This is a genomic window from Acinetobacter towneri (assembly GCF_001758345.1).
Lineage (GTDB): Bacteria > Pseudomonadota > Gammaproteobacteria > Pseudomonadales > Moraxellaceae > Acinetobacter > Acinetobacter towneri_A.
The window spans coordinates 56,632-111,938 of record NZ_MKQS01000013.1 but is presented as its reverse complement, the minus strand read 5'-3'; the positions used below and the strand labels follow the sequence as shown (position 1 = coordinate 111,938).

General features: G+C 40.8%; 55 protein-coding genes, 2 pseudogenes and 1 other annotated feature (1 of these 58 running past the window's edge). Of the genes and pseudogenes, 44 read left to right on the top strand and 13 right to left on the bottom strand.

Translation table 11 applies throughout. The annotated features are described in order from the left end of the window. Positions 1 to 299 (bottom strand): annotated as a pseudogene (locus BJN41_RS15150) (IS3 family transposase); the annotation flags it as partial. Next, positions 88 to 204 (bottom strand) — a sequence feature (AL1L pseudoknot). Its footprint overlaps the pseudogene before it by 117 nt. 71 nt (positions 300 to 370) lie before the next feature. Here BJN41_RS15150 and BJN41_RS08720 point away from each other — a divergent pair. Next, positions 371 to 1,461: pseudogene (locus tag BJN41_RS08720) on the top strand (IS3 family transposase). Positions 1,462 to 1,486: 25 nt separating this feature from the next. Next, on the top strand, positions 1,487 to 1,762 hold the full coding sequence (locus tag BJN41_RS08715) for a hypothetical protein (RefSeq protein ID WP_019836545.1): 276 nt from the start codon (positions 1,487 to 1,489) through the stop codon (positions 1,760 to 1,762). 111 nt (positions 1,763 to 1,873) lie between these two features. Here BJN41_RS08715 and BJN41_RS08710 read toward each other — a convergent pair whose 3' ends face one another. Both BJN41_RS08710 and BJN41_RS08705 read right to left on the bottom strand, forming a co-directional pair. Continuing rightward, positions 1,874 to 3,175, bottom strand: a complete 1,302-nt coding sequence (locus BJN41_RS08710) for a peptidylprolyl isomerase (RefSeq protein WP_070154607.1) — start codon at positions 3,173 to 3,175, stop codon at positions 1,874 to 1,876. Continuing rightward, entirely contained in the window at positions 3,175 to 5,622 is a 2,448-nt protein-coding gene (locus BJN41_RS08705) for an LPS-assembly protein LptD (RefSeq protein ID WP_070154605.1), read from the bottom strand. The genes BJN41_RS08710 and BJN41_RS08705 overlap by 1 nt, the downstream gene beginning before the upstream one ends. Positions 5,623 to 5,742: 120 nt before the next feature. Between BJN41_RS08705 and BJN41_RS08700 the strand changes: the two genes are divergently transcribed. The 28 genes from BJN41_RS08700 (at position 5,743) to pyrF (ending at position 27,794) form a co-directional block, all read left to right on the top strand. Next, on the top strand, positions 5,743 to 6,756 hold the full coding sequence (locus BJN41_RS08700; protein WP_070154603.1) for an aminoglycoside phosphotransferase family protein: 1,014 nt from the start codon (positions 5,743 to 5,745) through the stop codon (positions 6,754 to 6,756). After that, complete coding sequence (gene murU, locus BJN41_RS08695) at positions 6,757 to 7,446, top strand: N-acetylmuramate alpha-1-phosphate uridylyltransferase MurU (protein WP_070154601.1); 690 nt, start codon at positions 6,757 to 6,759, stop codon at positions 7,444 to 7,446. Positions 7,447 to 7,530: 84 nt separating this feature from the next. Further along, a complete protein-coding gene (gene rsmG, locus BJN41_RS08690) occupies positions 7,531 to 8,163 on the top strand; it encodes a 16S rRNA (guanine(527)-N(7))-methyltransferase RsmG (protein WP_070154599.1) in 633 nt (210 codons plus the stop codon). A gap of 23 nt (positions 8,164 to 8,186) precedes the next feature. After that, positions 8,187 to 8,969, top strand: a complete 783-nt coding sequence (locus BJN41_RS08685) for a ParA family protein (RefSeq protein WP_004976821.1) — start codon at positions 8,187 to 8,189, stop codon at positions 8,967 to 8,969. Next, a complete protein-coding gene (locus tag BJN41_RS08680; RefSeq protein WP_070154597.1) occupies positions 8,966 to 9,853 on the top strand; it encodes a ParB/RepB/Spo0J family partition protein in 888 nt (295 codons plus the stop codon). The genes BJN41_RS08685 and BJN41_RS08680 overlap by 4 nt, the downstream gene beginning before the upstream one ends. A gap of 29 nt (positions 9,854 to 9,882) precedes the next feature. Then, positions 9,883 to 10,530: a MotA/TolQ/ExbB proton channel family protein gene (locus BJN41_RS08675; protein ID WP_070154595.1), complete on the top strand. Its 648-nt coding sequence runs from the start codon at positions 9,883 to 9,885 to the stop codon at positions 10,528 to 10,530. Positions 10,531 to 10,539: 9 nt separating this feature from the next. Next, entirely contained in the window at positions 10,540 to 10,962 is a 423-nt protein-coding gene (locus BJN41_RS08670; protein ID WP_070154593.1) for an ExbD/TolR family protein, read from the top strand. Further along, a complete protein-coding gene (msbA, locus tag BJN41_RS08665; protein ID WP_026438035.1) occupies positions 10,962 to 12,689 on the top strand; it encodes a lipid A export permease/ATP-binding protein MsbA in 1,728 nt (575 codons plus the stop codon). Before BJN41_RS08670 ends, msbA begins: the two co-directional genes overlap by 1 nt. Before the next feature lie 3 nt (positions 12,690 to 12,692). Continuing rightward, a complete protein-coding gene (gene lpxK / locus BJN41_RS08660) occupies positions 12,693 to 13,706 on the top strand; it encodes a tetraacyldisaccharide 4'-kinase (RefSeq protein ID WP_019836535.1) in 1,014 nt (337 codons plus the stop codon). A gap of 11 nt (positions 13,707 to 13,717) precedes the next feature. Next, positions 13,718 to 14,479, top strand: coding sequence for a 3-deoxy-manno-octulosonate cytidylyltransferase (gene kdsB, locus BJN41_RS08655; protein WP_070154591.1), 762 nt, complete (start codon positions 13,718 to 13,720; stop codon positions 14,477 to 14,479). A gap of 14 nt (positions 14,480 to 14,493) precedes the next feature. Next, on the top strand, positions 14,494 to 15,483 hold the full coding sequence (locus BJN41_RS08650) for a DNA polymerase III subunit delta' C-terminal domain-containing protein (protein ID WP_070154589.1): 990 nt from the start codon (positions 14,494 to 14,496) through the stop codon (positions 15,481 to 15,483). A gap of 10 nt (positions 15,484 to 15,493) precedes the next feature. Continuing rightward, positions 15,494 to 15,835: a PilZ domain-containing protein gene (locus BJN41_RS08645; protein WP_019836532.1), complete on the top strand. Its 342-nt coding sequence runs from the start codon at positions 15,494 to 15,496 to the stop codon at positions 15,833 to 15,835. A gap of 23 nt (positions 15,836 to 15,858) precedes the next feature. Further along, complete coding sequence (locus BJN41_RS08640; RefSeq protein WP_070154587.1) at positions 15,859 to 16,632, top strand: TatD family hydrolase; 774 nt, start codon at positions 15,859 to 15,861, stop codon at positions 16,630 to 16,632. Positions 16,633 to 16,725: 93 nt separating this feature from the next. Continuing rightward, a complete protein-coding gene (locus BJN41_RS08635; RefSeq protein ID WP_019836530.1) occupies positions 16,726 to 17,340 on the top strand; it encodes a TetR/AcrR family transcriptional regulator in 615 nt (204 codons plus the stop codon). A gap of 6 nt (positions 17,341 to 17,346) precedes the next feature. Then, the gene (locus tag BJN41_RS08630; protein ID WP_019836529.1) at positions 17,347 to 17,898 is read left to right on the top strand and encodes a prepilin-type N-terminal cleavage/methylation domain-containing protein; all 552 of its coding nucleotides are present in this window, start codon (positions 17,347 to 17,349) and stop codon (positions 17,896 to 17,898) included. Then, positions 17,888 to 18,268, top strand: a complete 381-nt coding sequence (gene gspI / locus BJN41_RS08625; RefSeq protein WP_070154585.1) for a type II secretion system minor pseudopilin GspI — start codon at positions 17,888 to 17,890, stop codon at positions 18,266 to 18,268. Before BJN41_RS08630 ends, gspI begins: the two co-directional genes overlap by 11 nt. Continuing rightward, on the top strand, positions 18,265 to 18,888 hold the full coding sequence (gspJ, locus tag BJN41_RS08620; RefSeq protein ID WP_070154583.1) for a type II secretion system minor pseudopilin GspJ: 624 nt from the start codon (positions 18,265 to 18,267) through the stop codon (positions 18,886 to 18,888). Before gspI ends, gspJ begins: the two co-directional genes overlap by 4 nt. A gap of 13 nt (positions 18,889 to 18,901) precedes the next feature. Further along, positions 18,902 to 19,885 carry a type II secretion system minor pseudopilin GspK gene (gspK, locus tag BJN41_RS08615; RefSeq protein ID WP_019836526.1) on the top strand — a complete coding sequence of 328 codons (984 nt, stop codon included), beginning with the start codon at positions 18,902 to 18,904 and terminating at the stop codon, positions 19,883 to 19,885. A 183-nt stretch (positions 19,886 to 20,068) separates the two neighbouring features. Next, complete coding sequence (locus BJN41_RS08610) at positions 20,069 to 20,665, top strand: 6-pyruvoyl trahydropterin synthase family protein (RefSeq protein ID WP_019836525.1); 597 nt, start codon at positions 20,069 to 20,071, stop codon at positions 20,663 to 20,665. 37 nt (positions 20,666 to 20,702) lie between these two features. Next, positions 20,703 to 21,416: a uracil-DNA glycosylase gene (ung, locus tag BJN41_RS08605; RefSeq protein ID WP_019836524.1), complete on the top strand. Its 714-nt coding sequence runs from the start codon at positions 20,703 to 20,705 to the stop codon at positions 21,414 to 21,416. Continuing rightward, positions 21,413 to 22,534, top strand: a complete 1,122-nt coding sequence (locus BJN41_RS08600; RefSeq protein ID WP_019836523.1) for an enoyl-CoA hydratase/isomerase family protein — start codon at positions 21,413 to 21,415, stop codon at positions 22,532 to 22,534. The genes ung and BJN41_RS08600 overlap by 4 nt, the downstream gene beginning before the upstream one ends. Positions 22,535 to 22,562: 28 nt before the next feature. Next, on the top strand, positions 22,563 to 23,090 hold the full coding sequence (gene tadA / locus BJN41_RS08595) for a tRNA adenosine(34) deaminase TadA (RefSeq protein ID WP_070154581.1): 528 nt from the start codon (positions 22,563 to 22,565) through the stop codon (positions 23,088 to 23,090). A gap of 65 nt (positions 23,091 to 23,155) precedes the next feature. After that, positions 23,156 to 23,587 carry an SRPBCC family protein gene (locus BJN41_RS08590; protein WP_070154579.1) on the top strand — a complete coding sequence of 144 codons (432 nt, stop codon included), beginning with the start codon at positions 23,156 to 23,158 and terminating at the stop codon, positions 23,585 to 23,587. A 16-nt stretch (positions 23,588 to 23,603) separates the two neighbouring features. Continuing rightward, positions 23,604 to 24,296 carry a (d)CMP kinase gene (gene cmk / locus BJN41_RS08585; protein WP_070154577.1) on the top strand — a complete coding sequence of 231 codons (693 nt, stop codon included), beginning with the start codon at positions 23,604 to 23,606 and terminating at the stop codon, positions 24,294 to 24,296. A gap of 119 nt (positions 24,297 to 24,415) precedes the next feature. Continuing rightward, positions 24,416 to 26,092 carry a 30S ribosomal protein S1 gene (gene rpsA, locus BJN41_RS08580; protein ID WP_070154575.1) on the top strand — a complete coding sequence of 559 codons (1,677 nt, stop codon included), beginning with the start codon at positions 24,416 to 24,418 and terminating at the stop codon, positions 26,090 to 26,092. Between the two features lie 159 nt (positions 26,093 to 26,251). Then, positions 26,252 to 26,557: an integration host factor subunit beta gene (locus BJN41_RS08575; protein ID WP_004976773.1), complete on the top strand. Its 306-nt coding sequence runs from the start codon at positions 26,252 to 26,254 to the stop codon at positions 26,555 to 26,557. A gap of 17 nt (positions 26,558 to 26,574) precedes the next feature. Continuing rightward, entirely contained in the window at positions 26,575 to 26,940 is a 366-nt protein-coding gene (locus tag BJN41_RS08570; protein WP_004976771.1) for a lipopolysaccharide assembly protein LapA domain-containing protein, read from the top strand. Positions 26,941 to 27,113: 173 nt separating this feature from the next. Beyond that, the gene (pyrF, locus tag BJN41_RS08565; protein ID WP_070154573.1) at positions 27,114 to 27,794 is read left to right on the top strand and encodes an orotidine-5'-phosphate decarboxylase; all 681 of its coding nucleotides are present in this window, start codon (positions 27,114 to 27,116) and stop codon (positions 27,792 to 27,794) included. 133 nt (positions 27,795 to 27,927) lie between these two features. Here the strand turns inward: pyrF and BJN41_RS08560 are convergent, their stop codons facing one another. Then, positions 27,928 to 28,833 carry a lysine exporter LysO family protein gene (locus BJN41_RS08560; protein WP_070154571.1) on the bottom strand — a complete coding sequence of 302 codons (906 nt, stop codon included), beginning with the start codon at positions 28,831 to 28,833 and terminating at the stop codon, positions 27,928 to 27,930. A gap of 67 nt (positions 28,834 to 28,900) precedes the next feature. Further along, positions 28,901 to 30,379 (bottom strand): flavin-containing monooxygenase, encoded by a 1,479-nt coding sequence (locus tag BJN41_RS08555; protein ID WP_070154569.1) that lies wholly within the window; start codon positions 30,377 to 30,379, stop codon positions 28,901 to 28,903. A 184-nt stretch (positions 30,380 to 30,563) separates the two neighbouring features. On the opposite strand from BJN41_RS08555, the gene BJN41_RS08550 reads away from it, so the two are divergent. The 3 genes from BJN41_RS08550 (at position 30,564) to BJN41_RS08540 (ending at position 35,339) form a co-directional block, all read left to right on the top strand. Beyond that, the gene (locus tag BJN41_RS08550) at positions 30,564 to 31,571 is read left to right on the top strand and encodes an AraC family transcriptional regulator (RefSeq protein WP_070154567.1); all 1,008 of its coding nucleotides are present in this window, start codon (positions 30,564 to 30,566) and stop codon (positions 31,569 to 31,571) included. Between the two features lie 89 nt (positions 31,572 to 31,660). Continuing rightward, the gene (gene zapE, locus BJN41_RS08545) at positions 31,661 to 32,815 is read left to right on the top strand and encodes a cell division protein ZapE (protein ID WP_019836514.1); all 1,155 of its coding nucleotides are present in this window, start codon (positions 31,661 to 31,663) and stop codon (positions 32,813 to 32,815) included. 358 nt (positions 32,816 to 33,173) lie between these two features. Next, positions 33,174 to 35,339 carry a malate synthase G gene (locus tag BJN41_RS08540; RefSeq protein WP_070154565.1) on the top strand — a complete coding sequence of 722 codons (2,166 nt, stop codon included), beginning with the start codon at positions 33,174 to 33,176 and terminating at the stop codon, positions 35,337 to 35,339. Between the two features lie 657 nt (positions 35,340 to 35,996). On the opposite strand, the gene BJN41_RS08530 is transcribed toward BJN41_RS08540, so the two are convergent. Beyond that, a complete protein-coding gene (locus BJN41_RS08530) occupies positions 35,997 to 36,461 on the bottom strand; it encodes a MarR family winged helix-turn-helix transcriptional regulator (protein ID WP_004976754.1) in 465 nt (154 codons plus the stop codon). A gap of 777 nt (positions 36,462 to 37,238) precedes the next feature. Between BJN41_RS08530 and BJN41_RS08525 the strand changes: the two genes are divergently transcribed. Next, entirely contained in the window at positions 37,239 to 38,762 is a 1,524-nt protein-coding gene (locus tag BJN41_RS08525) for a TerC family protein (protein ID WP_019836511.1), read from the top strand. A 274-nt stretch (positions 38,763 to 39,036) separates the two neighbouring features. Here BJN41_RS08525 and BJN41_RS08515 read toward each other — a convergent pair whose 3' ends face one another. Next, positions 39,037 to 39,897 (bottom strand): alpha/beta fold hydrolase, encoded by an 861-nt coding sequence (locus BJN41_RS08515; protein WP_019836509.1) that lies wholly within the window; start codon positions 39,895 to 39,897, stop codon positions 39,037 to 39,039. A 142-nt stretch (positions 39,898 to 40,039) separates the two neighbouring features. Between BJN41_RS08515 and BJN41_RS08510 the strand changes: the two genes are divergently transcribed. Then, the gene (locus BJN41_RS08510) at positions 40,040 to 40,492 is read left to right on the top strand and encodes a hypothetical protein (RefSeq protein ID WP_019836508.1); all 453 of its coding nucleotides are present in this window, start codon (positions 40,040 to 40,042) and stop codon (positions 40,490 to 40,492) included. Between the two features lie 168 nt (positions 40,493 to 40,660). Here BJN41_RS08510 and BJN41_RS08505 read toward each other — a convergent pair whose 3' ends face one another. Further along, entirely contained in the window at positions 40,661 to 40,897 is a 237-nt protein-coding gene (locus BJN41_RS08505; RefSeq protein ID WP_070154559.1) for a hypothetical protein, read from the bottom strand. 569 nt (positions 40,898 to 41,466) lie between these two features. Then, positions 41,467 to 42,759: a branched-chain amino acid transport system II carrier protein gene (brnQ, locus tag BJN41_RS08500; RefSeq protein WP_070154557.1), complete on the bottom strand. Its 1,293-nt coding sequence runs from the start codon at positions 42,757 to 42,759 to the stop codon at positions 41,467 to 41,469. Positions 42,760 to 43,112: 353 nt separating this feature from the next. Between brnQ and map the strand changes: the two genes are divergently transcribed. Continuing rightward, on the top strand, positions 43,113 to 43,907 hold the full coding sequence (gene map, locus BJN41_RS08495; protein ID WP_019836505.1) for a type I methionyl aminopeptidase: 795 nt from the start codon (positions 43,113 to 43,115) through the stop codon (positions 43,905 to 43,907). 219 nt (positions 43,908 to 44,126) lie between these two features. On the opposite strand, the gene BJN41_RS08490 is transcribed toward map, so the two are convergent. Continuing rightward, on the bottom strand, positions 44,127 to 45,026 hold the full coding sequence (locus BJN41_RS08490) for a LysR substrate-binding domain-containing protein (protein WP_070154556.1): 900 nt from the start codon (positions 45,024 to 45,026) through the stop codon (positions 44,127 to 44,129). 56 nt (positions 45,027 to 45,082) lie between these two features. Next, complete coding sequence (locus BJN41_RS08485; protein WP_070154555.1) at positions 45,083 to 45,529, bottom strand: HD domain-containing protein; 447 nt, start codon at positions 45,527 to 45,529, stop codon at positions 45,083 to 45,085. Between the two features lie 120 nt (positions 45,530 to 45,649). Between BJN41_RS08485 and BJN41_RS08480 the strand changes: the two genes are divergently transcribed. Continuing rightward, on the top strand, positions 45,650 to 45,979 hold the full coding sequence (locus BJN41_RS08480; RefSeq protein ID WP_019836502.1) for a hypothetical protein: 330 nt from the start codon (positions 45,650 to 45,652) through the stop codon (positions 45,977 to 45,979). 109 nt (positions 45,980 to 46,088) lie between these two features. On the opposite strand, the gene glnG is transcribed toward BJN41_RS08480, so the two are convergent. Both glnG and glnL read right to left on the bottom strand, forming a co-directional pair. After that, positions 46,089 to 47,567 carry a nitrogen regulation protein NR(I) gene (gene glnG / locus BJN41_RS08475; RefSeq protein ID WP_070154554.1) on the bottom strand — a complete coding sequence of 493 codons (1,479 nt, stop codon included), beginning with the start codon at positions 47,565 to 47,567 and terminating at the stop codon, positions 46,089 to 46,091. Continuing rightward, positions 47,554 to 48,663, bottom strand: coding sequence for a nitrogen regulation protein NR(II) (gene glnL, locus BJN41_RS08470; RefSeq protein ID WP_019836500.1), 1,110 nt, complete (start codon positions 48,661 to 48,663; stop codon positions 47,554 to 47,556). Before glnL ends, glnG begins: the two co-directional genes overlap by 14 nt. A 349-nt stretch (positions 48,664 to 49,012) precedes the next feature. Here glnL and rimO point away from each other — a divergent pair, with 349 nt between their 5' ends. The 7 genes from rimO to rseP form a co-directional block, all read left to right on the top strand. After that, positions 49,013 to 50,356 carry a 30S ribosomal protein S12 methylthiotransferase RimO gene (gene rimO / locus BJN41_RS08465; RefSeq protein ID WP_070154553.1) on the top strand — a complete coding sequence of 448 codons (1,344 nt, stop codon included), beginning with the start codon at positions 49,013 to 49,015 and terminating at the stop codon, positions 50,354 to 50,356. An 84-nt stretch (positions 50,357 to 50,440) separates the two neighbouring features. Continuing rightward, the gene (gene pyrH, locus BJN41_RS08460; RefSeq protein ID WP_019836498.1) at positions 50,441 to 51,169 is read left to right on the top strand and encodes a UMP kinase; all 729 of its coding nucleotides are present in this window, start codon (positions 50,441 to 50,443) and stop codon (positions 51,167 to 51,169) included. 88 nt (positions 51,170 to 51,257) lie between these two features. Next, complete coding sequence (gene frr / locus BJN41_RS08455; protein ID WP_004976711.1) at positions 51,258 to 51,812, top strand: ribosome recycling factor; 555 nt, start codon at positions 51,258 to 51,260, stop codon at positions 51,810 to 51,812. A 3-nt stretch (positions 51,813 to 51,815) separates the two neighbouring features. After that, positions 51,816 to 52,568, top strand: coding sequence for a polyprenyl diphosphate synthase (gene uppS / locus BJN41_RS08450; RefSeq protein WP_070154551.1), 753 nt, complete (start codon positions 51,816 to 51,818; stop codon positions 52,566 to 52,568). 3 nt (positions 52,569 to 52,571) lie between these two features. After that, on the top strand, positions 52,572 to 53,396 hold the full coding sequence (locus BJN41_RS08445) for a phosphatidate cytidylyltransferase (RefSeq protein WP_004976707.1): 825 nt from the start codon (positions 52,572 to 52,574) through the stop codon (positions 53,394 to 53,396). Beyond that, complete coding sequence (gene ispC / locus BJN41_RS08440) at positions 53,397 to 54,593, top strand: 1-deoxy-D-xylulose-5-phosphate reductoisomerase (RefSeq protein WP_070154549.1); 1,197 nt, start codon at positions 53,397 to 53,399, stop codon at positions 54,591 to 54,593. Between the two features lie 3 nt (positions 54,594 to 54,596). After that, positions 54,597 to 55,307, top strand: the 5' portion of a protein-coding gene (gene rseP, locus BJN41_RS08435) for an RIP metalloprotease RseP (protein WP_070154547.1). The gene runs 645 nt beyond the window's last position; the window shows 711 of its 1,356 coding nt (coding positions 1-711); its start codon is at positions 54,597 to 54,599; the stop codon falls past the right edge of the window.

Genomic DNA, 55,307 nt, shown 5'->3' with positions numbered 1-55,307 from the left:
TTGTTCAGCATGATGCAAGTCATGTAGATCTCGCTTTGCTCGATGTTCTGGGTTTTCAACGAAATCTAGTGTTCGATAATAGGTAGAAGCCGCGATCGGTAAAATCCTGCAAATCGCCTCAACACCATATAACGCCTTATTGTTATGGATGAAATCTACCATTATTTGTGTGGGCGGTCGAGCTCCGCCTGGGCGAAAAAAGCGGCTGCTTTACGTAGAATTTCGTTAGCACGTTGCAGTTCTTTATTTTCACGTTCGAGTTGTTTAATACGTTCTTGATCTGAAAGTTGCTGTACTTTGGTAATCCCCCCTAAAAATAATAGGATCTAAAAGTAGAATTTTCTCTTAAGATACGAGCAGGAGATTCTGCATGAAAACATCTAAATTTACTGACAGTCAGATCATGTCCATCTTGAAACAGGCAGAATCTGGCACACCTGTAGCGACCCTTTGCCGTGAACACGGCATGAGTAATGCTACCTTTTATAAATGGCGTGCCAAATATGGTGGTATGGATACATCATTAATGGCTCGACTGAAAGAGCTAGAAGCCGAAAATACCAGACTTAAAAAGATGTATGCGGAAGAGCGATTAAAGGCCGAAATCATCCAGGAAGCGATGGCAATGAGCAGCACTGCTGCGCAAGGGTAAAGCCATCTTGCCGGCGTAAGATGGCACAACAGGCAGTTGCCCAGCATGCCATTAGTATTCGTTTGGCTTGTAAAGCATTTGGCATTAGTGAAACCTGCTACCGCTATCAAGCCAAACTCAGCGATGACAATGCACTCATTGCTGAACAGCTCATTGAACTCACTGAGGAAAATTCCGATTGGKGCTTTGGTTTGTGCTTCTCGTATTTACGGCATGTTGAGAGTTGCTGCTGGAATCACAAGCGGGTTTACCGCATTTACTGTGAGTTGGCACTGAATCTGCGTATTAAACCGAGAAGAAGACTAAAACGGCATGCGCCTGAACCATTGAAAGAACCAATCCGAGAAAATCAGGTTTGGTCATTAGATTTTATGCATGATCAGCTTTCCGATGGTCGCAAGTTTCGATTATTGAATGTGATTGATGATTACCGCCGCGAAGGCCTAGCCATTGAAGCAGGGTTCTCATTGCCCACAATCAGGGTTATTCGTACGTTGAATCAATTGCTGGAGTGGAGAGAAAAACCGTTAGTGATCCGATGCGATAATGGTCCCGAATTTATCAGTCACGAATTTGTGCGCTGGGCTACTGAGTACGGTATTCGTATTGAATATATTCAACCGGGTAGGCCACAGCAGAATGCGTATATTGAACGCTATAATCGGACCATACGTTATAGTTGGCTGAGCAAGCATTTATTTGATACTTTGGATGAAGTACAAGATTATGCAACAAACTGGTTGTGGCATTACAACCATGAAAGACCACATCAAGCTAACAAAGGAAAGCCACCTCTAATGGCTGCTTAACCTCTACTTTTAACTTCGGTTATTTATGGGAGGATTACCCAATGATGTGCCTTTAGATTTTTATAATACTGAAACAAAAGATCAATTATTTCCTGAGATGCAGTGTTCCATTATTAAAAAAGTTGAATTAATGCCAGATGAAGAGCGTATTTTTCAACTAAAATACAAGTTATTTGAACCTGTAAAAGGAGTTTGGCAGTTAAATAATCAAGTCAAAATTACTATCCCATCTGAGCCAGAAGAAGAGTGTGGAGAATTGCAGCTACCATTGGAACTAATAGAAAATAAAAACTTTTCTTGATGAAAGTCGAACGGATGAGACATAAGTTTGAGCAGCTACGCTTGAAAATAAAAAACCAGTGAGGTAGCACTGGTTTTGATTATGATCTAAAGATCTAAAAGCTCTACGCGCTTAGGAGTTCTTTTTACGATCTAAGCTTGGGTCTTTGATTTCTACAAAAGCATTGTTGCGTGTTTCACGTAACCAGCTGTCTAGTTCAGTATCAAATTGACGTTCACCTAAAATTTGACGTGCCATACGTTCTTGGTATTCACGTGTCATATCTTGTTGACGGATATCGGTGACTTGCAATACATGCCAGCCAAACTGAGTCTGGAATGGTGCGCTAATTTCGCCTTTGGCGGTGTTTTTCATTTGGTTTTCAAATTCAGGTACCATCACCCCAGGGTTGACCCAACCTAAGCTGCCACCATCACGTGCAGAGCCTGCATCGTTAGAGAATGTTGCTGCCAAGGTTGCAAAATCTTCACCTGCTTTTAAGCGGTTGTAAATGCTTTCAATCATGTGTTTGGCATTTTCAGGGCTAACCACTTCTGTCGGTTGAATGAGGATGTGGCGGGTTTGATATTGAGGTACCAATGCGCGTTGTTCAGTGCTTTTACGCTCTAAGAGCTTGACCACATGAATACCATCACGGACTTCAATCAGTTCACTGGTTTGACCCACATCTAACGGTGTAATGCGTGCAGCAAGTTCTGCAGGAATAACTGTTAGGTTACGTAAACCCAAGTCTGCAGACTGTACGGTTACACCATTGCCTGTGTATTTTTTGCTAATGGTTTGAACATCATTGCTTTGTGCTAATTCAGCTTTTACTTTTTGCGCAACTTGTGCGGCATTTTCTGTTCCTGAAACACGCACATGCAAAATATGTACTTGATTGCCTAATGCTGCTTGACCTTGCGGGGTTTTCAGGAAATTATCAACATCTTGGTCGCTAATTTGAATACGTGACATTACGACTTGTTGACGTAGGCGATTGATTGCTAAATCTTCAGCAATACGGTTACGTAAAAATGCATAACTGCCTGGCGCGGATTGATCTAATTTTTGCTGAAAAGCTTCTAGGCTGTTTGCGCCATTTTGCTGTGCAACTTTCAAAACTGCTTCATTTAAAGATTTTTCATCGGCTTTAATATTATAGCGTTTGACTTGTTCTAATTGTGCTTGGCGTACAATCAGTTGCTCTAAAGCTTGTTGTTCTAAAATGTGTTGCGGTGGAACAGGGCGCTTTTGCATTTCCAGTTGTTGTTTGAGTTCAACCACGCTTTGCGCTAAATCGCTTTTTAAAATGACACTATTGTCAACTACAGCCACAATTTGATCATTCGCAGCAAATGCAGGCAGCGCTGCTGTCATGCAAAGTGCTAAGGTTGATGCTTTTAAAAATCGTTTTAACTGTTCTGTTTTCATTAACGTTGTGTCCAAGATTGATTAATTTTATTAAAACCTAAAATACGGTTTTCAAGCAAAGATGCAAGTTTATTATTGAAACCGCCTAAACCTTTCAAATTTAATTCCGCCATAATGGCACGTTTTGGTTTTACACCGACATCGGTGACATCATCTAAATCGTTATAGTAAGAGCGACCATAGACTGAGATGCCCCAACAGCACGACTCATAGTTCACACCCAGCAAATATTCACGCGCTACGCTATTGTCTAGGTCATATTGCGCATGACCTAGAATACGCCAGTTGTTGTGAATAGGCTGAATAAACGATGCCACGACTTGATCATAATGATCTTGACGGTTTGGAATAACACGACGGTTAATATAACCAAAACTATATAAGTTGCCTTGATCACCCGTGTAAAGCATATTGACACTGCGCTGTGCATTGTCGCCATTTGACATCCATGCAGCATTGGCACCCACACTAAGGTTTTGGCTTAGCTGACTGGTTAAGCTCACAATTGGCCCAGTACGGTTTTCCGTATTAAATTCGTCTTCGGTATTATCCAGCGTGACACGACGATCTTCAAAGTAAAAACTTTGACCAATTCCTGCTCTAAGGCGTTCTAAACCAATTTCATCAAATAGGCTATAGTTTAAACCCAAAGACAAAAAGTTGTTGTCTTCTAAACGGTCATGACCATAGAAACGGTTTGGACTGAACAACTGGTCATAATTAATCGAAGCTGTTGCAGAGTCAAAGTTTGGGTGGTCGTTTTGATTACGGTACGGTGCATAGGCATAGAACGCGCGCGGGGTAATGGTTTGCAAGAAGCGACCATCTTTTTCAAAGGTAATCCCTGTGTCTAAAGTGAATTGCGGAACAGTAACTGACTCACTTTTACTTGAAGATTTATACGTGTCTGTACTTAGAGTTTCTTTATCATAGAAGGTGTTGATGTTGCGTAACGATACTTCTGGAATCACAAATGACCACGGGTTACGGTAGTTGTAACGCACTGCAAAGTCATTATAAATACGCGTACCACTTGGTTCCCCATCTTGCGCAGCTAGATCTTTTTTGAAGTAAGCCGTGTCGTTATTAAATTCGACTTGGAAGCCTTGAGGATTACCTGTTTTATAGTTCAATAAAAATTGTGGTAGGCGTGCATAAGGACGATCTACAGATGGAATCGTCTTATCCAGGGTTTGGAAATCCTCAACTTTGAGCTGTGCTTTTAAACCCGGTATACCGTTACGATAATTCAACTCCCAAGCACGACGTAAATTCAGGTCGGTTTTAGAGTTCGGGTTGTTATTTAAATCGGCAAAGTAGTCTTTGTCCGATGCATAGTTATATTCTAGGTTGGTTGAAAATTGCTCGTTAATTTGCCAGCCGTGTAAAAAATGTAGATCTTTACGGTCTTGGTCATCATATTTGGCATCCGATGCTAAATAACCGCCCCAAATTTTACCTGAACCAAAATTTTCAGTTAAATAACGGAATTCACCTTCTAGCATCGCGCCACGATCGGCAATATAACGCGGGCTAACGGTTGCATCAAAATTCGGTGCAAGGTTTAAATACACAGGCACAGACAGCTCGACACCACCATCATTGGTAAAGCCAAAACTAGGCGTCAAAATACCTGTGGTACGGCGGTCATCAATTGGGAAATTGAAGTAGGGTACAGCTAAAACTGGTACATTTTTCACATACAATTTGGTGCCGCGTGTTTCACCGCGTCCCGTTTCCTGATTCAGCTTAATTTCATTGGCTTGAATTTTCCAAGTCGGGGCTTGTTCAGGCGGGCAAGTACTGTAAGTGGCATTATTCAGCACCATCGTATTGGTTGAGGTGCGTGCAATTTTTTCTGCCATGCCGTGTGCATGTTGTTCTTCGGCAATATAAAAACTGTTGTTTAAGTCACCTTGCTGGGTTTTTAGGTTGTAATTAATTTCATCACTTTGCGCCAGTAAACCCGCTTGCGCCATTTGTACCCGACTTTCGGCTTTGGCAAAGGTCTGAGTTTGATCAATGGTAATTTTATCGGCACGAATTTGACGACCTTCTTGGTCAATCACCACGTTGCCTTCTAAGACTGAATCACCATTTGGGTTATAGTGACCATAATCGGCAGTCACTGTAGAAGTGGCATTTGCAGCATCTACCGCAACAGTACCTGAGCTGATTGGCGTTAGCCATGCACCTTCACAATAGGCAGAACTTTGAGTGTGCCCAAATTGTTGTTGTGCTTCAGGTGCAGCTTTATCAACATAATATTGCTCAAAGAACTGCTGCCCAGGATAAGCTTCCTGAATGGTGTGTTTAAGCTGCTGGTTATTGAGATTTGTGACAGATGAAGTCTGATCTGTGGTCTGCGCATAGCTGGAAACAGAGTGACCACATAACAGAGTTAAGACCGCAGTCGCTAAAGGATTAAATTTAAACTGATGCTTCATTTATCTCATCAACCAAGAATGCTTAATCGCAATTAATTATTGTCGCATCATAGAGAAAAAGCGCAGAAGTAGCTACACTTAGCACTTTAAAAACTCAGCCTGTATTAGAATTTATTGCAAATGAATACACAACGCGAACAATTGATACAAACATGGATAACATCTGTACTTGGTTCAGATCAATTTGAAACTCATTTTTTAGCAGGCGATGCAAGTTTTCGTCGTTACGCACGAATCAAGTTGAATAATAAAACATTTATGCTCATGGATGCACCACCAGAAAAAGAAGATTGTGGTCCTTTTGTGACGATTGATGAATTTTTTGCTGCCCATGGCGTGCGCGTGCCAAAAATTGTAGCTAAAGACCTGACACAAGGCTTTTTGTTGCTTGAAGATTTTGGTGATGTCTTATTATCTACCTTGCTGAATGATCAGACTGTAGATGACTATTATGCGCAGTGTTTTAAGCAGTTAATTCAATTACAAGATATTGATGGCACTGCACATTTCCCTGAGTATTCCTATGACAAACTCATCAGTGAAATGGAATTGCTCACCGATTGGTTATTGCCTGCCTTACAGATTCAGCCAAGCGCAGAAGAAAGTGCCTTAATTAAACGTACTTTTGCTATTTTAGCCAATGCAGCTGTGGCACAGCCGCAAGTGATTGTGCATCGTGATTTTCATAGTCGTAACTTAATGAAAGTAGACGATGACACGGAACTTGGTATGATTGATTTTCAGGATGCGGTCATTGGTGCAGATACATACGATTTAATTTCGATTACCCGTGATGCTTATGTGCAGTGGAATGCTGAGCATGTGTATCGTTGGTTTAAAATGTTCTATGACTTGTTGCCAGAAGTATCTAAGCAAGACCGTGATTTTGAACAATTTAAAAAAGATGCCGATATGATGGCGATTCAGCGTCATATCAAAATTTTAGGTATTTTTGTGCGTTTATTTGAGCGTGATGGTAAATCGGGTTATCTCAAGGATTTACCGCGCGTAATGTGGTATTTACTTGAAGAAAGTAAACCTTATCCAGAATTACAACCATTTATGCACTTTATTCACACGACAGTAATGCCAAAATTTACAGCCAAATATGGTCAGTATGAGGTGGTTGCCTAAATGAAAGCCATGATTCTTGCTGCAGGCATGGGTAATCGTATGCGTCCTTTAACACTGCATACGCCTAAACCTTTATTGGAAGTCGGTGGAAAACCTCTAATTGTGTGGCACATCGAAAAATTACAAAAGATGGGTGTGCAGGAAATTGTCATCAATACGGCATGGTTGGGTGAAAAACTTGCAGATGCTTTGGGTGATGGTTCTCAGTTTGGTGTGAAAATTTTGTGGTCGCATGAAGGCGAAGGCTTAGAAACTGCAGGTGGCATCATCAATGCGTTGCCATTATTGGGCAATGAACCTTTTATATTGGTGAATGGCGATGTTTGGACTACCATGGATTTTGCGCCACTATTAAATGTGCAGCTTCAAGACGACTTGGCACATTTGGTTTTGGTGGAAAACCCTGTGCAGCATCCGCAAGGTGATTTCACTTTGGCTGCAAACAAAGCCTATACTTTTGAGCAAGCACGCTCAGGTGAAAATCTGACTTATAGTGGCGTGGCGGTGATGCATCCGCAAATGTTTAACGGTTTGGAATCGGGCAAACGTCCGCTTGCGCCATTGCTCAAACAAGCCATGCAGCAAGAAAAAATTTCTGCACAGAAATTGCAGGGTGTTTGGGTGGATGTTGGCACTCCTGAACGATTAAATGCGCTAGATCAACAAATTCAGCAGGGTGTGTACGCTTAAGTGCATATTCACTAAGCATTCGCCCCTATGACTGCAACTATAAATCGGTATACTTCCATTAACTTTTTCGAGATGTGAATTGTGATGCATTCGTTTTTTCAGGAACTCAAGCAAGGTAGTCAGGCTTTAGGTTTAGAGCTCAGTGATGAGGCTTTAAATTTATTACTCAAATACCAAGATGCTTTGGTGCTATGGAACAAAGCGTACAACCTCACTGCAATTCGTGACCCGAAAGAAATGCTGGTGAAGCATTTGCTAGACAGTCTGAGCATCCTCAAAGATTTGCCTGCAGGTCGTTTACTGGATATTGGGACAGGTGGCGGTATGCCAGGCATGATTATTGCCTTGTGTCAGCCTGAGCGCGATTGCGTGTTACTGGACTCGAATGGTAAAAAGATTCGTTTTTTAAAGCAGTTTATTGCGGATTTAAAACTGAAAAATGTGGTGGCGGTACAGACTCGGGTTGAAAATGAAGACAGTATTCGTGAACTTGGGCAGTTTGATGTCATCACCAGTCGTGCTTTTGCTTCGTTAACCGACTTTGTTACTGCATCAACACCTTTTATGCATGCGCAAAGTATCATTGCTTCTATGAAAGGTTTGGTTCCTACCGATGAAGTCGCGGCATTGAAAGATCAGTTTAGCTGTGAAATTATTGAGCTCAAAGTTCCGCGTTTAGACGAACAACGTCATTTACTTTTATTAAAACGTATTTAATTTTTCAAAGGACTGGGGTGATCATGGCACAAATTATTGCGATTGCGAACCAAAAAGGTGGTGTCGGAAAAACCACAACCGCAGTAAATTTGGCAGCATCTTTAGCTGTTTTGAAAAAGCGCGTTTTATTGGTCGATATGGACTCACAAGGCAATGCCACCATGGGTTCAGGCATTCAAAAAAATGATTTGCTGTATTCAGTGACCGATGTATTGTTGGGCGAAGTGCCGATTGAAACCGCAATTAGCAAGGCAGAAGTTGGTTATAAAGTCTTGGGCGCCAATCGTGATTTGGCAGGGGTTGAGTTGGTGATTGCTGAGCAAGAAGGGCGCGAGTTTATTTTGCGCAATGCCTTGCAAGAAGTTGCCAAAGACTTTGATTATATTATTGTCGACTGTGCACCAAGTTTAAGCTTAATTACAGTAAACGCTTTAGCAGCAGTGCAAAGTGTAATCATTCCAATGCAGTGCGAATATTATGCACTTGAAGGTTTGGCAGACCTGACACAAACCATTGATCGTATTCAACAAGCACTCAATCCTGATTTAGAAATTATTGGCGTATTGCGCACCATGTATGATGCGCGCAATGCCTTAACCCGTGACGTGTCTGAAGAATTATCGCACTATTTTGGTAAAAAATTATACGATACCGTGATTCCGCGTAATGTGCGTTTGGCAGAAGCCCCAGCACATGGCCTGCCTGTCATTTATTTTGAAAAAAGCTCTAAGGGGGCTGTTGCCTACCTAAATTTAGCAGCTGAAATGTTGAAAAAAAGCAAAGTGAAAAAAGGAAGTAAAGCATGACCACAAAAAAACGCGGATTAGCCAAAGGTCGTGGTTTGGATGCCTTATTGGGGTCAATCCAGAAAGAAAAATTACAACTTGAAGTGCAATCTTTAGATCATGGTCAGCTAAAACAAATTGATGTCAATTTATTAAAACGTGGTGAATATCAACCGCGTCGCTTTATTCAAGAGCAAGATTTACAGGAATTGGCGGCATCTATTGAAAAACATGGTGTAATGCAGCCAATTGTGATTCGTCCGATAGATGACGAACAACATCCTTATGAAATTATTGCAGGTGAGCGTCGCTGGCGTGCTGCACAGTTGGCAGGTTTAACTGAAATTCCTGCAATTGTGCGTGATTTGACCGATCAGGTCGCGATTGCTTTGGCATTAATTGAAAACATTCAGCGTCAAGATCTCAACCCAATTGATCAGGCAATGGCGTTACAACGCTTTCACGATGAGTTTGGCTTGAGTCATCAGGAAATTGCCGAAACAGTAGGTAAAGCGCGTACTACAGTGAGTAATTTATTGCGTTTACTCACTTTGGCTGAGCCTGTTAWAGGGTTTATGCAGCAAGGCTCGCTAGATATGGGGCATGCACGTGCTATTTTAACTTTGAAGGCCAAAGATCAGCTCAAAGTCGCGCAGCATGTAATTGAAAAGAATTTATCGGTACGTCAAACCGAACAATTGGTGCGTGACTTTAATGCACCAAAACAAGAAAAGCCGAAAACGGTTATTGCACCTGATATTCAACAACTCACGCAACGTCTTTCTGAGCGTTTTAGTGCAGATGTTAAAATTGATTATAACAAGCAAGGTAAGGGCAAATTAACCATCAGCTATCACTCTCTGGAAGAGCTGGATGGTATTTTAGATATTTGCCTGTCCGATTAATTTAATTCGTATTTATTGGGGAAAAGCGAATGTGGGAATTGGTAAAAGCGGGTGGCTGGCTGATGCTACCGTTGGTGTTGTGCTCGGTATTTACCGTTGCAATTACCATTGAGCGTTTTATGCGTTTAAAGCGTGCAGGTATTTTGCCCAATGCGTTGTTGCTCAACCGCGGGCAAAGTTTAGCGACTGTGTTGCAACAACTAAATCAAAGTGCCAACTTAAAAAACAGTACATTAGGTCGTATTTTTGAGGCAGGTGCGCGTAACAAACAACAAACAGAACACTATGCGCGTGCACAAATGGAAGCGACAGCTTCACAAGAAATTGGTTATTTAGAAAAAAATATCAACTTCTTGGGTACGCTCAGTGCAGTAGCGCCGTTATTGGGTTTGTTGGGTACAGTGCTTGGGATTATTGAATCATTTTTAGTGATTGATGTGGGTGCAAGTAATCCAACCTTAATGATTCCAGGGATTTCTAAAGCCTTAATTACCACTGCAGCGGGTATGTTGATTGCAATTCCAGCCTTATTTGCCTATCGTTATTTTCAGCGTTTGGTGCAAGAATATACGGCTGAGCTAGAGCAACAAGCGACTTTGTTTCACGCAGGTTTATTTTATAAGTGTCAGCCTCATCAGCTTGATGAGGATGTGCAAGATGTGAAAAAAGTAAGCTAAGGTGAGTTTATGAAGTTCAAACGCTCGCAAGTTGAAGATATTCATATTAATCTGACACCAATGATTGACTGTTTACTGTTCATCTTGGTGTTTTTGTTGCTTTCGACCACATTTAACCAATTTAGCCGTATGAATTTAACTTTGCCAGATGCGCAAGGTGTACCACCAAAATCTTATGAACATAAAATTGAAGTGGTGGTAGATTCTTCAGGGCATTATTCTGTTAATGGTCAGGCGCTTTCGACTAAGGGAGTGGCAGATTTAAGCACAGCAATTAAACAAATCTCTCAAGATCGACGAGATTTAATGTTTATCATTGCTGCAGATGCCAAAGCCACTCATCAAGATGTGATTCGAGTGATGGATGTCGCAGGACAACTTGGTTTCGTCAACATCAATATCAGTACGAAAGTCCCAACTCGAGGTTATTAGTGAAGAAGGATTTACAGGTCTATCGCCGTCTTCTGAGATATTTGCTCCCATTTTGGGGCTTGGCAATCTTGGTGATTATCGGTTTCGCCATTAATGCAGCCACAGAAGTATCTGTGGCAAAACTCTTGGAAAAAATTATTAATGCCATTCAGGAGCGTGACCAATCTTTCACCACACTATTTCCGCTATTAGTCATTGCACTGATGTTTTTCCGTGGTTTGGGAACTTTTATTGGCGGTTACTATACAGCAGTGATTTCACGTAATTTGGTATTCAATATCCGTCAGGAAGTCTTTGCTAAATTGCTGCGTTTACCTGCACAGTATTACTTAGATAATACCAGTGGGCACATTACTGCCAAAATTATGTATAACGTAGAGCAGTTGACCGCTGCATCTACAGAATCGCTGCGTACATTGGTACAACAGGGTTTGATTACACTCGGCTTGCTCGGCTATTTGCTGTATACTAACTGGCGTTTGACCCTCTGTATTTTGGTATTTGGCCCATTAATTGGCTTGCTGATTCGTAAAGCAGCAAAACGCATGCGTCGTTTATCTATTCAAGTACAAGACACCATGGGAGATGTAAACCACGTGGTGCAAGAAACGGTGAATGGTAATTTGGTCGTCAAAGGTTTTGGTGGTCAGACCTATGAACAAAGCCGATTTAAAGAAAACTCTTTAGAAAACCTGCGTCGTGGTTTAAAGATGGTGGCAGTGCAGCAATTGAACAGCCCAGTGGTGCAGTTCATTATGTCCATTGCTTTGGCAATTATTATCTGGATTGCCTTACGTCCAGAAATTCTACGTGATATTTCAGCTGGCGAGTTTGTGGCGTATATCACTGCAGCAGGCATGTTGAGTAAGCCAATTAAAGCTCTTACCGATATTAATGAAAAATTACAACGCGGCTTGGCAGCAGCACATTCAGTCTTTGAATTGCTCGATATGCCTGAAGAAGACAATCACGGGACGCTTACACCAGACTTAAAAGGCAATTTGCAATTTAAAAATGTGAATTTGGTGTATTCAGATGGACACCATGCCATTCATGATTTCAATCTAGATGTCAAAGCAGGCGAGACAGTGGCTTTGGTCGGTCGTTCAGGTGCGGGTAAAACCTCATTGGTCAATCTGTTGGTACGTTTTCAGGAAGTATCTTCAGGGCAAATTTTGTTTGATCAGCATGATATTCGTGATATTGAGCTGAATAGCTTGCGCTCCCAAATTGCTATGGTCAATCAGCAAGTGGTATTGTTTAACCGTACGGTACGTGAAAATATTGCCTATGGTCAGCTTGAAGGTGCGGGTGATGAAGCAGTGATTGCTGCAGCCAAAGCAGCTTATGCTCATGACTTTATTATGGCTTTACCGCAAGGCTACGATACACCACTCGGTGCGCAAGGTTTGAATTTGTCAGGCGGTCAACGCCAGCGTATTGCGATTGCCCGTGCTATTTTAAAAAATGCACCAATTTTAATTTTAGATGAAGCCACCAGTGCTTTAGACAATGAATCTGAATACTTTATTCAACGTGCATTTGATGCGGCCATGCAAGACCGTACCACCATTGTCATTGCACACCGTCTATCTACCATTGAAAATGCTGACCGTATTGTGGTGATGGATCAAGGGCGTATTTTAGAGCAAGGTACCCATCAGGAACTCATAGCGCAAAAAGGCGCGTACTTCCAGTTGCATCAACGTAACTTCGAGGAACATTAATCCATGTCTTTGGCACAATTTATTCAGGACGCTTGGCAGCAACAAGCCAAATGGCTGGTTGTGCTTAGACCCTTGTCTTTATTGTACCGTGGCGTGAGCTTACTCAATCAGAACTTATATCGTTCAGGGATTAAAACCGCTTATACCGCTCCCGTACCTGTGATGGTGATTGGTAATATTACTGTGGGGGGCAGTGGCAAAACTCCTTTGTTGATTCATTTGGTTAAATATCTACGAAGTTTAGATATTCGTGTCGGCGTGATTAGCCGTGGTTATGGCGGCAAAGGACCATTTCCAGTTTATGTCAGTATCGATGCGAATGTAGAGGTCGTGGGCGATGAACCGACTTTAATTGTGCAATCAACAGGCGTGCCGATGGCAGTGGGGCCAAATCGTCAAAAAAGTATTGAATTGCTGCTTTCACAGCATGAATTGGATTTAATTATCAGTGATGATGGTTTGCAGCATTTGGCTTTAAACCGTCAATTGGAATGGATTGTTTTAGATAATAATCGTGGTTTGGGCAATGAGAAAATATTACCTGAAGGTTATTTGCGTGAACCAAAATCTCGATTAGAGCATGCCACGGTGATTGAACATGCAACGAACCCCAGTTCTCAACTAAATATGCATTTGGCTGTTGCAGAGCCATATTTATTGCATCCCGCACAAGAATTAATTTTTGATCCGACCCAAAATTTTTATGCTGTCGTGGGCATTGGCTTTCCTGAACGGTTTTATAAAACGTTAGAATCGATGGGTGTGACCCAGTTTCAATGCCATGAGTTTCCAGATCACCATGACTATGAAATTACCGATTTGCAGTTTGACGACTTGCAACCGATCATTACCACAGAGAAAGATGCCGTCAAGTTATTGCCACTGTTAAAGCAATATCCAGATTTTCAGCGTGAAATTTGGGTTGTACCTGTAGATGCTGTATTGTCATCGGCCTGCTATGTCACCATACATCAACAATTGAAACACTTGGGTTTAAACCTGCCTGAAAGAACATGATAAGGAAAATTATGAAGCACATTGTTATCCCTGCACGTTATGCCAGTTCACGTCTGCCAGGCAAACCTTTACTGGAAATTCATGGTCGCGCCATGATTTTACGTGTGGTTGATCAGGCAAAAAAAGTGGCAGGTTTTGATGATTTGTGTGTGGCCACCGATGATGCTCGTATTGCAGCATTGTGCCGTGCTGAGGGTGTGGATGTGGTCTTGACTTCGGCAGATCACCCCTCTGGCACAGACCGATTAAGCGAAGTGGGACGTATTAAAGGTTGGGATAAACACGATATTATTGTTAATGTGCAGGGCGATGAACCACTTTTACCTGCACAATTGGTACAACAAGTGGCGCAGTTGCTCGAAGCTCAACCTGAATGTTCTATGTCTACGCTGTGTGAGCCGATTCAGCAACTAGATGAATTTACCCGCGATAGCATTGTTAAAGTGGTCATGTCTAAACACAATCAGGCTTTGTATTTCAGCCGTGCTACGATTCCTTATGACCGTGATGGTGCGAAAGAAGCGACACCACAATTGCATGAACATGCTTATCGTCATTTAGGGTTGTATGCTTACCGTGTGGAATTGCTGCAAGAATATGTGACTTGGGAAATGGGAACATTGGAAAAGCTAGAAAGCTTAGAGCAATTGCGTGTCTTAGAAAATGGACACCGTATTGCTATTGCTGTTGCAGAAGCCAATTTACCCCCAGGTGTAGACACCCAAGCAGACTTAGACCGTTTAAATGCAATGGATATTGCCCATTTTGAGTAAGTGAATCACCTACCATGCAACGTGATGTAATTGGACAAGTGTATCCATGGCAACAACAAGTTTGGGAAAATCTAACTGGTCGATTTCCCAAAATGGGGCATGGTTTATTGTTTTTTGGCAAAGAGGGGTGTGGTAAAGAAGCCTTTGCACAGCAATTTGTGGCTTGGATTTTATGCCAGCAGCGTGATGTGCAGTCACAGCCTTGTGGTGAATGTAGCAGTTGTCAGTGGTTAAAATCAGATACGCATCCGAATTATGTCTATATCAGCACCGATGAAGAGAATAAAAAGCAAAACGCGAAAATTAAGATCGAGAAGATCCGTGATTTATTACCTTTTGTCCAGCAAACGGTAGATGGGTGGCGGGTAGTTGTGATTGAACCTGCTGAGGCCTTAAATATTGCATCCTCCAATGCTTTGCTGAAAACCCTAGAAGAACCGGGTGATCGCATCGTGATTATTTTGCTGGCAGATCACTATCTTAAATTGCCTGCAACCATTCGCAGTCGTTTACAGCACTTTGCTTTAGACCGTATTGATGCAGAACAAGCTACAGCATATTTGCAGCAGCATTTGCCTGATTTAGATGTAAACAAGCAGCAATTATTGATGAATTTGTCCAATCAAATGCCGTTGCAGGCTCTTCAGTTAGCACAGGCAGAATGGTTAGAGCAGCGTAAAGATTTTCTGAAAGACTGGTATAAACTGGTGACGCAAAAAAATATGCCCATGGCAATTGCAACCAAGTGGAACAAGGCGCTGAGCTTTACTGATTTTAGCCAGATGTTTGAATACTTGTTGTGTGATTTAATTTGTGTCAAGCTAAACCAAAGCATTAAAAATTTGGATTTAAGCAACGCTTTGCAGCATTTGGCTGAACAATATGACTTGGAACGTCTGTTTGGTTTATATGCAGAATTACAGCAAGCCAAGCCAATGCTTGAGCAAAACGTGCAAAGTAATCTAGTGCTTGATCAGCTCTGTATTAAGTTAATGAATATTTAAGGGGAACATGATGCAACCACGTATGGGCGGTATTATTCAGGCCAATATTCCTGATGTCGAAACGCTATATTTAAGTTATATGCCATACGTTGTGGGTGGTGGCTTATTTGTACCCTCAAAACAACCTGTGAAAATGGGTGAAGAAATCTTCGTGCTTGCAACTTTGCCCGAACAATCACAAAAAATTCCACTAACAGGAAAAGTCATCTGGATTTCGCAAAAGCAAAATGGCATTAAAATGCAAGGCTTTGGGATTCAACTGAGCGGTGAAAAAGGCGTTTATTACAAATCTGAAGCCGAAAGAATCCTTGCGGGGCTTAAGTCTGACAACCGTAACAGTTACACTATGTAGGTTGTTTCTTTTAGGAAAAAATCGTGTTTGTAGATACACATTGTCATTTAACGATGCTGGATTTAAGCCCTTATGATGGCGACTTAGATGCAGCAATTGCACAGGCACGCCTAGCGGGCGTGTCTAAAATTATGGGTATCTCTGTCGATTTAGACGATCATATTGCATTGTCAAAAATTGCAGCACGTCATGCCAATGTCGGTTATAGCGTGGGTGTACATCCTTGTGAAAACGCTGAAAATATGGAACGCGCCACTACCGAACAACTGATTGCTTTGGCACAAGCAGACAAGGTTTGGGCTTTGGGCGAAACAGGTCTGGACTATTTTCACAGTACCGATTTTGTCGCAGAGCAAAAAGCCTGTTTTGCACGACATATTCATGCGTCACAAGCCGTAAAAAAACCAGTGGTGGTTCATACCCGTGCGGCTAAGCATGATACAGTGGATATTATCCGTGCAGAAAAATCGACGCATGGCATATTACATTGCTTTACAGAAGACTGGGCAACCGCAAAAGCGGTGTTAGATTGCGGTTATTATGTGTCTTTTTCAGGCATTATTTCCTTCAAAAATGCACAAGATTTACGTGATGTGGCCAAGCAAGTGCCTTTAGATCGTGTCTTAATTGAAACTGATAGTCCATATTTGGCACCTGTGCCATATCGCGGTAAGACAAATGAGCCAAAATACGTTCCGTATGTAGCCAAAGCCCTAAGTGATGTATATGATAAGTCCTTAGAGGAAATGGCTTTCATAACAACACAAAACTTTGAAAACCTGCTCAAAGGACATTAATTTGCATAGTGGAATGATGCAAAAATTTAATGTTCTGGTGATATTAAAAATTTCCATTGATTGAATAGTGAAAAGAGAGTTTATCGGGTGAAGATGGATCGTCAGGCTCAGTTTCGAGCAAGAGAAACGTTAATTTTCCAAGTGGCAGAGCAGTTGCTCTTGGAAAATGGTGAAGCAGGAATGACCCTTGATGCTTTGGCAGCAGAACTGGATTTGGCCAAAGGTACTCTATATAAACACTTTCAAAGTAAAGATGAACTTTATATGTTGCTTATTATTCGTAATGAGCGCATGTTGCTAGAAATGATTAAAGACGCTGAAAAACAGTTTTCTGAACATCTAGCATTTTTTATGCTGCATCACTTGCATCATCCTGAGCGTACCGTACTTTTTCACCAAATTGAAGAACGCCTTTCTACAACAGGTGTTGGCATTGGTTTGTTATTTAGTGAACTATACCAAGTCCGCAAAAGCCGATTACGCATCATTATTCGTATGACTGAACAATATTTAGAATCCATTCACAGCAAGATGGAAGTGCGTGATTATCTGGCTTCAATTTGGGCACTTACGCATGGTGCAGCGGCTATTTTAAACTCAAGTTTCTATCAGCGTTATTTGGGCTCACGGGATACTCTGCGCGTCGCCTATATCGACCAAGCGTTGGCGATGCCCAAACAAGCACAATCTTTCGAGCAATTGAATTAATACGCTATGAACATACCACTGTCTTCGGTTCGCGGTTTTACGCTCATTGAATTGATGGTGGTGATTGTCATTATGGCGATTATGGCGTCGCTGGTTTTAATGAATATTGGTGGTGTTGATCAGCGTAAAGCTATGCAGGCGCGGGAAGTGTTTTTATTGGATTTGCGTAAGCTGAATCGAGAAGCCAATGATCAAGCGCGTATTTTTGCACTCAATTTGCATCAAGCAACCGATGTTTCACCTGCGCGATATGATGTACTGGAATATCAGCCTTATGCTTCAGAACAACAATTAACCTTGCAAAATAATCAAAAATGGCAAAGCTATAGTGAGTTTAAAAGCAGAACTTTGCCCGACCAAGTTTCTATCCAAATTTTATCTTTAGAACAAAGTTATCCAAATGCCAACAATAGTGAGTTGCTGCAAGGTAATGCGCCTGCACTGATTTGGCTAGGTAATGGTGAAGCCAAGCCTGTTCGTATTCAGTTCTATTTAGAACAGCGTCCTGTGGGGGCGGAAATAGAGGTCGATCATTTAGGAAAAATCCATGAAAGCTAAAGGATTTACACTACTTGAAGTTATGGTGGCTTTGGCAATTTTCGCAACAGCAGCCATGGCAATGACCAAAGTGGCGATGCAATATACTCAATCCACCGCCAATGCCATTTTAAGAACTAAAGCGCAATTTGTGGCTTTGAATGAAGTGGMATTGATGGAAATGAATCGGCAATGGTTAAGTGGAACAGAGTCCAAGCAAGTGACTCAACAAGGTGAATCATGGCAGATTGACAAGTCCACACAGCCGACCATTAGCCCAAATGTGCAACGTGTTGATCTTCAAATCAGTTTGTACAATCAAGACACGGGACAAGTTGAAACAGGCGTGACTTCTTTGGTGTTTTTTAATGCCCGTGAGCAGCAGTCATGAAGGCTAAGAAGGGCTTCACTTTAGTTGAATTGCTGGTCGCAATTGCCGTATTTGCGGTGTTGTCAGCTTTGGGATGGAAAGTATTTGATTATCTCGCCAAAGTCAAAGACCGCAATGCGATGCATGAAGCTAATTTAGAGCAGTTGCAAGAAAGCTATCAACAATTTTTACGTGACACGATGCAGGCTGTCCCATTAACGGCCAATATCAAAGGACAGCAACAACCTGCTTTAGTTTTACAAAATGGACGTTTTAATTTTAGTAAAACAGGGGTGACCGATCCTTTGCAGCAGGGTATTTCACCCCATGAGCGCGTAGAGTATCAATATCGTGCCGATGAAAAGAAATTGTATCGTTTAAAATATCGTAATTTGCATCAAACGGGCAATGATCAGCCTGAGTCGAGCGTGATGTTAGATGAAGTCGAAGCTTTTGAGATTGTGGTATTGAATCCAAATGAATTAAGCAGTTGGCCTGAAAGTAGTATTGATCCTCAGCAAACTGAACAATTAAGGCTGCTGCCGAAAGGAATAAAAATAAATTTAACCGTGCGTGACGTGCAATATGAATGGATATTTAGCTTATTGCAGACTGATTTTTTAAAGAAGAAAGACAATTAAAGGCACAATAGCAATGTATTCAAAATCGACTCAGCGCTTAGGCGGCATTATCAAGTCACAACAAGGCATCGCCTTGATTACGATATTGATGTTGGTTGCTTTAGCTACGATTTTGGCCGCGACCATAGCTAAACGGCAAATGTACACCAGTGAAAATACCGCGTATTTGATGCGTCAAAATCAAGTATTGTTATATGCCAAAAGTGCCGAAGTGTTTTTTGCAGAATTACTACAAGATGATGCTGAAAATGCAGGCCAAGTCGATCACTTACAAGAAAACTGGGCAAAACCAATGCCGCCATTTCCAGTCGAAGATGGTTATGTATCGGGCGTGCTGCAAGATGAGTCAGGGAAATTTAATTTAAATAGTTTGCTGACAACCGAAGATCAAGTAAACGAAAAAGCAAAAAAATATTTTGAAAAATTATTGCAGCGTGTTGGGCTACCTGCGCAATTAAGTGAAGCTGTGATTGATTGGCAAGATGCAGATGATGAACCGAGTGGTGCCATGGGTGCAGAGTCGAGTTATTACCAAGGTTTGCCAATTCCTTATTTACCGCCCAATAGCTTGTTTCATAGTGCGGAAGAATTAAAACAAGTCCGTGGTTTTGAAGGAACGAAGTATCAGCAAATTGCGCCTTATGTAGCTGCCTTGCCAAAACGGGATACCACTATCAATATTAATACTGCACCTGCTTTGGTTTTGGCGAGCTTAGATGAAAAACTGGATGTGGTTACAGTGCAAAATCTACTTGATCGTCGGAATGCCAATTTGGAGCACTTTAGCAATGTAAATGCTTTGTGGGAGCTAGATGGCTTTCAAACTGTCGATAGCGCGCTCCGCAATGAATTTACAAGTTTATTGGGTGTGAAATCACAATATTTCAAAGCCAAAATTGAAGTAGTGCTGGGCGAGCGCAAACGTCAATTTAGCAGTGATTTGGTGCGTAGCGAAAAGTCTGTCAATGTTAGTGGGCGAAGTCTGGCGCCATTTTAAGTATTTATCATCGACCTTGACTTAGTTATTATCATTTGGATGTAAATGCCTTGCAGGCCTGTACTGAAACTGATCATTACGATTTTTGTCTGGCAATCTGCGGGCTAAAATTGGCTTATTGTTCACGTTTTGCATTATAATTAAAAAGAATATCCCACAAATATTTTGAAGACGTTAAGACCCATGTTAATTCGAAAGTTATTTAAGTTTGAAAATGCGCATATTGTGCGTAATTGTACTTCAGACCGCTGTAAGCGCTCGATTCATGGTCATAGCTATAAAGTAGAATTATTACTGAAAGCTTCAAAACTTGATCATGGACAAATGGTGTATGACTTTGGTTTGCTTAAAGGCGTAATCAAAGAATTATTTGATGCCTTCGATCATGCCATTTGTTTTTGGGATCAGGACGATCCTGCATATATTCAAGCCTGCAAAACATTCAGCGCACGCTGGGTTTCTTTACCCGTATCGCCATCGGCAGAGCAGTTTTCACGTATTTTCTTTTATTTGGCGCAGCAAGTTTTGGCATCGACCATCACACAAAATGGGGAAGGTGATGTGGAGGTTTATTCGGTGATTGTGCATGAAACTGATACAGGCTATGCACAAAGCTTTTTGGAAGATATTGAAAATGCACAGATGGGATTACTGAGTCTGGATCAAATTCATTTTTCTGAGCAAGTACAGACAGAGTGGTCAGATCCACAGATGTATGAAAAATTAAAACAGGGGATGACATTCCAGAACCCGAATGTCGAGTTACAAGTTAAACTTTAAATCACATCATTAGACATCAACAAGGATTGATAGCGGTATGTCTTTTACTGAGCAGCAATATGCGAGCTTAAATAAAATTCAGTTAGATGAGAGTTGGAAATATAATCTAACCGAATTTTTATTGAGTCCAAAAATGGATGCGCTACGCGATTTTTTGTTGCAAGAAAAACAACTGAATAAGGTGATTTATCCACCAAGTTCACTGATATTTAATGCTCTAAATACCACGCCTTTAAACCAGGTGAAAGTCGTGATTATTGGGCAAGATCCTTATCACGGACCTAACCAGGCGCATGGACTTAGCTTTTCAGTACAAAGAGGGGTTGCATTACCTCCATCTTTGCGTAATATTTTCCATGAGTTACATACAGATTTAGGTGTGCCTATTCCAAGACACGGTGATTTAACGCACTGGGCAGAGCAAGGGGTGTTGCTGCTCAACAGCGTGTTAACGGTAGAAGCAGGACAACCAACCTCGCACCAAAAGCAGGGTTGGGAAGATTTTACAGATCATGTGATTGATGTGTTAAATCAACAACGTGAGCATATTGTGTTTATTTTGTGGGGCGCATATGCACAACGTAAAGGACAACGTATAGATCCAAATAAACATCTGATTTTGAAGGCAGCGCATCCATCACCATTGGCAGCAAACCGTGGGGGTTTCTTTGGATGTAAAGTATTTTCAAAATCTAATAATTATCTTAAACAAAATGGCATTGAGCCTATAGACTGGCAGCTGGACGCATGACACATTCTCCCATTTCTAAAGAATATCATCCGGATTTAATTGTCGAAGAAGCAAATAATGGTTGGCGCATTGTTCGTTTGAATCGCCCAAAATCTTTACATGCTTTAGATGAATCTATTGTTTCTGCATTATTGGCAGTATTCCAAGACTTCCATACAGACGATAGCGTAAAAGCTATTTGGCTTGATTCGACCACACCAAAAGCATTTTGTGCAGGTGGTGATGTGCGCAAGTTACGTCAGCTTGTCATTAATGATGAAGTTGCAACTGCAAATAAGTTCTTTGAACAAGAATATGCATTGGACTTGTTGCTACATAACTATGCTAAGCCTGTTTTAGTGTGGGGTGAAGGTTATGTCATGGGTGGTGGTTTAGGCCTATTTATGGCTGCACCATTCCGTTTGGTGACACCTTATTCGCGTTTAGCTATGCCAGAAATTAACATTGGTTTATACCCAGATGTAGGTGCAACCCGTTTCTTGGCAGACCGTGGTGCGATTGGTTTGTTCACTGGTTTAACAGGTTCAATCATGACTGCTGCGGGTGCTTATGGTATTGGTTGGGCAACGCATATTTGTGATGCACCACGTGCTACAGTCTTAGAAAAAGTCATTAATATTGACTGGAACCATTACCCTGCAGGGGATTTCCGAGCCATTGATGACACCTTGAACAGCATGCACCGTCCTGTAGGACCAGGTCCGTTACAAAACTCTTTGGATGTGATTCAAAGCGTGTGTCGTGGTGTGAGTTTTGAAAGTGATTATGAGTCGATTATTGGTTTAAGTGATGCACGTAGTGATTGGCTGCGTCAAGCTAGTGAAAACTTACAAAAAGGTTCACCAACCACAGCGGCGTTAACGTGGTTATTATGGCAATGGGGTAAAAAAGTTCACGCTTGGAATGAAGTATTCGAACTGGAAACGCAAATTTCAGACTGGAAAATTCGCCACGCAGATTTTGTCGAAGGCGTGCGTGCACGTTTGGTTGATAAAGACCTTGCACCAGCTTGGCAGCAAAATGGACCAGTGCAGCTCAAAACCATTTTTGCAGACAATCCACCTGTGACGAGCATTGAAAGCTGGAATGAGTTATTGAAACAATACGAGATTATTTGATTTGTATTGATTTATTACTCATTTTTAAATGTCAGAACAAAACTATAGCGATGAAGAGTGGATGCAGCTTGCCTATGCGCAGGCTGCTTTGGCGGCAGCACAGGGAGAAATTCCTGTAGGGGCGGTTATCGTCAGTCAAAATCAGGTGATTGGCGCGGGTTATAACGCACCTATTTCTTTACACGATGCCACTGCACATGCTGAAATTGTGGCAATCCGTGCAGCATGTGATCATATTCAAAATTATCGTTTACCTGAAGATGCCACGCTTTATGTCACACTGGAGCCTTGTACCATGTGTGTGGGTGCACTCATTCACGCGCGAGTTAAACGTGTGGTGTTTGGGGCAACTGAACCCAAAGCTGGCTCATTGGTCAGTGCCAGAAAGCTTTTAGAGTCAGGCTATTACAATCATATTTTTGATTATCAATCAGGTTGTTTAGAGCAGCGATGTTCAGCCCAATTGAGTGATTTTTTTAAGATGCGCCGTGCGCAAAAGAAACAACAAAAACAGCAACAGTGTATAAATGACCTTCATGATCAAAACCAATTCTGAGTTTTAGGTTTGATTTACGTTAAACTCAATCAAATACAACCCAGCATTCATCATCAGGGCATACCATGTACGCTATTCAAATTAAAAAAGAATTTACTGCGCCAGTTGAGCAAGTATTTGAATTACTTTCTAAACATGCAACTTATAATATCGCATTTGCACCAATGCAAGTGGTACGTATTAAAGACTCTACCGATCCGGAACGTCCAGATGGTGTAGGTTCAGTGCGTCGTATGGGAATTGGGCCGATTAAACCTTTACAAGAGCAAATTACCTTAATTGAACCGAATCAGCGGATTGAATATAAAATCATAAAAAACCCATTGATCAAACATCATTTGGGTACACTTGAATTTCAGCAAGTGTCGGGTTGCAAAACCCTAGTCACGTATCGCATTGAGTTACAAGTACGTGTTCCATTTGTGAGTAAAATTATTCTCGCTCAGTTGAAAAGTGCAATTAAAATTGGTTTATCCAAACTTGCAAAATCTCTTTAATCATTTCGGAAACATCATGACGGTTCAAATTATTACCATTGATGGCCCTAGCGGTTCAGGTAAAGGCACACTTGCGGCAAAATTGGCAGCCCATTATCAATTTCATTTGCTCGACTCTGGAGCGTTGTATCGTTTATTGGGTTTGGCTTTGCATAAGCAGGATTTACTAGATCAGCTTGATACTCAATTGAATCAATGCGTTGCTATTGCAACACAGCTTAATATTCAATTTGTGAGCCAACTCGATGGCACACAAGTGTTACTTGATGGTGAAGATGTCACGCAAACCATACGTACCGAACGTGTGGGGGAATATGCTTCAAAAGTTGCAGCAGTACCTGAGTTACGCGCAGCATTACTCGCACGTCAGCATGCCTTTGCTCAAGCACCGGGTTTGGTTGCGGATGGACGCGACATGGCGACCAGTATTTTTCCAAATGCACAGGCTAAAATTTATTTAACTGCTTCGGCAGAGTCGCGTGCACAAAGACGTGTAAAACAGTTGCAGGGTATAGGGCTGGATGCTAAAATAAGCGACATTTTAGCGAATATACAGGCTCGCGACAAACGAGACATGGAGCGCACAGTTGCTCCGCTCAAGCCCGCAGAAGATGCCTACATCATTGATAGTTCTGAGTTGAACATTGATGAGGTGTTTGCATTAATGACGGCTTATGTCGATCAGAAGCTTGCTATTTGCCGCGCTTAACCGCGTGAAATAAATCTATTCAGCGAACGCATAGCTTGATCAGTTCTATATGGACTATGTAGACGCTTAACTAAACCGGCCTTGTCTGATCCAAGACCGCTGACTTTATCAGGTATATCATGACCGAATCTTTTGCAGCCCTCTTTGAAGAAAGCGAATTAAACCTCAACGTTGAAAAGGGTGCTGTCATCCAAGGCGTTGTAGTAAGCATCGACTCTGACTGGGTAACAGTTGATACTGGCCTTAAATCAGAAGGCGTTGTTGACCGCGCTGAATTCTTAAACGAACAACGCGAACTTGAAGTTCAAGTTGGTGACACCGTTGATGTTGTTGTTGAAGCACTTGACAACGGTATGGGCCAAACTGTTTTATCACGTGAAAAAGCGAAACGTGCTGAAACTTGGACTAAACTTGAAAAAATCTTTGAAGACGGCGAAATCGTTACTGGTGTTATCTCTGGTAAAGTTAAAGGCGGTTTCACTGTAGACATCGGTCCAGTTCGTGCGTTCTTACCAGGTTCTTTGGTAGACACTCGTCCTATCCGTGACACAACTCACCTTGAAGGTAAAGAGTTAGAGTTCAAAGTTATCAAACTTGATGCTAAACGTAACAACGTTGTTGTATCTCGTCGTGCAGTTATGGAAGCTGAATCTTCAGCTGACCGTGAAGCGCTTCTTGCTCAGCTTGAAGAAGGTCAAACTGTTACAGGTACGATTAAGAACCTTACTGACTACGGTGCATTTGTTGACCTTGGCGGTATCGATGGTCTTCTTCACATCACTGACATGGCTTGGAAACGTATCAAGCATCCATCAGAAGTGGTTGAAGTGGGTCAAGAAGTTACTGTTAAAGTACTTAAATTTGACAAAGAGCGTAACCGCGTATCTTTAGGTCTTAAGCAATTAGGCGAAGATCCATGGTTAGCGATCATGAGCCGTTACCCTAAAGGTTCTATCGTTAAAGCTCGCGTAACTAACTTAACTGACTACGGCTGTTTCGCAGAAATCGCTGAAGGCGTTGAAGGTTTAGTACACGTTTCAGAAATGGACCACACTAACAAAAACATCCACCCATCTAAAGTTGTTCAGATTGGTGACGAAGTTGATGTTATGGTTCTTGAAGTGGACGAAGAGCGTCGTCGTATTTCTCTTGGTATCAAACAAACTCGTGCTAACCCATGGGAAGAGTTTGCTAAGAACCATGACAAAGGTGAAAAAGTTTCAGGTACAATCAAGTCAATCACTGACTTCGGTATCTTCATCGGTTTACCAGGCGGTATCGATGGTCTAGTTCACTTGTCTGACATTTCTTGGAACGAGCAAGGCGAAGAAGCAATTCGTCGTTACAAGAAAGGTGATACAGTTGAAGCGGTTATCCTTTCTGTAGACGCTGAAGGCAACCGCATCAGCCTTGGTATCAAGCAATTGAACAGCGACCCATTCAACGATTTCTTAGCTGCTAACGAACGTGGTGCTTTGGTTAAAGGTACTGTAACTGCTGTTGACGCTCGTGGCGCAACTGTTAAGTTAGCTGACGAAGTTGAAGCAACACTTAAAGCATCTGAAATCAACCGTGATCGCGTTGAAGATGCAACTAAGTTCTTAGAAGTTGGTCAAGAAGTTGAAGCGAAAATCATCAACGTAGACCGTAAATCTCGCTCTATCAACTTGTCTATCAAAGCGAAAGACGAAGCTGAAGAGAAAGAAGCTGTTGCTAACTTGAAAACTGCAGCTAGCGGTCAAGAGAATGGTCCTAAGACAATTGGTGACTTGATCAAAGCTCAAATGGGCAACTAAGTTGCGGGTAAACTGTATTGTTAATGTAAATTAACACATACTTTTTACACAAATACTGTAAACGGTAGCGTAGTATTGAATTATTACGCTACCGTTTTGTATTTAAACAGGTTATTATCAGTTTAGGTAAAAGTAGCTTGATAATTAAAGAGGTCGCAGATGACTACTGAAGCACTTAATAAGTCTGACTTGATAGAACGAATTGCTTTGAAAAATCCACATTTGGCTGAGCCATTGGTGGAAGAAGCTGTTAAGATCATGATTGATCAAATGATTGCATCACTATCGGCAGATAACCGAATTGAAATTCGTGGATTCGGTAGTTTCGCATTGCATCACCGTGAACCACGTGTAGGTCGTAACCCAAAAACAGGTAAGTCTGTAGAGGTTGCTGCTAAAGCTGTACCGCATTTTAAACCAGGTAAAGCACTACGTGATGCAGTAAACGAGTCTGTAAATAAATAAAATTCCTAGGGGTGTTTATGCGTTACGTTCTCGTCGCTATTTTAGTTATTCTATTTGGATATTCTCTGGCATTGGTTTTGCAAAACGGCACTGAACTTTCAGTTGACCTGTTATTTACTCAAGTACCTGCAATGCGTTTGGGTTTATTGCTTCTGATTACATTGGCGCTCGGTTTGGTGCTAGGGTTATTGTTGGGCGTGCAAGTGTTCCGTGTATTCCAAAATAGCTGGGAAATTAAGCGACTACGTAAAGATATAGAATATCTGCGTAAAGAGCAAATTCATGCAGCTCAACTTGCTGCTGCTGAAGCTGCTGCTCATACTCGTCATGAAAAAACGGTATTAGATGTGCATACTGAGGATCGTTCTTCTAATGCACTTTAAATTACTCTGTTGAGCGAATTGATCATCAACACCTCAAGGTTCTCTTTGGGGTGTTTTTTATGTGTATCTTTGAGCATATTGTTGCGATGAGCGATAAGCTTTCTTTTCGACTATCTGCGTGGCACGAATCACTTTATAATAACGACTATTTGTCAAATCCATAGGTAATTCTCTTGAGTATCATTGTTGCCCTCGATGCTAAAAGCCAATATGACGCCTTAACCATTGCAGAACAATTAGACCCTGCATTATGTCGAGTAAAAGTTGGTAAAGAGTTATTTACCCATGAAGGTCCAACCGTCGTGAAAGCCTTACATGACAAAGGTTTTGAAGTTTTTCTGGATTTGAAGTTTCACGATATTCCAAACACAACTGCTCAGGCAGTATGTGCGGCAGCAGACTTAGGCGTTTGGATGGTCAACGTGCATGCTTCAGGTGGTCGAAAAATGATGGAAACCTGTGTGGAGCGTTTAAAAGCAGGAAATTATCATACCCTATTGATTGCAGTGACTGTACTCACTTCTATGGGACATGAGGATTTAAAAGATTTAGGTTTAGATATTGAGCCATTTGAACAAGTTCAGCGTTTAGCCAAACTCACTCAAGAAAGTGGTTTAGACGGTGTGGTGTGTTCTGCACAAGAAGCCAAAATGCTACGTGAAACTTTAGGACAAGATTTCGCCTTAGTGACCCCTGGGATTCGTCCTGAAGGTTCTAATGCCGATGATCAAAAACGTATTGTGACTCCAAAACAAGCTATGCTAGATGGTTCTACGCATTTGGTCATTGGTCGGCCAATTACAAAATCTGAAAATCCGCGTCAGACTTTGAAAGATATTTTAGTGACGCTTTAAATTTAACATCTGTAACTCTTTTCAAAGGGAGATAAATCCTCTCAATCTCTCTGCCAGAGGGAGAGAGGACAGTTAGTGTAAATCTTCTCACTAACTTTCTCTCAGAGTGTAACAGAACAATTGTTGATTCTTGTTAAATCACTGCCAACACACTTACAGCAATGGGTGCAAGGATTGACAATACAAATCCACTGACCATGGCATGCGGAATATAATCGTTGCCACAGGCTTGTTTGACCATGGGCAAAGTAACATCCATGGCAGTTGCGCCTGCAGCAGAAATTGCAGCACGCGGATAACGCCATCCCAAGATATACATCAGCAATATCGCAAAAATCTCTCTGAATAAATCATTCATTAAGGCAATACTACCCAGTTCGGCATTGCGTAGTTCAGACACGACAATCCCGCTCATGGAATAAAATCCATAACCTTGTGAGAGCATAAGCAGGTCTTGTAGAGTGATGGGGAGCCAAAGTGCGCAAAGTAGTACCCCAGCAACTGAACCGAAAATACAGCCTACGGGCACCATCAAAATTTTCCAATTCAGCCAAGAACGATCTAGAGGCGAATACGCGAGATCGAGTCCAATCATCCACATAAACAGCAACAGTAAATACCAAGTGTTGATCTGAACTTGGAAATCCATAGCACTAAAAAGTAGATGCAACACGTAGCCTGCCAATAGTGCAAAAAAGGCATAGCTGATATTGATGCAAGATTGAATCAACAATTGTAATGAAACTTTACCTTGTGTTGCTTGTAGCCCCAAACCTTTGTAAAGCAAATAACAACACAGAAATGCACCGATTGAAGTAGCAAAAGCAATCTGTAAAGCTGTCATGAGAATATAGGATGGCTGCTGTAGTGAACCGAGCGTTTGTGAAAATTCCATCGCAATTGCAATCAGCAGGATATAGCTAAAATATGGAAGCAGTTGAAACGCAATTTTTTTAATTATTCGTGGAAGGCGTTTTGCCAGTAAAAAGCCAAGGCATAAACAGCAGAGTAATTGGAAAATCAGCCAAAGAGATTGCATGAGATCAACAGGTAGGAGGAGGATAAAAACCTGTTGATTATGCCAGTTTGCTTTTAAAAGCGGAAATTTATACCGCTTTGCTGATTAATCTAAAATCACTAGGATGCAGCGACTTGGTTTTTAGCCAATATTTCCAAGTATAGGTTGGCCAAAGGGCAAAGTTTTTTCCACCCTCTTGTTGATACCAACTTACACAGCCAGATTGCCAAACCGTGTTATTTAGCATGTCTTGCACATCGTGGTTAAATTGATCTTGTACTTGATCTTTTACTACAATTGCATTGCTCTGTGATTGTGCCACCAAATCCATCATTTGCAGAATGTAATCGACTTGCGATTCGATCATAAAAATAACCGAGTTATGCGCCAAAACTGTATTTGGCCCAAGCAACTGAAACAGGTTCGGAAAACCTTTGTGGCTAATGCCGTAATAGCTTTCTGCGCCATCTTTCCATGCCTGTTTTAATTCAACGCCATGTTCACCAATGCAGCTAAATGGCTGTAGATAGATACGCGGATCGGTAATAAAGCCTGTGCCATAAATCAGACAATCAATTTTTCGCATTTTACCATCTTTGGTGATGATGCTGTCTGCAGTCAATTCCTGTATTGCATCAGTCACTAATTCGACGTTGTCACGGTTAAAAGTTGGGAAGTATTTATTGGACACTAAAATACGTTTACATCCCATAATGTAGTCAGGCGTGAGTTTTTGTGCCAATTGTTTGTCTTTGACCTGAAAACGAATAAAGGCTTCTGCCAGTTTTTGGGTATATTTCATCACGTTAGGTTGCATGATTGGAATTGCACGTGATTCATTCGACCAATACAAACGCGCACGATGCAACTTTCTAAACCAGTCAGCTTGTTTAAACAGTTTTTTCTCAATATTCAGATATTTGCGTTCATCTCGTGGAATGACCCATGCAGCTGTACGTTGCATGACATATAACTGTTTAACTTGAGGTGCAATTTCAGGAATGTATTGAATCGCGCTGCCGCCTGTGCCAATAGATGCCACAACTTTGCTATTTAAGTTGTATTGATGATCCCATTGAGACGAGTGAAAAACCTTGCCCTGAAACTTTTCAATCCCTTGAATGTGCGGGATTTGCGGTACATGCAGTGGACCAGAAGCAAAGACTAAATATTGACAACTCAATTGTCTGCCATCTTTTAAAGCAACATGCCACGCACAGTCTTTTTCGTGGTATTCGGTATGCACCACTTCACTGTTAAATTGGCAATATTCACGAAGATTAAACTGTTGCACCACATCTTGAATATACTGAAAAATTTCTGGCGCTTCGGCATAACGTTTTGACCAGTCAGTTTTGGGGGCAAATGACAATGAATACAGATGCGATTGCACATCACAAGCCGCGCCAGGGTATTGATTTTCACGCCAAGTACCACCCACTTCATTAGACTTTTCTAAAATCACAAAGTTATGAATGTTGCGTTGTAGCAAACGAATCGCCATGGCCAATCCACCAAAGCCTGCACCAATAATTGCGACTTGATAATGTGCTGCTGCATCCTGCATGAAGGTATCCTTATATTTATTTTGTTTGATTTAGGTCTATTTAACTTAGGTTTGTCAATGTCAGGATAGAATAAGCCAGCATGCGCGAACATGATCGTGCTGACATAAAAATTGATATTTTCGGCAATTTCTATCTGTGGACGAATCGGGTAAAAAGGATATTTCGTTTCACACTGTTCATTTTATGAAAAGATCCATACTTGGCTTGATGTATTTAATACAAGGCATGCGTAAAGCAGGCGTTGATGTCGATGCAAAATTGCAAAGTATCGGCTTGTGTGCAGATGCGCTGGACACCAGTTCGGTGATTCATCCAAGTCTGGAATGGGATATTTTAAACGTTATTGGTGCAGATGTTGAACCTGAAATGGGGCTGTTTATTGGACAGCATTATGCTTTGGCAGGTTATGGTCCTTTATTGATGTTATTGGTAACTAGTCCAGATATTGCCACTGCACTACAAAAAGGGATTCAATATCAGGGATTGACGCATTTAAGCGGGAAACTGAGTTTACAACATAGCAAGCCACACGTGGCATTGTGTTATCAACCCAATGATTTACACAATAATTTAGGTTTGTTGCGCGCACAGTGTGAAATTTCAGGCACGTTCAAATTTATTCAAGACCTATATAAAATGATGGGGATGAGTGCGCCACGTATTCGCATAGAATTGCCATTTGCACAGCCGCAGCAAAGTGAAGTTTTACAAACTTTTTATGATTATTACGGTCAAGATATTGTTTTTAATCAACCACAAGCAGCGTTTTGGTTTGATGATGCTGTACTCACCGCACGTATTCCATCTGCCGATGCAGTCACTTTTAGCAGTTATGAAGCCAAGTGTATAATTGAGTTAGAGCGACTTAAACTTGAAGATGATACGCCTTCGGTGGTACAGCGCGTAAAAGATTATTTGGAATTACAACAGGGCAGTATGCCAAGCATGGCAGAAACAGCACATGCTTTGCAAATTCCGGAACGGACATTGCGCCATCAACTGCAACAACAGAACACCAGTTATAAACAAATTCGTGAAGATCTCATCAAAGATAAGGCATTGAGATTAATTGAATATCAGGAATATTCAATTGAAATGATTGCAGAGTTACTTGGTTATTCAGAACCCGCCGCATTTAACCATGCCTTTAAGCGATGGTTTGGACAAAGTCCACGCCAATATGCGAAATAGCCTAAGTATTTTGCAAACTATGCCAAAGTGCTATATCACTCGATTCGATCTTCGTTATAATCTAAAAGCCCCAATAAGTACTGATGAATATGTCTGATTTTAATTCGCCACAAACCACAGCCTTTACTCCATTATCGCCTGCGGAGCGTTATGCACAAGCGTTAGCCTCTGGACAATTTATGCCAGATGATGCGCAGGCGCAGGCTGTACACGAACTTGAGCGTGTGTGGCAGGAATTAATTCAACGCTATAAAGCATCAAAAAAAGCGTTCCGCCGTTTCCGCCGCCAAACAGCACCACAGGGTGTTTATATGTGGGGTGGTGTAGGTCGTGGTAAAACATGGCTCATGGATCAGTTTTACGACTCGATTCCATTTAGACGTAAAACACGTATGCACTTTCACCACTTTATGCAGCATGTGCATCGTGAACTGAACAAACTTTCAGGGCAGCGTAACCCGCTCGATTCTGTTGCAGACCAAATTTATAAAGATGCAGTGGTGATTTGTTTCGATGAATTTTTCGTATCTAACGTGACTGATGCGATGATTCTTAGTGAATTGTTCCAGAAATTATTCCATCGAGGTATCACTTTGGTGGCAACCTCTAACATCGCGCCAGACGGTTTATATAAAAATGGTATCCATCGAGATCGTTTTATACCAACCATTGAAATGGTCAAAAAACATTGCCAAGTGCTAAATGTCGATGCTGGTGTAGATTATCGCTTACGTGTTTTGAAACAGGCGCAATTATTTAAATCGCCTTTAACGCATGATAATCAAAACTGGATGGCACAGCGTTTCAGTGCTTTGAGCAATACACAACATTATTCTTCTGAGCCAATTATTATCAACCAACGTATTGTCGAAACAATTGCGCATACTGAAGATGTATTGTGGTGTGAATTTTCAGAACTGTGCTTTAAACCGCGTAGTCCTGCAGACTTTATTGAAATTGCCAACATCTACAATACGGTTTTGGTGAGCAATGTGCCGCATTTAACCGACTTCTTGTCTGAAGGAACACGTCGTTTTATTTATTTGGTCGATGAATTTTATGATCGTGGTGTCAAGTTACTACTGACTTCTGAAGATTCGATTATTGAAATTTATCAGGGCGAAAAACTGGCATTTGAAATTGAACGCACGCGTTCACGTTTATTGGAAATGCAGTCTGATGATTACTTAAATGAAGAACATAAACAGATACAGGCCACCGAAGCCAAACATCAAATCAGTTGATCTTTTAAGCGCCTAGAACTAGGCGCTTTTTTATGATAGAAAAGATGTGACTGTTGGTTTTATCGACATTTTGTCATAAACATGGCTTAATCTTGAAAGGTTGCAATAAGACTGACGCCGATTTTTACAACAAAATCTGAACTTAAGTCTAATTTCGACATTTCAAAAACTTTATACACTGTAAAAGTGTATTTAGATTGGTAATAGTGTCGTGTTTCTGATCAGTATTTATGATGATTGTTATTATTCATCTTGTAATAAATGATCGTTATTTTGAAATGTGATAATACTATTCAGCTAAATATAAATCAGTATACTAGAATCTCTTGTATAAAAAGTAGCAATATCAGGAAAGACAATGACTGCACGTATTCAAAAAGGCAAGTTAGCGATTGCTAAAGAACTTTACGATTTCATCGAAAATGAAGCATTACCAGGTTCTGGTTTAGACAGTGATACATACTGGAAAAACTTTGAGCAAGTCGTTGTCGATCTTAGCCCTAAGAACAAAACATTACTCGCAAAGCGTGATGAGCTTCAGGCTAAAATTGATGAATGGCACCGCAATAATACATTTGAATTAGAAGCTTACAAAGCTTTCTTGACTGAAATTGGCTACTTATTACCAGAAGTAGAAGATTTTCAAATTACCACCGAAAATGTAGATGAAGAAATCGCATTATTGGCTGGTCCACAGCTCGTAGTACCTGTACGTAACGCACGTTACTGCTTGAACGCAGCCAACGCACGTTGGGGTTCATTGTACGATGCACTTTATGGTTTCGATGTCATCTCTGAAGAAGATGGCGCAGAAAAAGGTAAAGGCTATAATCCGAAACGTGGTGAAAAAGTTATCTCATTCGCGAAGAACTTCCTGGACGAAACTTTCCCATTGGCACAAGGCTCACACGCCGATGTCACTCAATATGCAGTTGAAGGCAATGCACTGGTTGTAACGTTAAAGGACGGCTCAACTACAACTCTTGCTGACGCATCTAAATTTGTTGGCTATAACGGCGAAGCTGMTGCACCGACTGAAATCGTGCTGAAAAATAATGGCTTGCATGCGCTGATTCAAATCGATGCAAACAGCCCGATTGGTCAAACTGATGCAGCTGGCGTGAAAGATGTGGTGCTTGAAGCCGCTGTAACAACAATCCAAGACTTGGAAGACTCTGTTGCAGCAGTAGATGCTGAAGAAAAAGTAGAAGGCTACCGTAACTGGCTAGGCTTGATGCGCGGTACGCTTGAAGAGTCTATCGAGAAAAATGGCAAGACCATTACTCGTAAGCTAAATGCTGACCGTACCTTCAAGAATCTGGAAGGTGGTGAAACTAAAGTTCACGGTCGTTCATTGATGCTTCTTCGTAACGTGGGTCACTTGATGACAAACCCGGCAATCCTTGTGGATGGCGAAGAAATCTATGAAGGTATTATGGATGCGTTGGTAACACCACTTCTTACGATTGCTGATATTCGTGGCGAAAACACGATCAAGAACTCTCGTAAAGGTTCTATGTACATCGTGAAGCCGAAGATGCACGGTCCTGCAGAAGTTGCATTTGCAGTAGAACTGTTTGAGCGTGCTGAACAAGCGCTTGGCTTGCCAGCAAAATCAATCAAAATTGGGATCATGGATGAAGAGCGCCGTACTTCTGTGAACCTGAAGAACTGTATTGCTCAGGCGAAAGATCGTACCATTTTCATTAATACAGGCTTCATGGACCGTACCGGTGACGAAATCCATACCTTCATGGAAGCAGGTCCATTCGTTCGTAAAGGCGAAATTAAAGGCCAAAAATGGTTCCCGGCTTACGAAAACCGTAACGTAATGATCGGTCTGCAAACTGGTCTGCGTGGTAAGGCACAGATTGGTAAAGGTATGTGGCCTAAACCTGACATGCTGTTAGACATGTACAAAACTAAGACTGAGCATCCAGAAGCGGGTGCAAGCTGTGCATGGGTACCATCTCCAACTGGTGCAGTGATTCACGCGATTCACTACCATCAAATCAATGTAGCAAACCGTCAGCAAGAATTACTTGCAACTGAGCCGCTACCTCTAGATGACCTATTGACTCCGCCATTGGCAACAGACACCAACTGGACTGAAGAAGAGAAACTGAAAGAACTGGAAAATAACTGTCAAGGTATCCTGGGTTATGTGGTTCGTTGGGTTGACCTGGGTGTGGGTTGTTCAAAAGTTCCAGACATCAACGATGTAGGCTTAATGGAAGACCGTGCAACTTTACGTATTTCTTCGCAACATGTAGCAAACTGGTTACGTCACGGAATTGTAACACGTGCACAGGTTGAAGAAGTGATGCAGCGCATGGCGAAAATTGTAGATCAACAAAATGCCGATGATCCACTATACACGCCTATGTCTAAAGACTTTGCTAACAGCATTGCGTTCCAAGCTGCTTCTGACTTGATCTTCAAAGGTGGCGAGCAACCTTCTGGTTATACAGAGCCACTTTTACACGCAGCTCGTTTAAAGTTAAAAGGTTACACAGGTGACTAATCCTCCAAGGATTTGACTTACTCATTGTGTAATCCAAACAAATGAGCCTCTTCGGAGGCTTTTTTGTTATCTGTATTTGCAGTATTTTTCGTGATAATTTTATCGCTAAATGGGTACAGGATGTACTTTTTCTGTTAGAAAACGCCACCAAACGTCAAGCTGAGGAGTGGAGTGAAAGCCAATTTAGATGTTGCGAAACGACAAATAAAGCAAAATTTAAAATCACTTGCACAGGAAAATATGTGTAAAACTGCTTAGACTATGATTTTAGCGGTGATGATAAATTAACTATTCAGCGATATATGAAATTTGCCGTTTAAAGAGATGGCAGTGTTAAGAAGAAAATGTTCGATCTGCGATTAAGATTAGCATGGATCCCTCTGAACATGCTTTGATGAAGTAATTTCATGTGCTTGGGCCTGTCAAACTCACTGTTATTGTTATTCCACTTGCACGTTTAGATGAAGTGCTGACTTTGAAAGCACCGCGCATACACTCCTTTGTGCAGGTCTTTCCTGTAGATGAGTTCGAGTGTTCGGATGTACAAACAAAAAAGATCGAAAACACTAAGACGCCTTCAGCTCAATGTTTTCGATCTTTTAATGCACTTTGAACCTAAATTGGGAATTAGAAAAGAGTAGAAAAATAATACGATGTTTAGCGTGCTAAATTATTAAAAATATGACGTAAACTTTCCATCATTTTTTCAATTTGTAGTGGAGTTAAACCATCAAATGACTGCTCTAAAACAACGCTAGTCAGATCATTAATTTTGTTGGTCATCTCATTACCTTTTTCAGTAAGCACGACACGAGTGATACGCGCATCATCATCACAAGAATAAGTTTCAACCAAACCTTCATCTTTTAAACGATAAACAATTTTAGTTGTAGTTGACATTTTTGACACCACCATGTCTGACAAATCAGACACACTCGCATGTGCTTTTGACCTTAATGCCAATAAAATACGACGGCGAGAATTATCTAAACCATACTTTTTAAGTGCCTGATCGACATTCTGTACATATTGAGCATGTACTTGTGTGACCCAATAATACGGAAATTGTTCAATATCATATTGGTCGGCGGATGGTAGAAATTTTGAATATTTCTTGGACATTGCATATTCCCTGCATTGTTTTAATTGTATTTTTGATATTTCACATTTTATGTGAAAACTCATGTGCTTAGCAAGATGCTTTCAGTGGCTAAAATTTGGTTGAAATCTGACGAAATATGATGAATCTCGATTTAGAAGCTGGCTTTGAAATGGCTATTTTTCCAAGCGCGTAGGCATTTGTTTAAGTTCAATCCATATTCATGTGTCATATCAATTAATCCTATAGAATTGTTTTAGTTTGGATTAGTAGTGAGTTATCTGGTTTTATAAGTTGAATTATCAATTTAACCATCAACTTAGGCTGCATTTTAGTTAAAAAAATACATTTGTACACTTGGCTTTTAGGTAAAAGTGCGGGTTATTGCGTTGAATTTTGCAAAAAAATTATAAGCTTTGGTCTAATCTTTTAACAATAGTTCTTTTTTATCAATATTTTAAGTTTAGATTAAAGTGTGGGTTGGCTTACAGTTGTAATCTATGACTAATGCGTCTAAAAATACATTACAATTCATTTGACATTTTTAATCCATTCTCACGGCTTTTGTTTGGCTGTCATCGCTCTAAAAAAATTAAGAATGTGAAAAATAGAGTAAAAACCATCTTATAGATCGTACTGTTTAGTTTTATTCAAAAAAATTAAAAATTTAATTACAAATGTTCAAGATTGTGCATAATTAAGCTATCTATTGCTAAAAAGGTTACTTTTATGGATCCGTCGCCGTGCGCAGGTCTACTTTATATTTCGATTTCTGCTAACTATCTCGGAGCTATGAACTAATGGAGTTTTTATTAGATCCGGGAATATGGGTTGGTTTAATTACACTTATTATTCTAGAAATCGTATTAGGTATTGATAACCTAGTCTTTATTGCAATTCTTGCAGAAAAATTACCCCCAGAACAGCGTGATAAAGCCCGTGTGATTGGCTTATCTTTAGCGTTGTTTATGCGTTTAGGATTGTTATTTGCAATCTCTTGGTTGGTTACTTTAACCGAACCGTTAATTATCTTATTTGAAAAAACCTTTTCAGGGCGTGACCTCATTCTCTTGGGTGGCGGTTTGTTCCTCGTCTATAAGGCGGTAGGAGAGTTGCATGAGAAGATGGAAGGCAAACCCGAAGTCAAAGTCACGACCAATGTGGTTTATGCAAGTTTTGCCGCAGTTGTAGCACAAATTGTTGTTCTAGATGCAGTTTTCTCTTTAGACTCAGTCATTACCGCAATTGGCATGGTCGACAACATCTATGTGATGATGGTTGCCATGGTGGTTGCAATGTTGGTGATGTTACTTGCATCTAAGCCATTAACTGCTTTTGTGAACCGTCATCCAACAGTGGTGATTTTGTGTTTAAGCTTCTTACTATTAATTGGTATCAGCTTGATTGCAGAAGGTTTTGGCTTCCATATCCCTAAAGGTTATATCTATTCGGGTATTGGTGTTGCGATTGCTATTGAAGCGTTTAACCAATTTGGTCAGCGCAATGTTGCAAAACATGAAGCAAAAATTCCGTTACGTCACCGTACTGCAGATTCAATTTTAAAATTGATGGGGGGGCGAGTTGAAACCAGTAGCCCTGATTTGCATAACGAAGCGCAAGAAGCGTTTGCAGATGAAGAGCGCTACATGATTGGTGGTGTCTTAACATTGGCAGAGCGTTCAGTCGCATCAATTATGACGCCACGTAGCCAAATTTCATGGGTCAATATTGAAGATTCACCTGAACACATCCGTGAACAGATTTTATCTGTACCACACAGCTTATTTCCAGTGTGTCGTGGTAGTTTGGATAAAGTCATTAGCATTGTACGTGCCAAAGAGCTGTTGGATGTCTTAGATGAAGAAGAAGAGCTCAAAGCTTTAATTAAACGCCAGCGTCCAATTTACATTTTTGAAAAAATGAAAGTGATTGATGCGATCAATACGTTGCGTACTTCTAAAGGTTCTTTGGTTTTAGTCAGTGATGAGTTTGGTAATGTTCAAGGTTTGATCTCGCCACTGGATGTGTTTGAAGCGATTGCAGGTGAATTCCCTGATGCAGACGAGCAGTTGGATTTGGTTAAAATCAATGACAATGAATGGAAAGCAACAGGTATGTTGGATTTATATCAGCTTGAACTTGAACTGGGTATGATGGATCTAATTGAAGAAGATGCGGGTTATATTAGTGTCGCAGGGTTGATTTTAGATAAAACCCAAGGCGAAGTTCAGGTAGGTACGCAGTTGGATTATCAAGGTGTGCACTTTGAAGTGACAGAACTTGATGACAACCGTATTAAAACTGTGTTGATTCGATTACGCTAATTGCTAAACATAAAAATCTATCATTTAAAAAGCTCTGCTGAAATGGTGGAGCTTTTTTTATGGCGCAATAAAAAGATGGTGATATTCCATTCTGAAAATTTGTATCAACAAAAAATCTGGATTTTAAAAGTTGAACATGAGCAGCGTTTAATATGGAATAAAAAGAAGCAACCAAATAGGATTACAAATTTGGTTGCTTAAACAGTGAAAAAACAAAAAGCGAGAAACTAAAACCACAAAATGTCTAATTTGTAGGTGACGTCATCACTGAAAATTAAACTGCCAATTGATTTGCAATCACATCCCATAAATTTTGATGTGATTTTTTAAACATTGCCATGTGTCCAATGGTTTTATGTTGATAACGCTCTGGTACGAGTTCAATCATACTGGTCGGTGCTTGAGGATAGAGACGCAGTAAATCTAGTACATTGGCTTTAGTGGCAATTTCATCATCCGAACTCCAAATAGAAGTAATTGGGCAGCGAATATCATCGTGATAATGCTCTGTAACTGTTTTACCAACGGCATTGATCACATAACCAGGCTTGCTACAAAATTGTGCCCATTGTCGAGCCACATTTTTAGGTAAGTTTTCCCCCATACCAATCGCATTGGTTGGACCATAACCATGTGTAATTCTAGCAAGGGGGAAAATAAGATTAAACATCACTGGAGCTAGGAGGCGAGTACGACCTTTCAAACCTTTTGTGTGGCCTGTAGAGCCAGATACAGCGACTACTTTTGCTACTTTATGATATTCAGGATTAATCCCTAGTAATTGTCCGCCTGCACTATGTCCCAATAAAACGACCTGTTCGGCTTGTGTTTTTTGCAGTAAAGTATTGACTGCTGCAGGAATATCCAACTGCCCCCAATCAACAATGCTGGCTTGACATTGTTTTAATGGTTCATGCAATGAATCACCAATACCACGAAAATCAAAACACAGCACAGCATAGCCTTGTTCATTTAACCATGTGGCAAAAGCGTGATAAAAACTTTTGGTAATGCCTGTCGCGGGGCAAATCAAGACAGGTAGACGCTGTGCTTGCGTATATTGATTTGGATAATAACGGGCAGCTAGGGTATAACCATCTGCACAAATAATATTTAAGCTTTCAAAAGTGCTCATAATGTTTTTAAAAATGATAAGAATAAATTTAATTTACACGAGTTCTAAAAAGAAACTTGAGTTAATTCTGACTCTAAAGTCAAGCAGAGTGGTCTGTGAGTGTAGTTAAATAACCGCACGAAAAATAAAAAGAGTGTTCAGCATGGAAAGTTTATCTTTGGCAGTGCGCCTTGCGATTATCTTTAGTGGCATATTTTTGTGGGTGGGGATACTTACAGGCGTGTGGAAATATTGGCAAATTCGTGCTTCTGCCCAAGCGCGTGCGCATTATTATGTGGATATTGCACATCGCAGTAGCTTGTTATATGCGCCTGCGAGTTTAATTTTAGCGGTCTTGGCTTATTTTTGTATTTGGGATACGACTATTATTTTAATTTGTGTCATTCTAAATTTAGCATTTTTCAGTTTTTCTATTCTGAGTTATATCTTGCATGGATTGCTCAAAGACACCACCAATCAATTTAAACAACCGCATCAAATTGCAGCATGGACGTTACCAAGTTGGTGCATGAGTTTGGTAATGCTGTTATTAATTATGGCTGAATTGGGCGGGACGAGTGTGTTATTGCTCGGTGCAATCTACGGATTGTTGTAATTCTAATTGCTCAGTTTAATTTTTCTTAGGGGAGGGAGAAGATTTTCAGATGTTTACCGTTAAGTGGTGAGTAGAATCTATTTGATGAGTTTGGCGGCAGAGGAGTGATCCATCTGCCGCAAAGTGAAAGTGAAAAAAAGATAAAATGAATGGGTGTTCGGGTAAAAATTAATGAATTTCTACGTTTTTATGTTTACGAAACTTTTGGTCAATAGATGTCCAAATCGCAAAGGCTATACATACCAATAAGGCATATAAAAAATAGGTTGGTTTCAAATTGCCTTGAATTGAGCCTTGTAGCAATAGGGTCAGCATTAGTGCAAAAGTGGTGCTTAAAAAAGTAACTAGATTGTGGTTAGCCTTCAGAGCGTTAATGAAGACTTGCGTAGTGAAATGTGAAAACATCTCCATCCCTCCTTATTATAAATTACTAAAATCAGAGCGTTTTAGTCAGATTGGTTATATTGTTCTACCTTATTTTGGAAATTATTTCAAGTCCTTATAATCATATTTTGATAAAAAACATCATTTCTGTAAGAAATATCACTATTTACTATCATTTATATAAAAAATAATAAAAATTAGCGCGTTTTTTAAGTCATATAAATAACATTACAATGGTACTTGCATATTTTATGCCAGCTATTTTTGAAGGCGACTATACGACTTTAGCGTTAATTTGAGATGTGTTTAAGATTGGTGAATGATTCATTTTGTTTTATTTTTTTATTGAAAATATTTTAATTTCAATTCTTTATTATTCCTAAAGATTAATGGAATGTGTTCTGATCCTTGCTGATAAATTGTAAAAAGAAAACAGCTTTGGTCAAAAAAACAATAAGTGTGGGTTTGGGTAAAACCTGACAATTATTGTCTAACTTAAATTCGTATTTGGATAAAACACGCCTTTAATACAATGCAGCTTCAAAATAGAGCGCAACTTGAAAACATACCTAGCTCGAGATGCGTAATGGTTATTTTTTCATTCGATCACGAATTGCAGCAAATATAAAAATCAGCAATGCAGGAAACAACCAAGCGAGGTTTTGTTCGCTCAGCGGTAAATTGGTCAGTGAGGTCGGCAAAAATCTGGCTAAGTCTGCAGCCTTCATTGCATCAATGATACCAAAGAGCAATGCAACTGCCGCAGTAGGTGCAATCACACGGGTTGGAATACGGAACAATCCCCAAAAAAAGCTGAGTAGAATGACCACAATTGCAGGTGGATAAATCGCACTTAAAATAGGCACTGAAACTGCAATCAGCTTGGTGAGTCCAAGGTTAGAAATGACAAAAGCAAAGCCCACTAAAATAAATACCCAACGGCGGTAGTGAATTTTAGTAATTTGTTCAAAATATCCTGCACATGCGCATGTTAGTCCAATCGCAGTAACCAAGCAGGCAATAAAAATCATTGCAGCTAAAAATACCGAGCCAAATCCGCCAAAGGCATGTTGTACATAGGCGTGTAAAATTATCGCACCATTACTGGCATTGGCTGCAACATCATGACTGCCCATTCCCAGTTTAAATAGACTCAGATAAACTAAAGTTAAACCCACCCCTGAAATTAAACTTGCCCAAACGGCATAGCGGGTGACGAGTTTTTTGTCAGTCACCCCGCGTGAGCGAATCGCATTAATGATAACAATGCCGAATACCAATGCACCTAAAGTATCCATGGTGAGATAACCATTTATAAAGCCTTCAGATACAGGACTGTTCACATAATTGTGAATTGCAGGTGAAATTGTACCTGTCGGAATAATAAAGGCAGTGATGCCTAAAATGAGTAATGACAAAATTTTAAGTGGAGAAAGCACATACCCCACTGTGTCTAAAATTTTGTGTGGATACAGTGAAATCAGCATCACCAAAGCAAAATAAACGGAGCTATATACGAATAAGGCGCTCGTGGAATCGCCAAAATAGGCTGAAAAACCAATTTCATAAGATACTGTTGCTGTACGTGGCGTGGCGAAAAGCGGACCAACTGCTAAATAACAGATGACTGTTAAAATTAAGCTCGCGGTTTTGCCTAAAGGCGAACTTAAAATTTGTATAGAACCTTCAACACGTGACAACGCCATAATGGTAATCACGGGTAAGCCAACGGCGGTAATGAGAAAACCGAGCGCAGCAAGCCAGACCTGTTCGCCCGCTTGTTGTGCCACGATAGGCGGGAAAATAATATTACCTGCACCAATGAATAGTGCAAAGGTCATAAAACCCAAGGCAATAGTATCCCGTGTGCGTAAATTCGTCATGGGAGAGAAAATGAGGTGTAAACAAAAGAAAGCGATTTTAGTAGATCGAGCTCTAATTTTCTAATTGATTTTACGGGTTGTATTCATAGTTTATATGGTATGTGTGTTTTTGCTGTTGTAATCTTCAATATAAAAAATTAGATAACTTGCTGTTTATTCAGATACTTTTTAAAAAGAACTGATCCCGATAATATGGTTTGCTGATCTGGTGTGAGTTTTAATTGCGATTTTAAAAGGTTGGTTTTTAAACAAAAAACTGTTGGTTACATGAAGATGGATACATGTTTGGCAACTGAAGCGGATTTTACAAGCTGAAAGGGCTATAATCTTAGGCTTCAGGTTAGGAGTTCATCATGCGCGCCCTTAGAGTCAGTATTAAATCAGAGCAAGATATCGAGAAATTACGCATTTCGGGGCGTTTGGCGGCTCAGGTGTTACAGATGATTGGTGAACATGTCAAACCGGGTGTCACAACAGCATATTTAGATGATTTGTGTCACGATTATATAGTAAATACCCTAAAAGTAATTCCTGCCAATGTGGGTTATCACGGTTATACCAAAACCACCTGTATTTCACCGAATGAAGTGGTCTGTCATGGTATTCCATCAACCAAAACTGTCCTTAAAGATGGTGACATCATTAATATTGATGTGGCGGTGATTAAAGATGGTTTTTATGGTGATACCAGTCGTATGTACTACGTGGGACAGGTGAAACCCGAAGCCAAAAAACTGGTGGATACCACTTATGAGGCGATGCATGCAGGCATTCATGCAGTGAAACCAGGTGCGACTTTGGGGGATATCGGCTATGCCATTCAAAGTGTGGCGCATCGTGAAGGATATAGCATTGTTCGTGAATATTGCGGACATGGTATTGGAAGGGTCTATCACGAACAACCAAGTGTGCTGCATTATGGTCAGCCTGGACAAGGTTTGGTGCTTGAAAAAGGTATGGTATTTACCATTGAGCCGATGGTGAATGCAGGTAAAGCACGTGTGAAAGAGCTGAAAGACGGCTGGACGGTGGTGACTACTGATCAATCGCTTTCTGCACAATGGGAACACATGGTTGCCGTGACTGATACTGGTTTTGAAGTGTTATCACCGTGGCCAGAAGGTACGGGGAGTTATCCTGAAATTTGATACGCGAATGCTTTCAAGTTAAGACTGCTAGATAAAACATTAGACTTTAGTTTTAAACGCCTTGTTAGAAAATAAACAATCGCTATAATTCAATTCAAAGATACTTGCTGTAGTTTCTTTGTTTTAACTTTCTTATTTTAGATTGTAATTTTCAAAGCTTATCTGTCTTAGATAAGCTTTTTTTTTGCTGTTGAGTATCTGAAATCCTGTGACACTGTACTAACGAATGGTCAGTTTTTCGACCAAATAGTCAATAAATACACGTACAGCAGGTAATAAACCCCTCCGTGAAGGGTAGACGACGTGGAAAATGCCGTGAGGCGCATGCCAGTCGGATAAAACGCGAACTAATTCACCCGACGCAACATAATCTTCAACAATAGTGTCAGGCAATAGCACAATGCCGCAATTTTGTCGTGCCAATTGCGCCAACATCATTAAGTCTGAACCCATAACCGTAGGATTGACCTTAATTTTTTTTGATTGCTGTTGTTGGTTGTGTACGACTATGAATTGATCTAAATGCTCATCTGACATGCTTAAAATTTTATGCTGACTTAAATCTTCAGGTTTTTTCAAATCGCCAAATTCATTTAAATAAGCCTGACTGGCAAATAAATGTTGTTCGATTTTACTGAATTTTCGAATCACCAAACTCGGATCATCGTCTAAATTTGAGCGGACACGCAGTGCAATATCAATCCCTTCGTTGACGATGTCGACACGACGGTTGCTGACAATTAGCTGTACTTTAATTTCAGGGTAGGCTTTCAAAAATTCAGGCAAAATTTTGGCAATTTCATTTTGCGCAATTGAAACAGGTAAGCTGACTTTAATCACACCCCTTGGTTCAATGCTTAAATGATCGACCAAATTGTGTGCGGCTTGGGCAGCATTCATCATCACTTGCGCATGACGATACACATTCATACCAATTTCTGTGACTGCAAAATGACGTGAACTGCGTTGAATTAAGCGTACGCCTAAGCGTTCTTCTAGGTTGTGTACGCGTCGGCTAAGTTTGGATTTTGGAATATCGGTGGCGCGTTCTGCTGCACTAAATCCACCGTGTTCGACCACTTGGGCAAAGCAATAAAAATCATCCAAATCTGTAAGCATGAATAAATTCCATTTGTGCAACAATACTTAAATTAAAGTTTTATCGTTGCATGTTGTCAATCTTTAATCATGCTTTGTTGCTGTGCTTTTTGCAGAATATCTAAAACTTGTCGGTATTCTTCTAAACGAGCTAAATCACGTGCTGTAGGATTGGGAATCCGCGCTAAATTCATGTTGTCTTTCACATCTGCAATTTTTACGGCACACGCAAGCGGGTTTTGTGCAGTACGCATAGCCGCTTGGACACGAGTTTCATGTGGCAGTTTGGTGAGCGCCTGAATCGCTTGAATAATATGCGTTTGAAATCCTAAATTTTGAAGGTCTTGTGCTGTGGTGTGGGTATCTTCAAGAATGTCGTGCAGGACGGCGACAATTTGCTGATCAGGCTGCTGTAACTGCAACATTACCCGTAAGGGATGCAAAATATATGGCTGATCACCTTTATCTAGTTGTCCTGCATGTAGTTGTACTGCAAGTGTAATTGCATTTTCTAGAGTTGACATAAGTACAATTAAAAAATTTTCTATGATTATAAGCTGTACTTAGCGCAAAATATAGAAATTGCTTGTTATGATGCAAAACAGACTTCCTATTTATCTATTTTATATTGGTGATACTGCTCTATGCCATATCAACTCATTGAACTGAATACGCCTGCAACTGAAAATTTGCTTTGCCCACATTGCCAACATGCTGTCATTGACTGGGCAGAAGAACAATATATTCAGCCTTGTGAACATACTTTGTTTGTCGCAATGGATTTGGGTTTTGAATATGCCTCAGATGTGTTTGAACAAAGCATGCCACGCAGCGTCGATGAAATTCATGCACATGATGATCAATTAGATATGTGGCAAGAACTGACTTCGAGCCGCTATCCCCAATATATGATTTATAAAACGGATTTAGGCGTGCAAGGTTTATCACGCTATGTCGGATTTACCGTTGCTTAATTGCACTTCATTTGAGAATGAAAGATATAAAAAAGAGGGAAATTCAACAGCTGAATTTCCCTCTATGGTGATGATGAATTGCCAACAGATTTAGATATTTGATTCGCGCTTAGCCCTCAATATCTTCTTCAATTTCATCGTCAGCACTGTCCATTCCTAACTCTTTGAGTTTTCGCGTTAACGTATTACGGCCCCAACCGAGTAGCTCAGCGGCATGACGTTTACGTCCACGGGTTTGTTGTAGTGCGGCATTAATCAAAGTGCGTTCAAACATTGGAATGGCGATATCTAGAAGTTTCATTTCGCCATTTTTTAGCTTTTGTACTGCCCATTGCCCAAGTAATTCATCCCAATGCTGCATAGATACCCGTTCTGCCACATGAAGCGCAGAATGCTCAGCTAATTTTTCAATAGGAATTTGCTTGAGTTCAGTTGGTAAATCTTCAGGATAGACTTCACGTCCTGTAATCATTACTGTAAGCCAGCGACAGGTGTTTTCCAGTTGGCGCACATTACCTTGCCATGGCAATTGCTGCATATACTCCACTGTTTCAGGACGTAATATTTTTGGACTTACGCCTAATTCTTTGCCTGCACGTGCCAAAAAGTGCTGTGCTAACATTGGAATATCTTCACTGCGATGCGCCAATTTAGGAATATGAATCCGAATAACGTTTAGACGATGATATAAGTCTTCACGGAAACGTCCATCCTGTACCAGTTTTTCCAAATCCTGATGCGTTGCTGCGACAATTCGCACATCCACTTTGACAGGAATATGCCCACCGACCCGATAAAATTCACCATCTGCCAATACGCGCAATAAACGGGTTTGGGTTTCAAAAGGCATATCGCCAATTTCATCTAAAAACAGGGTGCCGCCGTTGGCTTGTTCAAAACGGCCCTGACGTTGTGTATTTGCACCTGTAAATGCACCTTTTTCGTGTCCAAAAAGTTCGGTTTCAATCAAATCTTTAGGAATGGCAGCCATATTCAGCGCAATAAAAGGTTTGCTGCTACGTGGTGAGTGGCGATGCAGTGCATGCGCCACCAATTCTTTCCCTGTACCTGATTCACCATTAATGAGCACAGTAATGTGTGATTGCGATAAACGACCAATCGCACGAAACACTTCCTGCATGGCAGGCGATTCACCAATAATTTCTGTCGATTGAATTGGCTGCACTGTCGATTTTGCAGATTCTTGCTGTTGTAGTTTGGTGATATGCAAAATTGCACGATTGACTAAAGCAAGTGCTTCATCAATATCAAAAGGCTTGGGTAGGTATTCAAATGCACCTGTTTGATAGCTAGATACTGCCGATTCTAAATCGGAGTGCGCAGTCATAATAATCACAGGCAAGTCGGGATAACTGACTTTGACTTTGCCAAGAAAAGTTAAACCATCAATTCCAGGCATGCGAATGTCGGTCAAAATTACATCGGGTGCATCTTGGTTTAACTCATCTAGTGCAGACTGTGCTTCTTCAAAACTGGTAACTTCAAAACCTTCTTCTCTAAAAGTTTTTTCAAGTACCCAGCGCATTGCACGGTCATCATCAATCACCCAAATTTTATTTCGCGACATGACTCGCCTCCCAAGGTAAATATAAGCTAAATACTGTTTTTCCTGGAATAGATTGACATTCAATCATTCCGTTATGTTGATGCATAATATTTTGTGCGATGCTTAAACCAAGTCCTGTACCGTTTGCGCGTCCAGTCACTAACGGATAAAACACAGACTCTAAAATGTCTTCAGGTACGCCTGGGCCGTTATCTTCAATATCAACACGTACGGTGGAACGATTCAGCACACCATTAATGGTGACCAAGCGTTGAATACGGGTTCTTAAAATTAATTCAGGTCGATGCTCAACAAAGAAATCAGGTTGTTCGGTCATGGCTTGTACTGCATTGGCACAAATATTCAGCATGACTTGAATCAATTGATCGCGGTCTGCCATAACTTCGGGTAAAGAAAGGTCATAGTCGCGGATAATATTTATTTTGTTTTTAGTTTGATTGACAATCAGGCTGCGTACCCGCTCTAAAGGCTCGTGAATATTGACCGGTTCATAGCTTGGAAGTTGGCGTGAACCGAGCATGGTGTCGGCTAAGTTTCTTAAACGATCCACTTCGCTAATAATAATGTCGGTAAATTCATCATACTTCGAGTCATTTAAACTTCGCGCTAAGAGTTGTGTCGCACCACGAATTCCTGCAAGCGGGTTTTTAATTTCATGTGCTACACCACGAATCAATTGACGCGCGACTTGATGCTGCTGAATAAAGTTTTCTTCTTTGGAAATTTTGAGCATCCGATCAATCGGATTTAATTCAATTAGCAAAAGTGGATGATACGGCTTGCCTGCGTTTAACTGTGATGCAGTGTAATCGACATGAATGTCTTTAAAATTGACGTTAATGGTTGCTTCACGGCGAGTGTAGGGCTGACCTGTTTTAATGGTATTTAGAAACGCCTCTTGAGTATTGAACTCATCATCAGGCGTGTGCAGCAAATTTAAAACAGGTTGCCCTGAAGCCCGAATTAAACTGATATCAAATAAAGCTTCACAAGATGAGTTTAAATAAAAAATATTCAGGTCACGATCAACCAGTAAAATTGCAGTGCTAAGGTTATCCACCAAAAGACGGTAGTCAATGCGCTGGGTCTGATCCATTCGTGAATGCTTCCTGTATGAAATATTGTGCAAGGGCATTGTCATATGTCAGCCATGTTCCAAAGTAGGATCGAATTGAGGCGAATTAAGCAAAATGCACGCCAACTTTTCATTTTTAGTGCATTCATCACCGAAGAATCGGAAAAATGCGCAGGAACTGGACTGAATTTTTAAGATATAACGGAGAACTGAAACACTGTAAATGAAAATGCATTAAAATGGTGCATTACTTACATCATTTAGCCTGAATGGTTGTATTTTGGTGCATTATGCAAAGAGTCGGCTATTTCTCTATTTTTATGCAAAGAAAAGTCATACAATACGCGCATTCTAGTGGAGTGCAGATTCTATGAAATCCCCCAAAGTCGGTTTTGTTTCTTTAGGTTGTCCTAAGGCATTGGTAGATTCCGAACGAATTTTAACTCAGTTAAAAACTGAAGGTTATGATGTCGCATCTGATTATGAAGGTGCTGACTTAGTTGTTGTCAATACATGTGGTTTTATTGAATCTGCAGTACAAGAGTCTTTAGATGCGATTGGCGAAGCCATGAATGCCAATGGTCGTGTCATTGTGACGGGTTGCTTGGGTAAAGATGAAGATAAAATTCGTCAAATGCATCCGAATGTACTCAAAGTTACGGGTGCAGCGGCTTATCAGGACGTGATGGAAGCGGTGCATCAATATGTTCCTGAGCCACCAAAGCATAATCCATTTATTGATTTGGTACCTGAACAAGGCATTCGTTTGACGCCTAAACATTATGCCTATCTTAAAATTTCAGAAGGTTGTAACCATCGCTGTACTTTCTGCATCATTCCAAGCATGCGTGGCGATTTGGTTTCGCGTCCTGTGGGTTCGGTGTTAGAAGAAGCTGCTGCACTCAAACGTGCGGGCGTAAAAGAAGWATTGGTGATTTCGCAAGATACTTCTGCTTACGGTGTAGATACCAAATACAAATTAGACTTTTGGAATGGGCAGCCTGTTAAAACCAAATTCTACGATATGTGCGAAGCCTTAGGGCAGTTGGGCATTTGGGTGCGTTTGCACTATGTCTATCCATATCCGCATGTCGATGCTGTGATTGACTTAATGGCTCAAGGCAAGATTTTGCCTTATTTAGATATTCCGTTTCAGCATGCCAGCCCGAAAGTGTTAAAGCTAATGAAGCGTCCTGCACACAGCGAAAACACTTTAGAGCGTTTAAAGCTGTGGCGTGAAAAATGCCCTGAGTTAGTTATTCGTTCTACCTTTGTGGTGGGTTTCCCTGGTGAAACAGAAGAAGATTTCCAAATCTTGCTGGATTGGCTCAAAGAAGCGCAACTAGACCGTGTTGGTTGTTTTACCTATTCACCAGTTGAAGGTGCCGCAGCAAACGATTTACCTGATCATGTGCCTGAAGAAATTAAACAAGAACGCTATGAGCGTTTTATGCAGGTTCAGCAAGAAATTTCTGCAGCCAAACTTCAAAAGCGTATTGGTCAAACTATGACGGTATTGGTTGATGATTTGGAAGAGGAATTTCCAGTGGCAGTAGCACGCTCTTATGCCGATGCACCAGAAATTGATGGCAACGTATTTGTAGAAGATATCGACAAGAATTTAATTAAAGCAGGTGATTTGCTTGAAGTTGAAATTACCGATGCCGATGAATACGACTTATTTGCCAAACTGATTCAGGTCAAGTCTGCTTAGGGTTTCTCTGACTAAGATTTCAAGTTGTAAATCAGACGAATTGTAAGAATTTAAAGTTTAGAATTTAGAATTGGAGTAATGACAATGTTAGATTCAAAAAAGCCACGTTATGCACGTATCTTGTTGAAACTATCGGGTGAAGCGCTTGCAGGCAATAAAGACATGGGGATTGATGCGCAAGTGCTCGATCAAATGTCTTTGGCTATTGCACACTTGGTTGGTCTAGGTGTGGAAGTTGGTATTGTTGTGGGTGGTGGTAACTTGTATCGTGGCAGCCAATTACAAAAAGACGGTTTGGTTGGTCGTGTAACTGGTGACCAAATGGGTATGTTGGCAACTGTGATGAATGGGTTGGCCATGCGTGATGCTTTGGTACGCCGTAACATCAAAACTCGTTTAATGTCTGCATTACCTATTGGCACTGTAGTCGAGTCTTACTCAAGCCGAGATGCAATTCGTCATCTGACTCAAGGTGAAGTGTGTGTGTTCGTTGCGGGTACAGGCAATCCATTCTTTACCACAGATACAGCAGCATGTTTACGTGGTATCGAAATCGAAGCTAACTTGATCTTAAAAGCGACCAAAGTAGATGGCGTATATAACAAAGATCCAAGCAAATACGAAGATGCGGTGAAATATGACACACTTACATTTGACCAGGTGTTGGATGAAAAATTAGGTGTTATGGATTTAACTGCAATCTGCTTATGCCGCGATCACAATGTGCCGTTGCAAGTTTTTGATATGAATAAAGCAGGTGCATTGCTTTCTGTAGTGATGGGCGAAAAAGAAGGAACTCACGTTACGAACTAATGTACGTGAGCCACAAAGCTCTTTATACTACGGTTTAATTTAACCCTATATTTTGACTCAAATTTTAGAATACAGTAAGGAAGATCTTATGATTAACGATCTTAAAAAAGACAGCGAAGAACGTATGAGCAAGACTTTAGAGTCTTTAGAACATGGTTTTGCCAAAGTACGTACAGGTCGTGCACATCCATCAATTTTAAATGGTGTGATGGTTTCTTACTACGGTTCCGATGTGCCACTTAACCAAGTAGCCAACATTGGTGTAGAAGATTCACGTACCTTATTGGTTCAGCCATTTGAGCGTTCAATGGTGTCTGCAATTGATAAAGCAATTCGTGAGTCAGATTTGGGTCTAAACCCAATCACAGCCGATGCAATTCGTGTACCGCTTGCAGCATTGACTGAAGAAACTCGTCGTGACATGCAAAAAGTTGCGCGTTCTGAAGCAGAAAATGCCAAAGTTGCTATTCGTAACATCCGCCGTGATGTATTGGGCGACATCAAAGCATTATTGAAAGAAAAAGAAATTTCTGAAGATGATGAGCGCCGTGCAGCAGATGACATCCAAAAAATCACAGACAAATACGTTGCAGAAGTAGACAAGCGTCTTGCTGCAAAAGAAGCTGAGTTGATGAAGGTCTAATCAATGACCACATCGGAAGACAGCGCGTCTTTGCCAAAACATGTTGCCATCATTATGGATGGCAACAATCGTTTTGCAAAAAAAAATCAAATGCAAAAAGGGGAAGGACATCGCTCTGGTAAAGATGTACTTGACCCGATTGTTGAACATTGTAGAAAAAAACACATTCAAGCTTTAACCGTTTTTGCTTTTTCGAGTGAAAACTGGAATCGTCCGCAGTTTGAAGTGGATTTACTCATGCAATTGCTGGAAACCACAATTCATGAGCAATTACCACGCATGGAAAAATTCAATATTGCCTTACGTTTTATTGGTGACCGTTCACGTTTGTCGCCGCATTTGCGTGAGTTAATGTTGCATGCCGAACAAAGGACTGCTAATTTCAACAGCATGACACTCACAATTGCCATTAGTTATGGTGGTATGTGGGATATGGCACAAGCTGCAAAACAAATTGCAGCAGATGTTGTGGCGCATAAAATTGATATTGAACAATTAGATACACAACTTTTTGGTCAATATGTCAGTCTGGCAGACCTACCACCTGTCGATCTGTTGATTCGTACAGGTGGCGATTTTAGATTGTCCAACTTTTTACTTTGGCAAGCTGCGTATGCTGAATTGTATTTTACCCAAACCTTGTGGCCTGAATTTAGCATAGAAGAATTTGACGATGCACTGGCAGTATTTGGTGGTCGCGAACGTCGTTTTGGTAAAACTTCTGAGCAAATTCAACAAGAGAAAATTGAGAATTAATACATGTTAGAGCGGATTATTACCGCATTGGTATTGGTTGCTGTGGTGTTGAGTTGTATGTTTGCAACTCAGTCGCACTATCCAATGTTTATGCTGATGATTGTTGCAGCAGGGGTTGCGGGCTATGAGTGGTTCAAACTCATGCCAAGAAAAACTAAATATGTCCTCAAACCTGTGGCTTGGGGCTTTGGTGTATTGACTGCCGCTTTGGCAGCAATGGCACTTTATTTTAGTGATATTGCCTTGTTACTTTGGGCAGCTTCTATTTTGACATGGTTACTCAGTATTTATTGGGTCAAGTCTTATCCAGAATACGATGCATGGTATAACCCAAGCTTAAGTTTTATTGGTTTTATTCTAATTTCTGCTGCGGTCACTGCAATTTTTTCCGTATGGAATAGTTCGCCGTGGTGGTTAATGTACTTGTTCTTGTTGGTTTGGGGTGCAGACTCAGGTGCTTATTTTGTTGGACGCAAACTAGGCAAGAAAAAACTTGCACCAAATGTCAGTCCAAACAAGTCAGTAGAAGGCTTATATGGCGGTGTGTTTACAGCCATGCTAATTGTGATTGTTGTCGAAGTGGTGTATTTGGACCTAACTTTGGCACAACATATTTTATTTTTGATTCTTTCGGTATTTACGGTATTTAGCTCAGTATTGGGCGATCTGTTTGAATCCATGATCAAGCGCCGTGCAGGTATTAAAGACTCTGGGCGAGTTTTGCCAGGTCATGGTGGTGTGCTAGATCGGATTGATTCTTTACTTGCAGCAGCTCCAATTTTTGCTGCAGGTATGTATGTTTTAAAACTTATTGGCGTAGATTTATAAATGTCACAAGCTGTTTGTATCTTGGGTGTGACAGGTTCAATTGGACAAAGCACCCTAAAAGTACTGCAACAACATCCTGAGCAGTATTCAGTTTTTGCCGTGACGGCGCACAGCCGAATTCAAGAACTGGTTCAAATATGCAAACAGTACCATCCTAAAGTTGTGGTTGTACCTGCCGCCAAAGTAGATGAATTGCATCAACTGTTTCGCCAAAATCAAATTTCAAATATTGAAATTTTAAGTGATGAAGTGGGGCTAATTGCGGTTGCTGAACATCCTGAAGTGGATGTGGTCATGGCAGCTATTGTAGGTGCTGCAGGCTTATTGCCAACATTGGCAGCAGTTAAAGCAGGTAAGCGTGTATTATTGGCCAATAAAGAAGCATTGGTGATGTCGGGTGATATCATGATGCAGGCAGCTCGTGAACATGGTGCTTTGTTGTTGCCAGTAGACTCTGAACATAACGCGATTTTTCAATGTTTGCCTGAACATTATTTACAAACCGAAAGAAATGGACAACCTAAGTTAGGCGTATCACAAATTTTACTGACTGCTTCGGGCGGTCCATTTTTAAATCATAGCCTAGAAGAACTGCAACACGTTACCCCTGCTCAAGCGTGCAAACATCCAAATTGGTCTATGGGACAAAAAATTTCGGTAGATTCTGCAACCTTGATGAACAAAGGTTTGGAATTAATCGAAGCGTGTCATCTTTTTGCAATTTCAGAACACTTTGTTACAGTTGTAGTTCATCCACAGAGTATTATTCATTCCATGGTTCAATATGTGGATGGTTCAACTTTGGCGCAAATGGGTAATCCTGATATGTGTACGCCTATTGCGCATGCTTTGGCATGGCCGCAGCGTATCCAAACGCATGTTCCGCCTTTAGATTTGTTTGTCAATCATCAGCTTGATTTTCAAGCACCCGATACCATACGTTTTCCTGCCTTAAGTCTGGCACGTCAAGCCATGCAAGAAGGTGGTCTGGCGCCTGCTATTTTAAATGCAGCAAATGAAATTGCAGTTGCAGCATTCTTGCAGCAAAAAATTCGTTTTACTGAAATTGCGACAGTGGTTGAGCATACCTTGAACCAAATACAAAATTCAGCCGCAGAAAGCATTGAACTGATTTTGCAGGCAGACCAAAATGCTCGTGCTATTGCACAGTATTTTGTGTTGAATAAAGGAAGCTAAAGCATGAGTGCCTTATTTATTGTGGTTGCAGCGATTCTTTTGCTAGGACCTTTAATTGCAATTCATGAGTTTGGGCACTACTTTGTTGCACGTAAATTAGGTGTCAAAGTTTTGGTGTATTCCATAGGCTTTGGGCCAACCATTTTAAAATGGACGTCTAAAAAATCGGGGATTCAATATCAGCTTTCGGCACTGCCTTTGGGTGGCTATGTCAAAATGCTTGATGAACGCGAAGAAAACGTTGCAGAAGCAGACCTACCTTATGCCTTTAATCGTCAGCATCCGTGGAAACGTATTGCGATTGTGGCAGCAGGGCCGTTGATTAACTTAATTTTTGCCATATTATTGTTCTGGCTATTATTTTTACCCTCTCAAGAACAGTTGAATACCCGTGTGGGTAAGGTACTGGCAGATACACCTGCGGCGGCAGCGCAAATGCAAGTAGGTGATAAGATTACCGCCATTGATGGTACGCCTGTGACGACATGGGAAAAGCTGAACTTTGCCTTGGTAGACCGTGTAGGTGAAACAGGCAAAATTCAGGTACAGGCTGAACGCGCAGGTGAAATCAAAACGTTTAGCTTACCCATTCAAAATTTCTTAAATGATCAATCTCAATCGCCTTTAGATGTTTTAGGTTTTACACCGTATCGTCCACAAATTCCTGCGATTGTCAGCAAGTTAAGTGAAGATGGCGCAGCCATTCGTCAAGGC

Excerpts from the sequence above, each read along its gene's own strand:
- BJN41_RS08715 (WP_019836545.1), top strand. The coding sequence starts at position 1,487 with ATGGGAGGATTACCCAATGATGTGCCTTTAGATTTTTATAATACTGAA.
- BJN41_RS08710 (WP_070154607.1), bottom strand. The coding sequence starts at position 3,175 with ATGAAAACAGAACAGTTAAAACGATTTTTAAAAGCATCAACCTTAGCA.
- BJN41_RS08705 (WP_070154605.1), bottom strand. The coding sequence starts at position 5,622 with ATGAAGCATCAGTTTAAATTTAATCCTTTAGCGACTGCGGTCTTAACT.
- BJN41_RS08700 (WP_070154603.1), top strand. The coding sequence starts at position 5,743 with ATGAATACACAACGCGAACAATTGATACAAACATGGATAACATCTGTA.
- murU (WP_070154601.1), top strand. The coding sequence starts at position 6,757 with ATGAAAGCCATGATTCTTGCTGCAGGCATGGGTAATCGTATGCGTCCT.
- rsmG (WP_070154599.1), top strand. The coding sequence starts at position 7,531 with ATGCATTCGTTTTTTCAGGAACTCAAGCAAGGTAGTCAGGCTTTAGGT.
- BJN41_RS08685 (WP_004976821.1), top strand. The coding sequence starts at position 8,187 with ATGGCACAAATTATTGCGATTGCGAACCAAAAAGGTGGTGTCGGAAAA.
- BJN41_RS08675 (WP_070154595.1), top strand. The coding sequence starts at position 9,883 with ATGTGGGAATTGGTAAAAGCGGGTGGCTGGCTGATGCTACCGTTGGTG.
- BJN41_RS08670 (WP_070154593.1), top strand. The coding sequence starts at position 10,540 with ATGAAGTTCAAACGCTCGCAAGTTGAAGATATTCATATTAATCTGACA.
- lpxK (WP_019836535.1), top strand. The coding sequence starts at position 12,693 with ATGTCTTTGGCACAATTTATTCAGGACGCTTGGCAGCAACAAGCCAAA.
- kdsB (WP_070154591.1), top strand. The coding sequence starts at position 13,718 with ATGAAGCACATTGTTATCCCTGCACGTTATGCCAGTTCACGTCTGCCA.
- BJN41_RS08650 (WP_070154589.1), top strand. The coding sequence starts at position 14,494 with ATGCAACGTGATGTAATTGGACAAGTGTATCCATGGCAACAACAAGTT.
- BJN41_RS08645 (WP_019836532.1), top strand. The coding sequence starts at position 15,494 with ATGCAACCACGTATGGGCGGTATTATTCAGGCCAATATTCCTGATGTC.
- BJN41_RS08635 (WP_019836530.1), top strand. The coding sequence starts at position 16,726 with ATGGATCGTCAGGCTCAGTTTCGAGCAAGAGAAACGTTAATTTTCCAA.
- BJN41_RS08630 (WP_019836529.1), top strand. The coding sequence starts at position 17,347 with ATGAACATACCACTGTCTTCGGTTCGCGGTTTTACGCTCATTGAATTG.
- gspJ (WP_070154583.1), top strand. The coding sequence starts at position 18,265 with ATGAAGGCTAAGAAGGGCTTCACTTTAGTTGAATTGCTGGTCGCAATT.
- gspK (WP_019836526.1), top strand. The coding sequence starts at position 18,902 with ATGTATTCAAAATCGACTCAGCGCTTAGGCGGCATTATCAAGTCACAA.
- BJN41_RS08610 (WP_019836525.1), top strand. The coding sequence starts at position 20,069 with ATGTTAATTCGAAAGTTATTTAAGTTTGAAAATGCGCATATTGTGCGT.
- ung (WP_019836524.1), top strand. The coding sequence starts at position 20,703 with ATGTCTTTTACTGAGCAGCAATATGCGAGCTTAAATAAAATTCAGTTA.
- BJN41_RS08600 (WP_019836523.1), top strand. The coding sequence starts at position 21,413 with ATGACACATTCTCCCATTTCTAAAGAATATCATCCGGATTTAATTGTC.
- tadA (WP_070154581.1), top strand. The coding sequence starts at position 22,563 with ATGTCAGAACAAAACTATAGCGATGAAGAGTGGATGCAGCTTGCCTAT.
- BJN41_RS08590 (WP_070154579.1), top strand. The coding sequence starts at position 23,156 with ATGTACGCTATTCAAATTAAAAAAGAATTTACTGCGCCAGTTGAGCAA.
- cmk (WP_070154577.1), top strand. The coding sequence starts at position 23,604 with ATGACGGTTCAAATTATTACCATTGATGGCCCTAGCGGTTCAGGTAAA.
- rpsA (WP_070154575.1), top strand. The coding sequence starts at position 24,416 with ATGACCGAATCTTTTGCAGCCCTCTTTGAAGAAAGCGAATTAAACCTC.
- BJN41_RS08575 (WP_004976773.1), top strand. The coding sequence starts at position 26,252 with ATGACTACTGAAGCACTTAATAAGTCTGACTTGATAGAACGAATTGCT.
- BJN41_RS08570 (WP_004976771.1), top strand. The coding sequence starts at position 26,575 with ATGCGTTACGTTCTCGTCGCTATTTTAGTTATTCTATTTGGATATTCT.
- BJN41_RS08560 (WP_070154571.1), bottom strand. The coding sequence starts at position 28,833 with ATGCAATCTCTTTGGCTGATTTTCCAATTACTCTGCTGTTTATGCCTT.
- BJN41_RS08555 (WP_070154569.1), bottom strand. The coding sequence starts at position 30,379 with ATGCAGGATGCAGCAGCACATTATCAAGTCGCAATTATTGGTGCAGGC.
- BJN41_RS08550 (WP_070154567.1), top strand. The coding sequence starts at position 30,564 with ATGAAAAGATCCATACTTGGCTTGATGTATTTAATACAAGGCATGCGT.
- zapE (WP_019836514.1), top strand. The coding sequence starts at position 31,661 with ATGTCTGATTTTAATTCGCCACAAACCACAGCCTTTACTCCATTATCG.
- BJN41_RS08530 (WP_004976754.1), bottom strand. The coding sequence starts at position 36,461 with ATGTCCAAGAAATATTCAAAATTTCTACCATCCGCCGACCAATATGAT.
- BJN41_RS08525 (WP_019836511.1), top strand. The coding sequence starts at position 37,239 with ATGGAGTTTTTATTAGATCCGGGAATATGGGTTGGTTTAATTACACTT.
- BJN41_RS08515 (WP_019836509.1), bottom strand. The coding sequence starts at position 39,897 with ATGAGCACTTTTGAAAGCTTAAATATTATTTGTGCAGATGGTTATACC.
- BJN41_RS08510 (WP_019836508.1), top strand. The coding sequence starts at position 40,040 with ATGGAAAGTTTATCTTTGGCAGTGCGCCTTGCGATTATCTTTAGTGGC.
- BJN41_RS08505 (WP_070154559.1), bottom strand. The coding sequence starts at position 40,897 with ATGTTTTCACATTTCACTACGCAAGTCTTCATTAACGCTCTGAAGGCT.
- brnQ (WP_070154557.1), bottom strand. The coding sequence starts at position 42,759 with ATGACGAATTTACGCACACGGGATACTATTGCCTTGGGTTTTATGACC.
- map (WP_019836505.1), top strand. The coding sequence starts at position 43,113 with ATGCGCGCCCTTAGAGTCAGTATTAAATCAGAGCAAGATATCGAGAAA.
- BJN41_RS08490 (WP_070154556.1), bottom strand. The coding sequence starts at position 45,026 with ATGCTTACAGATTTGGATGATTTTTATTGCTTTGCCCAAGTGGTCGAA.
- BJN41_RS08485 (WP_070154555.1), bottom strand. The coding sequence starts at position 45,529 with ATGTCAACTCTAGAAAATGCAATTACACTTGCAGTACAACTACATGCA.
- BJN41_RS08480 (WP_019836502.1), top strand. The coding sequence starts at position 45,650 with ATGCCATATCAACTCATTGAACTGAATACGCCTGCAACTGAAAATTTG.
- glnG (WP_070154554.1), bottom strand. The coding sequence starts at position 47,567 with ATGTCGCGAAATAAAATTTGGGTGATTGATGATGACCGTGCAATGCGC.
- glnL (WP_019836500.1), bottom strand. The coding sequence starts at position 48,663 with ATGGATCAGACCCAGCGCATTGACTACCGTCTTTTGGTGGATAACCTT.
- pyrH (WP_019836498.1), top strand. The coding sequence starts at position 50,441 with ATGTTAGATTCAAAAAAGCCACGTTATGCACGTATCTTGTTGAAACTA.
- frr (WP_004976711.1), top strand. The coding sequence starts at position 51,258 with ATGATTAACGATCTTAAAAAAGACAGCGAAGAACGTATGAGCAAGACT.
- uppS (WP_070154551.1), top strand. The coding sequence starts at position 51,816 with ATGACCACATCGGAAGACAGCGCGTCTTTGCCAAAACATGTTGCCATC.
- BJN41_RS08445 (WP_004976707.1), top strand. The coding sequence starts at position 52,572 with ATGTTAGAGCGGATTATTACCGCATTGGTATTGGTTGCTGTGGTGTTG.
- ispC (WP_070154549.1), top strand. The coding sequence starts at position 53,397 with ATGTCACAAGCTGTTTGTATCTTGGGTGTGACAGGTTCAATTGGACAA.